Consider the following 57,671-nt stretch of genomic DNA (forward strand, 5'->3'; position numbering starts at 1 on the left):
GGGTACGCATGGCAAAACGACCACCACGGCGATGGTGTCGAGTATTTATGCGGAAGCCGGTCTTGATCCGACTTTCGTTAACGGCGGCCTGGTTAAAGCAGCAGGCACACATGCTCGTCTGGGTCACAGCCGCTATCTGATTGCCGAAGCGGATGAGAGCGATGCGTCGTTCCTGCATCTGCAGCCGATGGTGGCCATTGTGACCAACATCGAAGCTGACCATATGGACACCTATCAGGGCGATTTTGAGAACCTGAAGCAGACGTTTATTAACTTCCTGCACAACCTGCCGTTTTACGGTCGTGCGGTGATGTGTGTGGATGATGTGGTTATCCGTGACCTGATCCCGCGCGTGGGCCGTCATATCACCACCTACGGTTTCAGTGACGATGCGGATCTGCGCATTGAAAACTATGAGCAGAGTGGCGCGCAGGGGCATTTTACCCTGATCCGTCAGGATAAAGCGCCGCTGCAGATTACGCTGAATGCGCCGGGTCGCCACAACGCCCTGAACGCGGCAGCCGCGGTCGCCGTCGCCAGTGAAGAGGGCATTGAAGACAATGCCATCCTGGCTGCGCTGGAGAGTTTCCAGGGCACGGGCCGTCGCTTTGATCTGCTGGGTGAATTCCCGACAGAGCCGGTGAACGGTCAGCCGGGCACTGCGATGCTGGTGGATGATTACGGTCACCATCCCACTGAAGTTGACGCGACGATTAAAGCCGCGCGCGCAGGCTGGCCGGATAAAAAACTGGTGATGGTGTTTCAGCCGCACCGTTACAGCCGTACCCGCGATCTGTTTGATGATTTCGCCAACGTGCTGTCGCATGTCGATGTGTTGCTGATGCTGGATGTGTACTCCGCCGGTGAAACCGCGATTCCGGGTGCCGACAGCCGTTCGCTGTGCCGTGCCATTCGTAACCGGGGCAAGGTTGATCCGATTCTGGTGCCGGAACATGACGCGCTGCCGGAAATGCTGGCACCACTGCTGTCAGGCAATGACCTGATTCTGGTGCAGGGTGCCGGTAACGTCGGCAAGGTTGCCCGCAAGCTGGCGGAGACTAAGCTCCAGCCGGAACGCAAAGCGGAGGATCGTCATGGCGGATAAAGTTGCCGTATTAATGGGCGGCACCTCAGCAGAGCGTGAGGTTTCGCTGAACTCGGGTCAGGCCGTCGTCGCCGGACTGCGGGAAATGGGCATCAATGCGCATGGCGTCGACACCCGTGATGTATCGGTGCTGACGCTGAAAGAGCAGGGCTTTGCCAAAGCCTTTATCGCGCTGCATGGCCGGGGCGGAGAAGATGGCACGATGCAGGCGGTGCTGGAGTTCCTGCAACTGCCTTACACCGGCAGCGGCGTAATGGCATCGGCTGTGACCATGGATAAGCTGCGCACCAAACTGCTGTGGCAGGGTCGCGGATTACCCTCAGGCAAATTTGTCTGGCTGACGCGTCAGCAGTTTGATGCCGGGCTAGATGCAGAGAGCAACGCAGCAATTGCGGCGCTGGGTCTGCCACTGTTTGTAAAGCCAGCCTGTGAAGGCTCGAGTGTGGGTATCAGCCGGGTTAACGATCTGAGCGCGCTGCCTGCCGCACTGGACATGGCGTTTAAGCACGACGATGACGTACTGGTCGAGGCGTTTCTCAGCGGCGCGGAGTATACCGTCGCGATTGTGGGCGATCGTATTCTGCCCTCAATTGAAATAAAGAGCGCCAGTGAGTTCTATGACTATGAAGCTAAATACATTTCTGACGATACTCAGTACGTCTGTCCGGCCGATTTAAGCGCTGAACGTGAAGCTGAATTACAGCAGCTGGTGCTGGCGGCCTGGCGTGCACTGGGCTGTCGTGGCTGGGGACGGGTTGATGTGATGACGGATGAGGAAGGGCGCTTTCAGTTGCTGGAAGCCAATACCTCTCCGGGCATGACCAGCCACAGTCTGGTTCCTATGGCAGCAAAACAGGCGGGCATGAGTTTCCCGCAGCTGGTTGCCCATATTCTGGAGCTGGCCGACTGATATGTCACAGGCGGCGATGAGAGTTCGAAACCGTGAACCGCAGGAGCGTATTCGCACCGGGCGCAGTAACGGAGCCCGACTGTTCGGCATTGTTTTTCTGCTGATGGTTATCGGGATTATGGTTGCCGGCGGGCTGGTAGTGCTGAAGTGGATGAACGATGCGTCCCGGCTGCCGCTGTCAAAACTGGTGGTGACAGGACAGACGCACTACACCACCCACGACGATATCCGCCAGGCGATTCTGTCGCTGGGTCCGCCTGGCACGTTTATGTCTCAGGATGTGGATATCCTTCAGCAGCAGATTGAGCGGCTGCCGTGGATTAAGCAGGTCAGCGTACGTAAGCAGTGGCCGGACGAACTGAAAATCCATCTGGTGGAGTATACGCCGGTGGCGCGCTGGAACGATTTGCATATGGTGGATGCTGAAGGTGTCTCCTTCAGCGTACCCGCCAGTCATGCCGGCAAAGAAACAATGCCGATGTTGTATGGGCCAGAAGGGAGTGAGAAAGAGGTCCTGGCGGGCTATCACAGCATGGATGATGTGCTGAAAGCCCGGAAGTTTACCCTGAAGGTGGCGTCGATGACGGCCCGTCGTTCATGGCAGCTGGTCACCAGCGATGATGTACGTATCGAACTGGGCCGCAGCGACACCATGAAACGACTGAATCGCTTTATTGAGCTCTACCCGGTGCTGCAACAGCAAGGTCAGAACGAGAGCAAACGTATCAGCTACGTGGATTTGCGATACGACTCTGGCGCTTCTGTTGGCTGGACACCGGTCGTGATGGAGCCACAGGACAGTAATCAGCAACAGAACCAGGCACAGGCTAAACAACAATGATCAAGGCAACGGACAGAAAACTGGTAGTTGGACTCGAAATCGGCACTGCAAAGGTTGCCGCCCTGGTTGGGGAAGTTCTGCCCGATGGTATGGTCAACATTATTGGGGTGGGCAGCTGCCCTTCCCGCGGTATGGATAAAGGTGGCGTAAACGACCTTGAGTCGGTGGTGAAATGCGTTCAGCGCGCCATCGATCAGGCTGAGCTGATGGCAGATTGCCAGATCTCCTCCGTCTACCTTGCTTTATCGGGCAAACATATCAGTTGTCAGAACGAAATCGGGATGGTTCCGATTTCGGAAGAGGAAGTGACTCAGGATGATGTAGAGAACGTTGTACATACCGCCAAATCGGTGAGAGTACGTGACGAGCACCGCATCCTGCATGTAATTCCTCAGGAATACGCAATCGATTATCAGGAAGGGATTAAGAATCCGGTCGGGCTGTCCGGCGTGCGCATGCAGGCAAAAGTACACCTGATCACCTGCCACAACGATATGGCGAAGAACATCGTTAAAGCCGTTGAGCGTTGCGGACTGAAAGTGGATCAGCTGATTTTTGCCGGCCTCGCCTCCAGTTTTGCGGTTCTGACTGAAGACGAACGTGAGCTGGGCGTCTGTGTTGTCGATATTGGTGGCGGTACAATGGACATAGCCGTATATACCGGCGGCGCTTTACGGCACACTAAGGTGATTCCGTATGCAGGCAACGTCGTCACCAGCGATATCGCCTATGCGTTTGGTACACCACCAACGGATGCTGAAGCGATTAAAGTGCGCCATGGCTGTGCGCTGGGCTCGATTGTCGGCAAAGATGAGAACGTTGAAGTGCCGAGCGTAGGAGGACGTCCACCGCGCAGCCTGCAACGTCAGACGCTGGCGGAAGTGATTGAGCCGCGTTATACCGAACTTTTGAATCTGGTCAATGACGAGATTCTGCAGTTACAGGAACAACTGCGTCAGCAGGGCGTGAAGCATCATCTGGCCGCAGGCATTGTCCTGACCGGTGGTGCAGCGCAAATCGAAGGACTGGCGGCCTGTGCGCAACGCGTATTCCATACGCAGGTGCGTATCGGACAGCCGCTGAATATTACCGGCCTGACTGACTATGCGCAGGAATCGTACTACTCCACCGCCGTGGGACTGTTGCATTACGGCAAAGAGTCGCACATGAACGGTGATGCAGAGACCGAAAAACGGGTTTCAGTAGGTAACTGGTTCAAGCGTATTAACAGTTGGTTAAAAAAAGAGTTTTAATTTTTGTGAAAGGGGATCATGCTGTTTTCTTTAATGATCTCCAGGCGACAGGCACATAACGGAGAGAAATCATGTTTGAACCTATGGAATTAACCAACGACGCGGTGATTAAAGTCATCGGCGTCGGTGGCGGCGGCGGTAACGCCGTAGAGCACATGGTACGCGAACGTATCGAAGGTGTGGAATTCTTTGCTGTGAATACCGACGCGCAAGCGCTGCGTAAAACAGCGGTCGGCCAGACCATCCAGATCGGTAATAACATTACCAAAGGTCTGGGTGCGGGTGCGAACCCGGAAGTGGGCCGTAACTCTGCAGAAGAAGATCGCGAAGCACTGCGGGCTGCGCTGGAAGGGGCAGACATGGTCTTCATCGCAGCAGGCATGGGCGGCGGTACCGGTACCGGTGCAGCACCTGTGGTTGCTGAAGTGGCCAAGGATCTCGGTATCCTGACGGTGGCGGTTGTCACCAAGCCATTCAACTTCGAAGGCAAAAAACGCATGGCGTTTGCCGAGCAGGGGATCGCTGAACTCTCCAAGCATGTCGATTCACTGATTACCATTCCAAACGACAAGCTGCTGAAAGTGCTGGGTCGTGGCATTTCCCTGCTGGATGCGTTTGGTGCGGCCAATGACGTGCTGAAAGGCGCAGTCCAGGGTATCGCCGAACTGATCACTCGTCCGGGCCTGATGAACGTCGACTTTGCTGACGTGCGTACCGTGATGTCCGAAATGGGCTATGCAATGATGGGTTCAGGCGTGGCGTGCGGTGAAGATCGTGCGGAAGAAGCGGCTGAAATGGCGATCTCCAGCCCACTGCTGGAAGATATCGACCTGTCTGGCGCCCGTGGCGTGCTGGTCAACATTACTGCGGGCTTCGACCTGCGTCTGGATGAGTTCGAAACCGTGGGTAACACTATCCGTGCCTTCGCCTCTGACAACGCGACCGTGGTAATCGGTACGTCGCTGGATCCGGAAATGAACGACGAACTGCGCGTCACTGTCGTGGCAACCGGTATTGGCATGGACAAGCGTCCAGAAATCACGCTGGTCACCAACAAGCCAGCCAGCCAGCCAGTGATGGATCATCGCTATCAGCAGCACGGTATGTCACCACTGCCGCAGGAGCAGAAGCCTGCTGCCAAAGTCGTTAACGACCAGGCTGCGCAGTCGAATAAAGAGCCAGACTATCTTGATATTCCGGCCTTTTTACGTAAGCAGGCCGACTAGGATTAACCCTATAATTGGGATTCTCCGCTCTTTGTGCTAAAGTGTCTGTCCGCTGGTAAAGTATACTGGCGGTCGGAAAGGTGATACTGCGAGATAATGCGATGATCAAACAAAGGACATTAAAACGTATTGTTCAGGCGACTGGCGTCGGTTTACATACCGGCAAAAAAGTCACACTGACATTACGCCCTGCGTCGGCTAACACCGGGGTCATCTATCGTCGCACCGACTTGAATCCACCGGTAGATTTTCCGGCTGATGCAAAATACGTGCGCGACACCATGCTGAGTACCTGCCTGGTGAATGATGAAGGCGTGCGTATTTCAACGGTTGAACACCTTAATGCCGCCCTGGCGGGTCTGGGTATCGACAACATTATTGTTGAAGTCGATGCGCCAGAAATCCCGATCATGGACGGCAGCGCAGCACCGTTTATCTATCTGCTGATGGATGCGGGTATCGAGCAGCTCAACAGCACGAAGAAATTTGTGCGTGTTAAGCAGACCGTGCGTGTGGAAGAGGGTGACAAATGGGCAGAGATCAAACCGTACAACGGTTTCTCGCTCGATTTCACCATTGACTTCAAACACCCGGCTATCGATTCCAGCTCACAGCGCTATGCGATGAACTTCTCTGCTGACGCCTTTGTTCGTCAAATCAGCCGGGCGCGTACATTTGGCTTTATGCGTGAAATCGAATATCTGCAGTCTAAAGGCCTGTGCCTGGGCGGTAGCTTAGATTGTGCGATAGGTCTGGATGATTTCCGCGTACTGAATGAAGAAGGTCTGCGTTTTGAAGACGAGTTTGTCCGTCACAAAATGCTGGACGCGATTGGCGACTTGTTTATGTGTGGTCATAACATTATTGGCGCATTCACTGCGTTCAAATCGGGCCACGCGCTAAACAACAAGCTGTTGCAGGCGGTTCTGGCGAAGCAGGAAGCCTGGGAATGGGCAACCTTCGAAGACGAAGCTGAACTGCCAGTGGCATTCAAAGCACCGAATCTGGTTCTGGCTTAACTACCCCAGAACGTGAAACGGCTGGTTATGCTGACACCCTCTCCGGTCAGCGGCACCAGCCGTTTTTTTATTGCCTTCCGTAACACACCTGATGACTGCGACCTTGCTCGCAAAGCGTTGTCTGTTCTGCTGAATTGCTGAACAATCACACGCGTTTTCTCACGCCGCCTCTTTAATCCCAGGTGTGGATGCCCCACATTAATGTTACTATCTGTGGCGCTTTTACAGGCCGAAATCCGTTGCGGCTCGCGGCGGGTACACGAAATCAAGAGCGCAACAGAGCATGCGCGATGGAAAGGTTGTGATCGGGATTCTTCTGCGCTGGCGACAATTAGGTAGACGCTATTTCTGGCCCCATCTCCTGTTAGGGATGGTAGCGGCCAGCTTTGGCCTGCCAGCCTGTGCGCAAAGCTCCGAACTCAACGCCTCGTCTGAATCGCCGGCCAGCAGCCTCTTTCTCTGCAATGCTACCCGCTTTGATCATTTAATCCGGCTTCAGGAAGCATCCCGACGTCCAAGCTTCAGCGTGGATTACTGGCATCAGCACGCCATCCGCACCGTTATTCGTCACCTCTCTTTCACGCTGGCACCTCAGGTGCAGGCAGAGCAACAGCAGTTACCGCTGGCAGCACAAAAGCTGGCGCTGATCGACTCACTGCATAATTTACTGACATCGCATTCTGCGCTGCATACTGCACCGCAGCAGATATCTGTACCGCCTCTTTTCACAGCCGCTACCCGCTCATGGGTAGAATGGCATGCCAGCGTGCATGGCATTCGCGCCGGACCCGCCCGATTGTTCTGCTAATATTTTTGGTTTTATTCACGCTGTTTAGATTTTGCAGTCCGGAATGCGCCGGCTGAATTGAGAATATATTTACTATGTTAAGCAAAATATTGACCAAGGTTTTTGGTAGCAGTAACGATCGTACGCTGCGCCGTATGCGCAAAGTGGTGGACGTCATCAATAAGATGGAGCCCGATTTTGAGAAGCTCTCTGACGATGAACTGAAAGCGAAAACCGATGAGTTCCGCGAGCGCCTGAAGAAAGGCGAATCGCTGGAAAGCCTGATCCCGGAAGCGTTCGCGACCGTGCGTGAAGCGAGTAAACGTGTGTTCGGCATGCGTCACTTCGACGTGCAGTTGATCGGCGGCATGGTGCTGAATGACCGCTGCATCGCTGAAATGCGTACCGGTGAAGGTAAAACCCTGACCGCAACGCTGCCAGCCTACCTGAATGCGCTGTCCGGCAAAGGCGTTCACGTGGTGACCGTCAACGACTATCTGGCACAGCGTGATGCGGAAAACAACCGTCCACTGTTTGAGTTCCTGGGTTTAAGCATTGGTATCAACATGTCTGGCCTGCCAGCTGTGGCGAAGCGTGAAGCCTATGCTGCTGATATTACCTACGGCACCAACAATGAATATGGCTTTGACTATCTGCGCGACAACATGGCTTTCAGCCCGGAAGAGCGCGTACAGCGTAAACTGCACTATGCGCTGGTGGATGAGGTCGACTCCATCCTGATCGATGAAGCGCGTACGCCGCTGATTATCTCTGGTCCGGCAGAAGACAGCTCTGAGCTTTACACCAAAGTGAACAAGATCATCCCTCATCTGGTTCGCCAGGATAAAGAAGATACCGAAACCCATCAGGGTGAAGGTGACTTCTGGGTCGATGAGAAAGCGCGTCAGGCTCACATGTCTGAGCGTGGTCTGGTGAAAGTGGAAGAGCTGCTGGTCAGCCAGGGCATCATGGAAGCGGGCGAGTCTCTCTACTCACCGACCAATATCATGCTGATGCACCATGTCACTGCGGCGCTGCGTGCGCACGCACTCTTTACCCGCGATGTTGATTACATCGTGAAAGATGGCGAAGTGGTGATTGTTGATGAACACACCGGCCGTACCATGCAGGGCCGTCGCTGGTCCGATGGTCTGCATCAGGCGATTGAAGCGAAAGAAGGCGTTGAGATTCAGAACGAGAACCAGACGCTGGCCTCGATCACCTTCCAGAACTACTTCCGTATTTATGAGAAGCTGGCCGGTATGACCGGTACTGCTGATACCGAAGCGTTCGAATTCAGCTCTATTTACAAGCTCGACACCATTGTGGTGCCGACCAACCGTCCGATGGTGCGTAAAGATCTGGCCGACCTGGTCTACATGACCGAGAAAGAGAAGATCGATGCCATTATCGAAGATATCCGTGAGCGCACAGCCAACGGTCAGCCGGTGCTGGTGGGAACCATCTCGATTGAAAAATCAGAAGTGGTTTCTAACGAACTGACCCGTGCCGGTATCAAACATAACGTCCTGAACGCCAAATTCCACGCCCGCGAAGCGGACATCGTGGCGCAGGCTGGTCAGCCGGGTGCGGTCACTATCGCCACCAACATGGCCGGACGTGGTACGGATATTATGCTGGGCGGTAGCTGGCACGCTGAAGTGGAAGAACTGGAAGAGCCAACTGAAGCGCAAATCCAGGAGATTAAAGCGGCATGGCAGATTCGTCATGATGCGGTTCTGGCGTCAGGTGGTCTGCACATTGTCGGTACCGAACGTCACGAATCGCGTCGTATCGATAACCAGCTGCGTGGTCGTGCCGGCCGTCAGGGTGACGCCGGTTCGTCACGCTTCTACCTGTCGATGGAAGATGCGCTGATGCGTATTTTCGCCTCAGACCGCGTCTCCAACATGATGCGTAAACTGGGCATGAAGCCAGGCGAAGCGATTGAGCATCCGTGGGTTACCAAAGCGATTGCCAACGCACAGCGTAAAGTTGAAAGCCGCAACTTCGATATTCGTAAGCAGCTGCTGGAATATGATGATGTGGCAAATGACCAGCGTCGCGCGATTTACAGTCAGCGTAATGAGCTGCTGGATGTCTCGGACGTTAGCGAAACCATCAACAGCATTCGCCACGATGTCTATAAAGCCACTATCGACACCTATATTCCGCCGCAGTCGCTGGAAGAGATGTGGGACGTGCCGGGTCTGGAAGAGCGTCTGCGTGCTGACTTCGATCTGAATCTGCCGATTGCAGAATGGCTGGATAAAGAGCCTGATCTGCACGAAGAAGTGCTGCGTGAGCGCATCATGACCCACGCCACGGAAAGCTACGCAGAGAAAGAGCAGATCGTTGGTGCAGAGATGATGCGCAACTTCGAAAAAGGCGTGATGTTGCAGACGCTGGATTCATTGTGGAAAGAGCATCTGGCTGCGATGGACTATCTGCGTCAGGGTATCCATCTGCGCGGCTATGCGCAGAAAGATCCGAAGCAGGAGTACAAGCGTGAGTCCTTCGCTATGTTTGCCGCAATGCTTGAATCACTGAAGTATGAAGTGATCAGTACGCTGAGCAAAGTGCAGGTGCGCATGCCAGAAGAAGTTGAAGCGATGGAGCAGCAGCGTCGTGAAGAGGCTGAACGTCTGGCGCAGCAACAGCAGCTAAGCCATGTAGAAGAAGATTTGCTGGCAGCCGAGCCTGTGGCAGAGCAGAGCGGCGAACGCAAAGTCGGCCGCAACGATCCCTGCCCATGCGGTTCCGGTAAAAAGTACAAGCAGTGTCATGGCCGTATTGCCTGAGACTGAATGCTGATGAAAAAGGAGCCGATGGCTCCTTTATTTATGCACTCTGCTAACGTAATCTCTGCGCCAGCGCGGAGCTAAAGCGGTTAACTTCCGCTCCGGCATGCTCTAGAATCAGCCTTCATTCACTTATGACGACCGGATAGTTTCCATGAAGCACCTGCAGGTTGCAGTTGGCATCATTCGCAATGCCAATAAACAGATTTTCCTTGCCCAGCGTGCGGCAAGCTCTTACATGGCGAACAAGTGGGAGTTTCCTGGCGGTAAGATTGAAGCGGGCGAAAGCGCCGAACAGGGGCTGATCAGGGAGCTACACGAAGAGACCGGGATTGACGTCACTGAGGCGCGCCCTATTGGTCATGCAGACCACAGCTATGACGATTTGCGCGTAACGCTGCATTTCTTTCTGGTTGAAGGGTGGAAAGGCGAGCCGTGGGGCAAAGAGGGTCAGCCACAGCGTTGGGTTGATCAGCAAGCGCTGGTGGCGGAGGAGTTTCCACCCGCGAATCACCAGCTGATTGCGCGTCTGGTCGCGGGCGAACTCTGACTGGATGGGGCAGTGCGCCCCATCTCATCAGCGATCTTCTTCTTCGCTCCAGTTATCACTGTCGTTCATGTCGTTGCTGCTGGGAATGCGTTTTTCTTCTGCGGCCCATTCTCCTAAATCGATGAGCTGGCAGCGCTTACTGCAAAAAGGGCGCCACGGGCTGAGCTCATCCCAGATCACATCTTTGCCGCACTGCGGACAGGAAACGGTCATCACTTCTTGCTGCATATTTACCTCTAACAACAGGCCAGCTGGAAGTTAAGGCGGGCCGGAACTTCACCGCGCTCACTATCAAGTGGCATAAAACGAATGGCGTAGCGGCTTTTATGTCCGGACACCTGGGGATAGAGCGCATCGTCCAGCGACAACTGTAGTCGCAGCAGATCGGCACCCTCGGCATTATCCTGATAAAAACCATTAAGACTGGTCTGCATATGGAACGCGCCGGACTGGCGGATTAGATCCAATACCATCGCCAGCGCATGATGCAGCGGCTCCAGCGTCTGCATCCAGGCCTCGACCTGCGCATCGCGAGTTTCCTGCGGCAGATGGAGCCAGATGTGCAGGCCCGGCAAATCAAAGCTGCAGCATCCGCCTGGGATGCTCAGTCGCTGACGCACCAGGGCAATCAGACGATCCTCGCGCAGTTGCTGGCCCATACGCGGTGCATTCATCAACAGCGTTGACTGAATTTTGAGTTTATCGCGCAGAGCATCTACCAGCGTCATATCGACGCCAGGCACGTCAGCCCACGCCCGTAATTTTTGCTGCTGGCGCTCAAGCTCTTTCAGCAGTTCTGTCCGCATATCGCCGCGCTCAAAAATATCGAGCAACTCGCCAGTCAGGCGAAAAAAGGTCAGCGCATTAACGGTTTTATCCAGTGGGGTCGTTTCATCTAACTGATTAATCAAAAACTCAACCCGTAACCAGGTTCGCATTTTTTCATTCAGTGGGTGTTCAAACAGAACGGGTGTGCTCATGGTATTAATCCTGTTTCGTTGCCGCCAGCCTGAGATAGCGCTGATGGAGTTCGGCAACCTGTGGCAAGGCGTCGTCGGGCTCACCACTGTTATCAATAATGTCATCGGCACAGGCGAGGCGCTGCTGGCGCGTGGCCTGTGCGGCAATAATACGTTTCGCCTGTTCGACGGAAAGATGGTCACGCTGCTGGGTGCGCTTTAACTGCGTTGCCTCATCAATGTCTACCACCAGTACCCGATCAGCCTGGTGCTGTAACTGATTTTCCACCAGTAATGGCACCACCCAGAGCACATAAGGTGAGGTGGCCTGGGCGATCAGTTCTCGTGTCCGGGCGTTAATCTGCGGATGCAGCAGGGCGTTTAACCAGCTTTTCTCTTCAGGCTGCTGAAAAATAATGTCGCGAAGCTGTTTACGATCAAGCATTCCCTGTTCCGTCACGATTGACGCGCCATAGCGTGCCTGAATGGCCTGCAAAGCGGGCGTGCCAGGTTCAACAACTTCGCGGGCGATCAGGTCAGCATCAATAATGTCCACGCCAGACGCGGCGAATGCCTGGGCAATCGTACTCTTTCCACTGCCGATTCCCCCTGTAAGCGCGACGATATAGGGCATGTTTCTCACCTGACTTCATAATCCGACATAGGTACAGGGTAATGATCTGGCTAAAAAAGGCAAAAATGCGCGGCAGATCACACCGATAAAGCACAACTAAATTTAACGGATTGTAGCGTAAATAAAGTGAAATTCGCAGTCTTGTCGCGCAGCGAGAGGCGCGTATCATAACGTCACTGGAGCTGTGCTTACTTCGTGAACGACGATTCATTGCCACTTACCAGGACACTGTTTATGCGTATTGAAGAAGATTTGAAACTGGGCTTTAAAGATGTCTTGATCCGCCCCAAACGTTCAACGCTGCAAAGTCGCTCACAGGTTGAGCTTGAGCGCAGCTTTACCTTCAGACATTCAGGCCTGAGCTGGAGCGGCGTACCGATCATCGCCGCCAACATGGATACCGTCGGCACATTTTCGATGGCCGAGGCGCTGGCCAGCTTCAATATCCTCACTGCCGTCCACAAGCATTACAGCGCAGACGACTGGCGGGCGTTTATTCAGCGCGTGCCTGCGACAGTCCTGAACCATGTGATGGTTTCAACCGGCACCTCAGAAGCCGACCTGACTAAACTGGTCGCGATTATGGCGCTGTCTGACGATCTGCAGTTTATCTGCATTGACGTGGCTAACGGCTACTCGCAGCATTTTGTCGATTTCCTGCAGCGCGCGCGTGAAATGTTTCCGGCTAAAACCATCTGTGCCGGTAACGTGGTCACGGGCGAAATGGTGGAGGAGCTCATCCTCTCCGGCGCGGATATCGTCAAAGTCGGTATTGGTCCAGGATCGGTCTGCACAACCCGTGTGAAAACCGGCGTGGGCTATCCGCAGCTTTCTGCAGTCATTGAGTGTGCCGATGCGGCGCATGGCTTAAGCGGACAGATTGTCAGTGATGGCGGCTGTTCCGTGCCGGGTGATATCGCCAAAGCCTTTGGCGGCGGCGCTGATTTTGTGATGCTGGGCGGTATGCTGGCGGCACATGATGAGTGTGAAGGGCAGGTCGTCGAAGAGAATGGTGAAAGCTTCATGCTCTTTTACGGCATGAGTTCCGAATCGGCAATGAAGCGTCATGTCGGCGGTGTCGCGCAATACCGTGCCGCAGAAGGTAAAACCGTGAAGCTGCCATTGCGCGGTCCGGTGGCTGACACCGCGCGTGATATCCTGGGTGGACTGCGTTCCGCCTGTACGTACGTCGGGGCTGAGCGCCTTAAAGAGCTGACCAAGCGTACGACCTTTATCCGGGTTAACGAGCAGGAAAACCGCGTTTTCAATCGATAGTCTTTCGGGGCGCACTTTGCGCCCCCTTAATGCATCGCATCACCCAGCCCGAACACCGGCAGATACATCGCAATCACCAGCGTGCCGACAATCCCGCCAATCACCACCATCATAATTGGTTCCAGTGACGCCGCCAGTGTGTCAGCGCGCTCTCGCGTTTCTGCCTCGTGCCATTCCGCCAGGCGGGCCAGCATCAAATCCAGTGCGCCCGCCTCTTCACCCACCCGAATCAACTGACCACATAAGGGCGTGAATAGCGGATGCTGCATCAGCGCCTGATGCAGAGGACTCCCCTGCGCAATATGCTGCTGCAGTCCGGCCATCGCTTCCCGCCAGAGTAATGAAGAGAGCGTGACTTCCACGGCGGCCAGCCCCTGTAACAGGGTTAACCCGGCGCGCTGCGTGAGATTCAGGATGGTATAGATCTGCGTCAGCTGCGTGCCACGCCACAACCCGGAAAGCAGCGGGATGCGCAGGAAAAGCGTCTGTTCACGACGTTGCCAGCCTGGAGAGCGTCGTCGCAGCTGATGCCATCCAGCCAGCATCAGCGAAATACCAAAGGCCAGCACACCGCCCCATTCCTGAAGCGCGGCAGATAACTGCATAACCGCGGCTGTAAACGCGGGCAGGGGCGCGTCAAAGGAGTCATACACCGCAACAAACTCTGGCAGCACGAACAGCAGCATGCCGCAGGTGACCGCTATCGCCACCAGCAGAATGAACAGCGGATAGCGTAACGCCTTTGCCACCTGATGCCATAGCTGCTGCTGGCGGATCTGCTGCTGAGCAAGCTCACTGCAGCAGACATCCAACTGCCCCGTCAGTTCGCCCACTTCCATCAGAGCCGGGTAGAGCGGCGGAAAAATCTGCGGCCATTCACGCAAAGCCTGTGAAAAAGGGGCACCGCTGAGTACCCGATGATGCAGGGCGAGCATCAGAGCCCGCCAGCCTGCATGAGGATGCCCCTCAGCCAGTAAAGCCAGACTCTCAGCCAGCGGCAGGCCCGCTTTGAGCAGGGTAGCCAGCTGACGAATCAGATCGGTTTTGTGCTGCCACGTCCACTCCCTCTGACGCCAGATTTTTTCCCGCTTCCAGCTCACCGGCAGAAGATCGCGCTGTGCCAGCATCTGCAGCAGGTTGTCAGTGTCGATAGCCAGTAGCTGACCACTGAGTAACTGCCCCTGGCTATCGACTGCCTGCCAGCTGAATAAAGCCGCATTAGCCATCGTCCAGCCCAATCACCCGTTGCATCTCTTCCAGCGAGGTATCGCCCCGGCTTACCGCTTCCAGGCCGGAAACCAGTAAAGTGCGCAATCCCTGCTGTTTCGCCAGACTGAGCAGATTCTCCAGCGGCATCTCGGCTGCAATCGCATTCTGCAGCCTGGCATTGATCGGCAGCAGCTCAAACAGCGCCAGCCGGCCAAAATAGCCGGAAAAGCAGTGGTCGCAGCCGGGGGCTCGCCAGGTCTGCAGAGTGCCGGGCCAGAGTTCCGCAGGATAGTGCGCCACCGCCTCAGCGGGCTGACGGCAATGGGGGCAGAGGCGTCGGACCAGACGCTGCGCAACGATTAGTTTCAGCGCCGACCCCAGCAGATAACCGGGAATCCCCATCTGCCGCAGCCGGGTTAGCGTTTCGGCGGTGGAGTTGGTGTGCAGCGTCGATAGCACCAGATGCCCGGTCTGCGCCGCTTTCACCGCAATCTCCGCTGTTTCGGCATCGCGGATCTCGCCCACCATGATCACATCCGGATCCTGCCTCAGCAGCGCCCGCAGCACACGGTTAAAATCGAGACCGTTTTTGGTGTGAATCTGCGTCTGGTTAATGCCGGGCAGTGGGATCTCAATAGGATCTTCAACGCTGCACAGATTTTTTTCCGGTTTATTCAGGGCACTGAGTCCGCTATAAAGCGTAAACGTCTTGCCGCTGCCGGTGGGGCCGGTGACCAGGATCAGTCCCTGTGGCTGGGCCAGTGCGGCACAGAACAGACGCAACTGGGCAGCGGGTAAGCCGAGCTTATCCAGAGACAGCGCCGCGCTTTCACTCTGCAACAGCCGGACCACTGCTTTCTCGCCGCCATAGATGGGCAAGGTCGCCAGGCGGAAAGAGGCGGGTTTACCGGCAATCTCCATGCTGAACTGACCATCCTGCGGTAAGCGGCGTTCGGCGATATCCAGCCCGCCAAGGATCTTCAGTCGTGCCAGCAACGCCGCAGGCTGAGTGGAAGGCAGTGAAGAGAGCGGATGCAGTACGCCATCAATGCGCAGTCGCACACGCAGACCCTCGCGGCAGGGTTCGATATGCACATCGGAGGCTCGTCGCTCCAGTGCCTGACGCAGGATAAGCTGTGTCGCTTCAATTGCTGACTCGGTAGGTGTCTCTTCGCGCGCTACCAGCGGTTTATCAGCGTGCTGGAGCTGGTCAAGCCGGGCCTGTGGCCAGCATTCGATCTCAATCTGACACTGGCTGGCAAAGTTGAGCGCTTCAGCCAGTCCGGGCGGCACGCTCTCCGCGACGGCAACGCGCAGCAGACTGGCATCATGATGCAAAACCAGAGCACGATAGCGCTGGCATAATGCCGCAATCGTCTCATCAGGCTTGCTCATCGCTGGCTCCTTTATCCGCAAAGCGGAATTGTTCCCGGCAGTTGTCCTGCAGGCTGGTGTTACTGCTGGTGCAGCTGCGTTGCCAGCTGATGCCGCCCTCTGTGCTGTCCCAGATTGGCAGCATTTCAACGCTCAGACCATTCAGACTCTCCTGGCCAGTCAGCGTAATCACCCCGTTGGTCACGCTCAGTGTTGAGACATAGCGCGATCCTCTGGCTGCCGGAATGCCTGCTTCTCCGGCCTGACATTGTGTGGGGCCACCGCGCTCCATGGCGCAAAGCTCTACCGCGGTTTTATAGGGCACCATCGTTTGCAGCATGTCGGTGAGGGCCGCACGCTGCAGATAGTTTTGATAAGCGGGCAGGCCAATGGCACTTAAGATCGCCACAATACCCACCACAATCATCAGTTCAACCAGCGTAAATCCACGTTGATAATTCATCACATCGTCTCCTGAGTTAAGAAGGCGACAGGGTAAAAATCGGGGACGGTGAAAGACAGTCAGAAATCGGCGAACTGGAAAGCGTGATGTGAAGAGATTTCAGAATTGCAGCGCAGTCGAAACTGCGCCGGAAGCGGGGTCGCAAAATCGCCGTGTCAGGTTACGGCGGGACAGGCTATTTTTGTTTAAAACGCATTGAGAGATCCAGCGCCCGCACATGCTTGGTCAGCGCACCAACCGAGACGTAGTCCACGCCGGTCAGGGCAATCTGCGGCAGGGTGGTTTCGGTGACGTTGCCGGAGACCTCCAGCAGCGTCCGCCCCTGGTTGAGTTCGACGGCTTCACGCATCGCTTCCAGACTGAAGTTGTCCAGCATCACAATGTCGGCTTCCGCTTCCAGCGCCTGACGTAACTCTTCTAATGATTCCACCTCTACCTCAACCGGCACATCGGGCTGCAGCCACTGTGCGCGTTCGACTGCCTGAGCAATCGATCCGCTGGCAATAATATGGTTTTCTTTGATCAGATAGGCGTCAGAGAGGCCCAGGCGATGATTACTGCCTCCGCCGCACAGTACGGCATATTTCAGCGCAGTCCGCAGTCCTGGCAGAGTTTTGCGCGTATCCAGCAGCTGCGTCTGGCTTCCCGCCAGTAGCGCAACATAGCGGCTGACTTCAGTGGCAACGCCCGAGAGCGTCTGTACAAAATTAAGCGCCGTGCGCTCGGCGGTCAGCAGCAGGCGGGCAGGCCCCTCAATTTCAAACAGCAACTGATCTGCTTCGATTCGATCACCATCTTCAACATGCCAGTTCAGAGTCACATGCGACCCAAGCTGAATGAACACCTCTTCAACCCAGCGTTTACCACAGAAAACACCGGCTTCACGGGTGATGACCTGCGCATGGGCCTGCGTTTCAGCAGGTAACAGCTGCGCGGTAATGTCGCGATCGGCGTCGATTTCACCACCGAGATCCTCTTTTAACGCCAGCGCAACGGCATCCGGGATGTCACTTTCAATGCGTTTAATCAGGGCTTGACGGCGGCTGTCGGGATCATAACCACGGGATGACATAGGCATTTTACTCCAGAAACAGGAAGGACAGAGGCGGTCACAATAGCCTGAACCGGCATCTGGTTCCAGCAGTGGATAGCATTTTGTTTAGTATCCTTAACAAAGGGCAATTTAATGTCACCGGACCGACACACTAAGAGGCAAGAATCCTTTATTATTCATGCTATTCTCAGCTGGCGATATAAGGAAAAGTGGTATGAAAATCAAACAGGGCTGGCTGACCGGTGTGCGTCACGTGCCGTCAACGCATTGTAATGAGCGCCCTGACAATGAGGCGCCTTCACTGCTGGTGATCCACAATATCAGCCTGCCACCCGGTGAATTTGGCGGACCCTGGATCGACAGACTGTTTACCGGCACATTACCGCCGGATGCTCATCCCTATTTTGCGGATATTGCCGCCCTGAAAGTGGCAGCACACTGCCTGATTCGTCGTGACGGGGAGATTGTGCAGTATGTCCCCTTTGACAAACGCGCCTGGCATGCAGGCATTTCGCAGTTTGAAGGACGTGAAAACTGCAACGACTTCTCCATCGGTATTGAGCTGGAAGGAACTGACAGCGAGCCGTATAGCGAGGCGCAGTATCGGGCCTTGCAGCAGGTCACGCAGTTACTGCTGCAACACTATCCGGTAACGCCTTCACGTATCACGGGGCACAGCGACATCGCGCCGGTACGCAAAACCGATCCCGGACCTGCTTTTGACTGGGACTACTACAAACAGCTGTTAACGCAGCAAAAATCGTGATTTTTGCGGAGTCAGTATGACGTTGTTTACCTTGTTGTTGGTTTTAGGCTGGGAGCGCCTGTTCAAACTGGGCGAGCACTGGCAGCTCGAACACCGGCTGGAGCCGATTTTTCGCCATCGCCGCCATTACTCCATGATGCGAACCCTGCTGATGACCGTACTGGCGATGGCGCTGACCGCGCTGGTGGTCTGGAGTCTGAAAGGATTACTGTTTGGCGTACTGCAACTGCTGTTCTGGATCGTTGCCGGACTGCTCTGCATCGGTGCCGGCTCAGTACGTCAGCACTACCATAGCTACCTGAAAGCGGCCAGCCATGACGACGACGCGGCACATCAGGCGATGGCGGCTGAGCTGACGCTAATCCATGGTGTGCCGGTGGAGTGCAGCGAACGTGAGTTCCTGCGCGAGCTGCAGAATGCGCTGATCTGGATAAACTTCCGTTTCTATCTCGCCCCGATGTTCTGGCTGGTGGTGGGTGGGCCGTGGGGACCTGTGCTGCTGGTGGGTTACGCGTTTCTGCGTGCCTGGCAGGGCTGGCTGGCAAAGCACGGTACACCGATGGCGCGTGCACAATCGGGCGTGGATGCGATTCTGCATCTGCTCGACTGGATCCCAGTGCGGCTGGCGGGTGTCGCTTACGCGCTGCTGGGCCACGGCGAAAAAGCGCTGCCCGCCTGGTTTGCCTCGCTGACCGATCGTCACCGTTCTCAGTATCACGTGCTGACGACGCTGGCGCAGTTCTCACTGTCGCGCGATCCGCACACCGATAAAGTTGAAACGCCACGGGTGGCCGTGGCGTTAGCAAAACGGACTTCGCTGGTGCTGGTTGTTGCCGTCGCGTTGCTGACGATTTACGGCACGCTGGTGTAATCAGCAGGTGGCACGCCGAAATCGGGCGTGCCATCTTCCCGCCAGCTGAAATATTTCAGTCGGGTATGGCGGTTCGGATCCCAGAGCGGATCGCCCTCAATTTCAGTGTAATTACGCGCGTGGTAAACCAGCACGTCGCGTCCTGCCTCATCCTGAGTAAAGCTATTGTGACCCGGCCCATACTGGTGGTTGTCCCAGCTGGACACAAACACTGGTCGCGCTGATTTCTGCCAGGCTGCGGCATCAAGCGGGTTGGCATCTGCGGCAATCGACAGGAGCCCCAGACAGTAATTCTCATCGGTGGCGCTGGCGGAGTAGGTCACAAACAGCCGATCGCCGTGACGGATGACCGCCGGACCTTCATTAACGCTGAACCCTGCACACTCCCACTCATATTCCGGCCGGCTCAGCATTACGGGCGTGCCTTTTAACGTCCAGGGATTCAGCAGCTCAGCCAGGTAGAGGTTAGAGTTGCCGGGAATCAGGGGATCTTTCTGCGCCCAGAGATACCAGTTTTTGCCCTGATGCACGAAGTGGGTAGCATCCAGTGAGAAGCTGTCAAACTGACTGAAGACGCGGCGGCAGGGCTGCCATTCGCCCTGCAACGGATCTGCCGCCTCACACACCAGCGCATACATCCGGTGCTGAAACAGTCCTTCTTTGATCTCCCGCGTCGGGGCTGCCGCGAAATAGATGACCCATTGACCGTCAATGTAGTGCAGCTCAGGTGCCCAGATTAATTCGCTGCAGGAACCACTCGCGGGCTTGCGCCAGACCACAACCGGTTCGGCGCTGCGCAGGCCAGCCAGCGTGGTAGCGCGCCGGATCTCCAGCCGGTCATACTCCGGCACCGAGGCCACAAAATAGTAGTGCTGTTCATGGCGCAGGATAAAGGGATCGGCGCGCTGCTCAATAAAAGGATTCGGCAGGATTGCGGTCATTTAACATCTCCGGTTGGCGTGACAACACCGTTACGCAGGCGAACAGTGTGTAACTCATGGAAGTTTTCGCGGCGCAGCGCAAGATCCTGCTGGATGGTAATCATCATTTTGCGGTCAACTTTCATCAGCCGCACCACACCTGCAGTAATCAGATAGCCAACACCCGGAATAACGGTGAACAGCAGCATGATGCCGTTAATCGCTTCCGGTGACTGCTGTTTAGCGCCTGCATTGTAGCCGTAGATCGACAGCAGAAAGCCGACCATCGCACCGGCGACCGCCAGCCCCACCTTAAGGAAGAACAGGTTGCCGGAAAAGCTGATACCGGTAATGCGTTTGCCGGTTTTCCATTCGCCATAGTCATCCACATCGGCCATTAGTGACCAGTGCAGCGGAGAGGGGATCTGATGCAGAATATTCAGCACAAAATAGGCGACCACAACCATCACGGTAGCGTGGGGATCGATCCAGTAGAAGGCGCTGGAGAAGAGAGCCAGTACGATATTGGTCCAGAAGAAGACTTTGAGTTTGCACCAGCGATCGGTGAGCAGTTTTGCCAGCGTGCTGCCGAACATCATGCCAATCACCCCCAGGCTGATAAACAGCGTGGCAAAGTGCGTTGACTGGCCCATGACCCAGGTCACGTAATACATGGTGGCCGCCATGCGGATAAAGCCAGGACAGACGTTGCAGAAGGTCAGCAGCAGAATGCGCACCCACTGGTCATTCTTCCAGACGTCACGCAGATCTTTCTTCAGGTCATCATTGCTCGGCACGGCCGGGCGAATACGTTCCCGTACCGTGGCAAAGCAGAACAGAAACATCGCCAGACCAATGGTGGCCAGTACCGCCATCGCCATCTGATAGCCACGTGCTTTGTCTTCACCGCCAAACCACTCCGCCATCGGCAGCAGCGACAGCGACAGTATCAGCGTGGCGATGCCGACCATGACAAAACGGTATGACTGACAGGAGACACGCTCACCGGGATCGTTGGTAATCACGCCGCCCAGCGAACAGTAAGGAATGTTAATCGCGGTGTAGGTCAGCGACATCAGGAAGTAGGTGACGAAGGCCCAGATCACCTTATTGTGATAAGTCCAGTCTGGCGTGGTGAACATGAGAACGCTGAAGACCACATAGGGCACGGAAACCCACAGCAGCCAGGGACGAAAACGGCCCCAGCGACTCTGGGTGCGATCGGCGATGGCACCCATAATCGGGTCGGTGACCGCATCCAGCACCCGGACCGAAAGCAGCAGGGTCCCGACCAGCGCCGGAGCCAGCCCGAAAACATCGGTATAGAAGTAGTTCAGGAACAGCATGATGGCACCGCCAATCATGTTGCATCCGGCATCGCCCATGCCATAACCCAGTTTTTCCCGAAACGAGAGGGCTGCACCTTTCATGGTTTTCTCCTGCGCATCCAGTGTGAACAGGAATTATTGTCATCAAATCAGCGAGATGAACGGGAGTAATTCGTCATGAAGATGGACAAAACAGGTGCGGGAAGAGAAGTGTGAACTGGATCGGGGCTGAAGAGGGGCAGGGGAACGCGGGTGACGTACTGCAACCTCCCACAGGAGGTTGCAGTACGCGGTAAGGCATCAGGCCTTTTGCGTCTGGTTCTTGATAAAGTAACCAATACCCAGAATGACCAGCCAGACGGGGATCAGCCAGACAGAGATCGCCATGCCCGGCGTGGTCGCCATCAGCACCAGAATCGCCGCCAGGAAGACCAGGCAAATCCAGTTACCCGCCGGATAGAGCAGCGCTTTGAAGCGGGTGGTGACGCCCTGCTGATCTTTCTTACGACGGAACTTGAGGTGCGCCAGGCTGATCATCGCCCAGTTAATCACCAGCGCGGAAACGACCAGCGACATCAGCAGGCCAAATGCTTCACCCGGCATCAGGTAGTTGATCAGCACGCACAGCGCAGTGGCGACAGCCGAGACCAGAATCGTTAAGACCGGTACACCGCGACGATCGACTTTCAGCAGCGCTTTCGGCGCATTGCCCTGCTGTGCCAGACCAAACAGCATGCGGCTGTTGCAGTAAACGCAGCTGTTATAGACCGACAGGGCCGCCGTCAGGATCACCACGTTCAGCGCATTCGCTACCATGGCATCGCCCAGCTCGTGGAAAATAAAGACGAACGGGCTGACTTCTGACGTGACACGGCTCCACGGCATCAGAGACAGCAGCACCGCCAGTGAACCAATGTAGAAAATCAGGATACGCCACAGCACCTGGTTAGTTGCTTTTGGAATGCTCACTTCCGGGTTGTCAGCCTCTGCAGCGGTGATACCCACCAGCTCCAGTCCGCCGAACGAGAACATGATAATTGCCATGACCGCGACCAGACCGCCGATGCCGTGCGGGAAAAAGCCGCCCTGTTCCCACAGGTTGCGCACAGTCGCCTGCGGACCCGCGTGACCGCTGAACAGCAGCCAGCCACCAAACAGGATCATGCCGATGACCGCGACCACTTTAATAATGGCGAACCAGAACTCCATCTCACCAAACACTTTCACGTTGGTCAGGTTGATGGCGTTGATCATCACGAAGAAGATGGCGGCTGAGGCCCAGGTCGGAAAGTCTGGCCACCAGAACTGGATATATTTACCGACGGCGGTAAGTTCCGCCATGGCAACCAGTACGTAAAGGACCCAGTAGTTCCAGCCCGAGGCGAAGCCGGCAAAGTTGCCCCAGTATTTATACGCGAAGTGGCTGAAGCTGCCGGCGACCGGCTCTTCCACCACCATTTCACCTAGCTGACGCATGATTAAAAAGGCAATAAAACCGGCAATCGCATAGCCCAGAATAACGGCCGGTCCGGCGGATTCAATGACCGATGCACTGCCCAGAAACAGCCCGGTTCCAACTGCACCACCCAGCGCGATGAGCTGAATATGGCGGTTCTTAAGACCACGTTTCAGCGCTTCGCCTTGCTGTTGTTCCATACAAACCTCGTGTTGTTTTTATTCTTCGTTCGCAGCGCAGTCCGCTGTAATGAAGTAGTTACAATAACGTATTGATTATTTTACGGTATCTGGCCTGCTGAATGCTGCCATCTGCTACCCTGGCGACAAGAATAGTGATAAGCGAATCGCTTTGCACCTGCTTTCGCCTTTCGTGCTGAGAGTTGACTGAAAAAACGCCGTCCCGGTCACGTCTGTACCCCGCAAACTTCTGCCATGAAATGCCGTTAATGACGAATAGCTTTCACTTATGGTTACCGCTGCGCTCAGGCCCTGAGCGGGTGTAAGGTTTGGTAAAAGTGCATTTATTTAACATTTACAGGAACGGGGATTTTTCATTTTTTTAACCGCGAGTTAGCGTCAGCACAGGCTTGCGGGGGAGGTGAATGTCGCAGACACCATATAGACACAAGGTGAATACTTTGTTACTTTACCGGCACCTCTTTGCAATTGGTATTACCAATTTACTCCGGACGATTGGCTTAATAAGAAGGGATGATGGCTTACAGTAAGATTCGCCAACCCAAGCTCTCCGACGCTATCGAGCAACAGCTCGAATCCCTGATTATGGAAGGGACCCTGCGTCCGGGAGAGAAGCTGCTCCCTGAGCGCGAACTCGCTAAACAATTCGATGTCTCACGTCCATCTCTCCGCGAAGCGATCCAGCGCTTAGAAGCCAAAGGATTATTGCTGCGCCGACAGGGTGGCGGAACATTCGTACAGGAGCATCTCTGGCAAAGCATGAGCGATCCACTCGTTGAGCTTCTCGCCGACCATCCGGAATCACAGTTTGATCTGCTGGAAACACGTCATGCCTTAGAAGGCATCGCGGCCTATTACGCAGCTCTGCGCGGCACGGAAGAAGACCTGCTGCGCATTCGCGACTGCCATGTGCATATCCAGCAGGCGCAGGACAGCGGCGACTTAGACGCCGAAGCGGACGCAGTGATGCAGTATCAGATCGCTGTCACAGAAGCGGCCCATAATGTTGTGCTTTTACATTTGCTACGCTCAATGGGCCCTATGCTGGAACAAAACGTTCGTCAGAATTTCGAATTGCTCTACTCGCGCCGGGAAATGCTGGCAAAAGTGAGCGGTCACCGCGCCAGAATCTTTGAGGCGATTGTGGCTCGTGAGCCAGAAAAAGCGCGCGAGGCTTCACACCGTCACCTGGCGTTCATAGAGGAAATCTTGCTGGACAGAAGTCGGGAGCAGAGCCGTCGAGAACGCTCCCTGCGTCGTTTACAGCAACGTAAGGAATAACGTGCGACAAAGATCGTACGGACATCAGACGAGGCTGCCTGCATCTGCTTTAACAGGCTCCCGATTATTCAACGTATTAGACACAGATAAGGAACACACCCATGTCAGAACGTTTACACAATGACGTGGATCCGATTGAAACTCGTGACTGGCTACAGGCGATCGAATCGGTCATCCGTGAAGAAGGTGTTGAACGTGCACAGTATCTGATTGATCAGGTACTGGGTGCAGCCCGCAAAGGCGGCGTAAAAGTGGCTGCAGGTTCGTCTGCAATCAGCAACTACATCAACTCTATTGCCGTTGAAGATGAACCCGATTATCCGGGCAACACCTCTCTTGAACGTCGTATCCGTTCCGCAATCCGCTGGAACGCCATCATGTCGGTGCTGCGCGCGTCGAAGAAAGATCTGGAGCTCGGTGGTCACATGTCCTCCTTCCAGTCTTCTGCGACGATTTATGAAGTGTGCTTCAACCACTTCTTCCGCGCCCGCAGTGACAAGGATGGCGGCGATCTGGTCTATTTTCAGGGCCACATCTCTCCAGGCATCTATGCCCGTGCGTTCCTTGAAGGTCGCCTGACTGAAGATCAGATGAACAACTTCCGTCAGGAAGTTGACGGTAAAGGCCTCTCTTCTTATCCGCACCCGAAATTAATGCCGGAATTCTGGCAGTTCCCGACCGTATCAATGGGTCTGGGTCCATTGTCAGCGATCTATCAGGCGAAGTTCCTGAAGTATCTGGAACACCGTGGCCTGAAAGACACCTCTGCTCAGACCGTTTATGCCTTCCTGGGTGACGGCGAGATGGATGAGCCGGAATCTAAAGGTGCGATCACCATCGCCACCCGTGAAAAACTGGATAACCTGGTCTTCATCATCAACTGCAACCTGCAGCGTCTGGATGGTCCGGTAACCGGTAATGGCAAGATCATCAACGAGCTGGAAGGCATCTTTGCCGGTGCTGGCTGGGAAGTGATTAAGGTCATCTGGGGCGGACGCTGGGATGAGCTGCTGCGCAAAGATACCAGCGGCAAGCTGATTCAGCTGATGAACGAAACCGTTGACGGTGACTACCAGACCTTCAAATCCCGTGATGGTGCCTATGTGCGTGAGCACTTCTTCGGCAAGTATCCGGAAACCGCGGCGCTGGTTAAAGATATGTCCGATGATGAAATCTGGGCATTGAACCGTGGCGGCCACGATCCGAAGAAAATCTATGCGGCACTGAAAAAAGCGCAGGACACTAAAGGCAAGCCAGTACTGATCCTGGCGCATACCATCAAAGGTTATGGTATGGGCGACACCGCGGAAGGCAAAAACATTGCTCACCAGGTAAAGAAGATGAACATGGATGGCGTACGCTATATCCGTGATCGCTTCAACGTGCCGGTTGCTGACGATAAAATCGAAGAACTGCCGTACGTCACCTTCGAGAAAGGCTCAGAAGAGCATGCTTATCTGCACGGTCAGCGCGAGAAATTAGGCGGCTACCTGCCAACGCGTCAGCCGAAGTTCACTGAGAAGCTGGAAATGCCAGCACTCGAAGAGTTCAGTGCGCTGCTGGATGAGCAGAACAAAGAGATCTCGACCACCATCGCCTTTGTGCGTGCCCTGAACGTGATGCTGAAGAATAAGTCGATCAAAGATCGTCTGGTTCCGATCCTCGCCGATGAAGCGCGTACCTTTGGTATGGAAGGTCTGTTCCGTCAGATTGGTATCTACAGCCCGAACGGTCAGCAGTACACCCCGCAGGACCGCGAGCAGGTTGCTTACTATAAAGAAGACGAGAAAGGCCAGATTCTGCAGGAAGGGATCAATGAGCTGGGCGCAGGTTCATCCTGGCTGGCTGCGGCGACCTCTTACAGCACCAACAATCTGCCGATGATTCCGTTCTACATCTATTACTCGATGTTCGGCTTCCAGCGTATCGGCGATCTGATGTGGCTGGCGGGCGACCAGCAGGCACGCGGCTTCCTGGTCGGCGGCACCTCCGGTCGTACGACGCTGAACGGCGAAGGTCTGCAGCATGAAGATGGTCACAGCCACATTCAGTCGCTGACTATCCCGAACTGTATCTCTTACGATCCTTCATACGCTTATGAAGTGGCTGTCATCATGCATGACGGTCTGGTGCGTATGTATGGCGAAGCGCAGGAGAATGTTTACTACTACATCACCACGCTGAACGAAAACTACCATATGCCAGCCATGCCGCAGGGCGTGGAAGAAGGTATCCGTAAGGGTATCTACAAGCTGGAAACGGTAGAAGGCAGCAAAGGTAAAGTGCAGCTGCTGGGCTCAGGTTCTATCCTGCGTCACGTGCGTGAAGCCGCGCAGATCCTGGCGAAAGATTACGGTATCGGCTCTGATGTCTACAGCGTGACCTCGTTCACCGAACTGGCGCGTGATGGCCAGGATTGTGAGCGCTGGAACATGCTGCATCCGACTGAAGAAGCGCGTGTACCTTACATCGCTCAGGTGATGAACGACGCACCAGCTGTTGCTTCAACCGACTACATGAAACTGTTCGCTGAGCAGGTTCGTAGCTATGTCCCGGCCAGCGATTATCGCGTACTGGGTACCGATGGCTTTGGTCGCTCTGACAGCCGTGAGAACCTGCGTCATCACTTCGAAGTTGATGCATCTTATGTGGTGGTTGCCGCGCTGGGTGAGCTGGCTAAACGCGGCGAGATCGAGAAGAAAGTGGTGGCCGATGCGATCACCAAATTCAATATCGATGCCGATAAAGTTAACCCGCGTCTGGCTTAAGAGGTAATAGAGTAATGGCTATCGAAATTAAGGTACCGGATATCGGGTCTGACGAAGTTGAAGTCACCGAGATTCTGGTGAAAGTTGGCGACAAGGTGGAAGCCGAGCAGTCGCTGATCACCGTGGAAGGCGACAAAGCCTCAATGGAAGTGCCGTCGCCACAGGCTGGCGTAGTGAAAGAGATTAAGATCTCTACCGGTGACAAAGTTGAGACCGGCTCACTGATTATGGTGTTTGATGCTGAAGGTGCTGCTGAAGCAGCACCAGCACCGGCCGCAGAGAAAAAAGCGGACGCGGCGCCAGCGCCAGCCGCTGCTGCGGCCACTGCCAGCAAAGAAGTGGCGGTTCCGGATATCGGCGGTGACGAAGTTGAAGTCACTGAGATTCTGGTTAAGGTTGGCGACAAAGTCGAAGCCGAGCAGTCTCTGATTGTGGTGGAAGGTGATAAAGCCTCAATGGAAGTTCCGGCTCCGTTCGCGGGTGTGGTCAAAGAGATCACCATTGCGACCGGCGACAAAGTCAGCACCGGATCAGCCATCATGGTCTTTGAAGCAGAAGGCGCAGCACCGGCCTCTGATGCGAAGCCAGAAGTGAAAGAAGAAGCAGCATCGGCACCCGCTGCTGTTGCAGGCGCAAAAGAAGTTAACGTGCCGGATATCGGCGGTGATGAAGTCGAAGTCACCGAGATCCTGGTCAAAGTTGGCGACAAAGTTGACGCTGAGCAGTCACTGATCGTGGTTGAAGGCGACAAGGCCTCAATGGAAGTCCCTGCGCCGTTTGCAGGTACGGTCAAAGAGCTGAAAGTCGCAACGGGCGATAAAGTCAGCACCGGCTCACTGATCATGGTGTTCGAAGTCGAAGGTGCAGCTTCGGCCGCCCCTGCGGCTGCGAAACAGGAAGCTGCTCCGGCGCCTGCTGCGAAATCTGATGCTAAGCCAGCCGCCGCGGCGCCAGCAGCCAAAGCCGACAGCAAAGGTGAGTTCGCAGAGAACGACGCTTACGTTCACGCAACTCCGGTGATCCGTCGCCTGGCGCGCGAGTTCGGTGTTAACCTGGCGAAAGTCAAAGGCACCGGCCGTAAAGGTCGCATTCTGAAAGAAGACGTGCAGACTTACGTGAAAGACGCCGTGAAACGCGCTGAAGCAGCACCTGCTGCGGCAAGCGGCGGTGGTCTGCCGGGCATGCTGCCATGGCCGAAAGTTGATTTCAGTAAGTTTGGCGAAATCGAAGAAGTCGAACTGGGTCGTATCCAGAAAATTTCTGGCGCGAACCTGAGCCGTAACTGGGTGATGATCCCACACGTTACGCATTTCGACAAAACCGATATCACCGATCTGGAAGCGTTCCGTAAGCAGCAGAATGCTGAAGCAGAGAAGCGTAAGCTGGATGTGAAGTACACGCCTGTCGTGTTCATTATGAAAGCGGTCGCAGCGGCGCTTGAGCAGATGCCACGCTTCAACAGCTCACTGTCTGAAGATGCGCAGAAACTGACGCTGAAGAAATATATCAACATTGGTGTGGCGGTTGATACGCCAAATGGCCTGGTCGTTCCGGTCTTCAAAGACGTGAACAAGAAGGGCATCACCGAGCTGTCGCGTGAACTGATGGCGATTTCGAAGAAAGCGCGTGACGGTAAGCTGACAGCGGGCGACATGCAGGGCGGATGTTTCACCATCTCCAGCCTGGGCGGCTTGGGCACCACACACTTCGCGCCGATCGTTAACGCGCCGGAAGTGGCTATCCTGGGTGTCTCTAAATCGGCGATGGAGCCGGTGTGGAATGGTAAAGAGTTTACGCCGCGTCTGATGATGCCGATTTCTCTCTCCTTCGACCACCGCGTGATCGACGGTGCTGATGGTGCGCGATTCATCACCATTATCGGCAATATGTTGTCTGACATTCGTCGTTTAGTTATGTAAATGTGAAGAAGGCCGGCGGATGCCGGCCTTCCTTTAACGATTCGTCGCGCCGCTGTTGGCAGTTTGTTAACAATTCTGTAAACTCTTGCGGTGAAAGTCCCGGTGGAACAAGGGCATTATAAGAACGTCTGACCCGCCGGATATCAATTAAGAGGTCATGATGAGTACAGAGATTAAAACCCAGGTCGTGGTACTTGGGGCAGGTCCTGCAGGTTACTCTGCAGCCTTCCGTTGTGCGGATTTAGGTCTGGAAACCGTACTGGTAGAGCGTTACAGCACCCTCGGTGGTGTTTGTCTGAACGTCGGTTGTATCCCATCTAAAGCGCTGCTGCACGTTGCTAAAGTGATTGAAGAGGCGAAAGCCCTTGAAGAGCACGGCATTGTGTTTGGCCAGCCATCTACTGATATCAACAAGATTCGCAGCTGGAAAGAAAAGGTTATCAACCAGTTGACTGGCGGCCTGTCAGGTATGGCAAAAGGTCGTAAAGTCACCGTGGTGAATGGTCTGGGCAAATTCACCGGTGCTAACACCCTGGTGGTTGAAGGAGAAGGCGGCGCGACCACCATCAACTTCGATAACGCCATCATCGCTGCGGGTTCACGCCCAATCGAACTGCCATTCATTCCACATGAAGATCCACGCGTCTGGGACTCTACCGATGCGCTGGAACTGAAAGAAGTTCCGAAGCGTCTGCTGGTCATGGGCGGCGGCATCATCGGTCTGGAAATGGCGACGGTATATCACGCGCTGGGTTCAGAGATCGATGTGGTTGAGATGTTCGACCAGGTTATCCCGGCTGCGGATAAAGACGTGGTGAAAGTCTTTACCAAAAAAATCAGCAAGAAATTTAACCTGATGCTGGAAACCAAAGTGACCGCCGTTGAAGCAAAAGACGATGGCATTTACGTTTCAATGGAAGGTAAAAAAGCACCAGGCGAAGCGCAGCGTTATGACGCGGTGCTGGTTGCTATCGGTCGTGTGCCGAACGGTAAAGGTCTGGATGCCGGTAAAGCGGGCGTGGAAGTGGACGATCGCGGCTTCATCCGCGTCGACAAACAGATGCGTACCAACGTGCCACACATCTATGCTATCGGCGACATCGTCGGTCAGCCAATGCTGGCGCACAAAGGCGTGCATGAAGGCCACGTAGCGGCTGAAGTGATCTCTGGTCTGAAGCACTACTTCGATCCGAAAGTGATCCCTTCAATTGCCTATACTGAGCCAGAAGTTGCCTGGGTCGGTCTGACCGAGAAAGAAGCGAAAGAGAAGGGCATCAGCTACGAGACCTCCACCTTCCCGTGGGCTGCCTCAGGCCGTGCTATCGCTTCTGATTGTGCAGACGGCATGACCAAGCTGATTTTCGACAAAGAGACGCACCGTATTATCGGTGGCGCGATTGTCGGTACTAACGGCGGCGAGCTGTTAGGCGAAATCGGTCTGGCCATTGAGATGGGTTGTGATGCGGAAGATATTGCGCTGACCATACACGCTCACCCGACCCTGCATGAGTCAGTGGGTCTGGCTGCAGAAATCTTCGAAGGCAGCATCACCGATCTGCCTAACGCGAAAGCGAAGAAGAAGTAAGTTTCTGCTGCTGCAAAGAGAAAGCTCCCGCTATGGGGGCTTTTTTTTGGTCTGTCATTTTGATCATAAGCGTCAGTAGATTCTGCCATTCATTCCTCTGACAGACACGTTAGGCCGAGGGAAAATCGCCCGGAATCGCACTTCAATATTACTGATATTCAGCCTTTGTGCTGCCGGACTAGCAATGACAGTAAGCCGTTAACCCCTAACGTGCGAGGCGGTGTGTCAAAAAGCCCGGCAGGGGATGTGGGGCATCAGAACTGCTATATAGATTTAAGAGAAGGCATGTTACCTGCCAGAAATGTGCGGATGGCATTATCGATGACTTCACGCGTCAGCTCTGACTCTGCGACGATAATTTGCAGACCAATACCACTACGATAGCCATGTTGGATGCGATAACCAGGGGTGATTACGGGTGGGGTGTCGCGGAGAATATCTGCCACGCGCTTGTTAATGTAATCATGATATGTCATCCCGCCGAACTGGGGATAAGCAACGCGGGTGCGTTTTAACTGCTTATAGCTGACAATCTTTCCTTTCGCGTCATAGTTGGACACTGTCTCTAAACGGAATTCATCCTCCAGTTGGGTCTGGTCAAGCATTGCAGTGGCTTCATTGAGTACCCGGTTTTCGATGATATCCATGCGAGCGACATCAGCAGTAACGATCTCGGCGTTCCAGTAGATGGTGGGATCTTGATCATCCAGGAAAAGAACATCACTCCAGGTCCAGACCCAGCCCGCCGCAATAGCCTCTGCGTTTTCAGAATCACAATCATCGTAATGTAAACCACCGCAGCGCTCACGCTCGCGATAGATAAGATTTTTGATGTGCTGAACACGCGTGCGACGGTGGCGGCGGGAAAGGGAGGTGAAAGGCTTGAATTTGCGGGTCATGGGTTACTCTGCGCAATTTATGCTGGGAGGAATCCAGCCCCGCAGTTTAGCGAAAGGAAATGATGAGAGCTAGCGAAATAGCGGGGTTATAAGGAGCGAGTGGCCAGAAAGAGCTGCTGTGTGCGTGCCCTTCAATTTACGTTCAGCGGCGCACCTCCCACGCCGCCACCCGTTCCATAAACATCTGCGCCAGTTCAGCAATGGCGCTATTGCCGGGCAGTCTCTCTTCATTGATGTACATCACCAGCGTACTACTGCGTCGGCGGCCCTGAAGCAGCGGCAGGGGACGGAGTTCACCGCTCTTTAAGAGGCTGGCGATATTTTGTTCCGGCAGCCAGCCATAGCCTAGCTGGTGCTGGACCGCTTCAATCGCTGCCGACAGGGTAGTGAATGACCAGTTCTCTGCCTGATCGCCACTCACCTCTGACTGCTGCTGTTGCTGGCGATCCAGAATGGTAATACAGGGCCAGCGCGCCAGTGTGGCAGCATTAAGCGGGGCAGGTTCACTGTGCAGCGGGTGATCGCGATGGGCAACGGCGACGAAATCGACACTCATCAGGCTTTCGCCCGCTAAAGGGGTATCACCGTATTGCGCCACCAGCCAGAGATCGGCCTGTTGTTCAGCCAGCCTGTCTGGTGTTTCGCTGCGGACAATTTCGCTGAACCAGATGCGCACATGTGGATAGCGTTGCTGAAATATATTGAGCACATCAAACAGCAGAGGTTTTGGAAAGGTAGCATCTACCATTAAATCAATACGCGAACGTTCACCTCGTCGCAGGGCACTGGCCTTAGCTTCAAGCGCGCTAAATCCTTCCAGCAGTGGACGCACCTGCGCAAGTAACTGATGTCCTTCAGCACTCAGGACGGCACGGCGTCCCACCTGCTCCAGCAGTTCCATGTCGAGCCGTTGTTGAAGCAGACTCAACTGATAGCTCAATGAGGACTGGCTGCGATTATTCTTCTCCGCTGCCAGCGCAAAACTCCCTTCCTTTACGACGGCGTCGAGCAGATACCACTGTTCCAGCGTTGCTTTGTACATGGTAACCCATCTAAAAATTGAATAATTTAGTGCTAAAAATAGCGTTATTCATCGCTTTTGTAACGCGCAATAATCACATCAGGGAAAACAAATGAGGAATTAATCATGAGCACTTTTGATAAACATGACCTGTCTGGCATCGTTGGCAAACATCTGGTTTATACCTATGACAACGGCTGGAACTACGAGCTCTACATTAAAAATGCCAGCACCATCGACTATCGCATTCACAGTGGTATGGTCGGCAATCGCTGGGTTAAAAATCAGCATGTTTATGTGGTTCGCCTGGCGCAGGATGTCTATAAAGTCTCCTGGACTGAACCAACCGGCACTGATGTCAGCCTGGCCGTTAATCTGGCGGATAAAATTTTCCACGGCACCATCTTCTTCCCACGCTGGGTTATGAACAATCCGGAAAAAACCGTCTGCTTCCAGAATGATCACCTGGAAGAGATGGCGAAATTCCGCGAAGCGGGTCCGGCTTATCCAACTGAAGTGATTGATGAGTTCGCGACGCTGACCGTGATTCGTGATGTGGGTGAAAACAACGAAAGCGTGATTGACTGCCCGCCTGATCAGCTGCCCGCCAATTTTCCGGAAAACCTGAAAAATTAAGAGTGAACAGAAGAGGTCATCATGACCTCTTCTGCTTAGTTGTTTCTGACGTGTAGCTTCTGATGTGTAACGTATGAGGACGAAAAATGGATTTATCGACGAAGGTTTTTATCAGCAGTGACCAGCACGACGGCTTCGGTGTCAGTTCCACCATTATCATGGGTGAGAAAGAGGCGATGTTAGTCGATGCCCAGTTCACGCTGGCGAATGCGCATCGGTTAGTCGCTGAGATTATCGAAACCGGTCTCGACCTGAAACGCATCTTTATTACCCATCTGCATCCCGATCATTTTCTGGGACTTGAAGTGATTAAATCGGTCTTTCCGGCTGCTGACATTCTCTCTTATAAGCAGGTCGCCGAAGATGTTAATGACGCCTTTGACTTCAAAATTGATTACTGGGGTAAGCAGGTTTTAAAAGAGAACGGTGCCCGCACTAAGTTTGTGATCACCGAACTGGAAGAGGGTACGATCTGGCTGGAAGGGCAGGAGATTAAAATCCTGAGCGATCTCAGTGGCGATTGCATCCGGGTGACACCGCTCTGGATCCCCTCGACGAAAACATTGATCGCCTCCGATGTGGTCTTCGCGGATGCACATGTATGGATTGCCGATATGCGCACGCCGGAACGCATGGCGAAATGGATGGAAAGTCTGGATAAACTCGAAGCGCTGGCGCCGAAAGTCCTGATCGCTGGCCATTCGCGAACGACGCCATCGCTCAGCCCCTCAGCAATAGGCTTTACCCGCACCTATATCAACGATTTCATTAAGACGCTGCACAAGGTCAAAAACAGCGAAGAGCTGGTACAGGAGATGGAGCGAATCTATCCCAACCTGCCGGTGAAAATCTGTCTCGACTACAGTGCGCGGATTCTGAAAGATCACTACGTCTGGCCGGGTGACTGGCCGGTATCACTGCGGGAAATGAAAACCACGCTGTAATCGTCTCAGGTGCCAATGACACCAGGCTTATCTCTGGCCTGGTGTTGCTATCCGCCTGCATTCGCCTCTGCGGTAACCCGGAGGACCGTTCACTTCTATTCCTGCCAGTTATCTATTCCCCTGAATCACCTCACTAAAACTGCGCCAACGCTGACATAACCCTGCCGTTTTTACTCTGAGATGCGGTACGCTGCGGAGTGACCCGATTAGCCAGCTTAGCTGGCTGATGCGGGAGTATAAGCGGGCAGAACGGGCGCAGTGGATTATGTTGTATTTTTGTAAACAGATTAACAAACAGACGAAATCCTGCTATTCTGCCCTCCGCGAAACCGGGCACCTCAACCTGGACGAGAAAGGGAAGTGTGTTCTCCATAAGTGAGCAAGGTGGTCGGAAAGCCCTACATAATGAGAGCGAGGATAACGTCGTGCTAGAAGAATACCGTAAGCACGTTGCCGAGCGTGCTGCCCAGGGAATTGTACCTAAGCCTTTAGAGGCTTCCCAGATGGCCGCGCTGGTTGAACTGCTGAAAAATCCACCTGCGGGTGAAGAAGAATTTCTGACCGATTTATTGGTCAACCGAGTCCCACCTGGCGTCGATGAAGCGGCGTATGTTAAAGCCGGTTTCCTGGCGGCTGTCGCCAAAGGCGAAGCAACCTCTCCTCTGATATCTCCTGAAAAAGCGGTTGAACTGCTCGGCACCATGCAGGGCGGTTACAATATTCATCCGCTGATTGACGCGCTGGACGATAGCAAACTGGCGCCCATCGCGGCGAAAGCCCTTTCACACACGCTGCTGATGTTCGACAACTTCTATGATGTCGAAGAGAAAGCGAAAGCGGGTAATGAATACGCGAAACAGGTGATGCAGTCCTGGGCAGATGCGGAATGGTATCTGGCACGTCCTGAGCTGGCTGAGAAAATCACCGTTACGGTGTTCAAAGTCACTGGCGAAACCAACACCGACGACCTCTCTCCGGCCCCGGATGCCTGGTCACGTCCTGACATCCCGCTGCACGCCCTGGCGATGCTGAAAAATGCCCGTGAAGGTATTGAGCCGGATGAAGCGGGCAATATCGGCCCGATCAAACAGATCGAAGCACTGAAGACCAAAGGCTTCCCGCTGGCGTATGTCGGTGACGTTGTCGGAACCGGTTCTTCACGTAAATCCGCCACCAACTCGGTGCTGTGGTTTATGGGCGACGACATCCCGAACGTGCCGAATAAAAAAGGCGGCGGCGTGGTGCTGGGCAGCAAAATTGCACCCATCTTCTTCAACACCATGGAAGATGCGGGCGCACTGCCGATTGAAGTGGACGTCAATGACCTGAACATGGGCGATGTCATCGACATCTATCCGTTCAAAGGCGAAGTCCGCAACCACGAAACCAACGACCTGCTGGCCAGCTTCGAACTTAAAACCGAAGTGCTGATTGACGAAGTCCGCGCCGGTGGCCGTATTCCGTTGATCATCGGTCGCGGCCTGACCACTAAAGCGCGCGAATCGCTGGGTCTGCCGCACAGCACCGTATTCCGTCAGGCGAAAGATGTCGCGGAGAGCACCCGTGGTTTCTCACTGGCGCAGAAAATGGTTGGCCGTGCCTGTGGCGTCGCCGGTATTCGTCCGGGTGCCTATTGTGAACCGAAGATGACCTCGGTTGGCTCGCAGGATACGACCGGTCCGATGACCCGTGATGAGCTGAAAGATCTGGCTTGTCTGGGCTTCTCGACCGATCTGGTGATGCAGTCCTTCTGTCACACCGCTGCGTACCCTAAGCCAGTGGATGTGAACACGCACCATACGCTGCCTGACTTCATCATGAACCGTGGCGGTGTCTCACTGCGTCCGGGCGACGGCATTATCCACAGCTGGCTGAACCGTATGCTGCTGCCGGATACCGTGGGCACCGGTGGTGACTCGCATACCCGTTTCCCTATCGGCATCTCTTTCCCGGCGGGTTCAGGCCTGGTGGCGTTTGCGGCAGCGACGGGCGTCATGCCGCTCGACATGCCGGAATCAGTGCTGGTGCGCTTCAAAGGTAAGATGGAGCCAGGCATTACCCTGCGCGATCTGGTTCACGCCATTCCGCTGTATGCCATCAAACAGGGTCTGCTGACCGTTGAGAAGAAAGGTAAGAAAAACATCTTCTCTGGCCGCATCCTTGAGATTGAAGGTCTGCCGGATCTGAAAGTCGAGCAGGCGTTTGAACTGTCCGATGCGTCAGCCGAGCGTTCCGCTGCGGGCTGTACCATCAAGCTGGATAAAGCGCCGATTATCGAATACCTGAACTCCAACATCGTGCTGCTAAAGTGGATGATCGCAGAAGGCTACGGCGATCGTCGTACGCTGGAGCGTCGCGTTGAAAGCATGGAGAAATGGCTGGCCGATCCTCAGCTGCTTGAGCCGGATGCGGATGCTGAATATGCCGCCGTGATCGAAATCGATCTGGCTGACATTAAAGAGCCGATCCTGTGTGCGCCAAACGATCCGGACGATGCCCGTCTGCTCTCTGACGTTCAGGGCGAGAAGATCGACGAAGTGTTTATCGGCTCGTGCATGACCAACATTGGTCACTTCCGTGCCGCCGGTAAACTGCTGGATAGCCACAAAGGCCAGCTGCCAACCCGTCTGTGGGTGGCTCCGCCAACCAAGATGGATGCGGCACAGCTGACCGAAGAGGGCTACTACAGCGTATTCGGTAAAAGCGGTGCGCGTATCGAGATCCCGGGCTGTTCACTCTGTATGGGTAACCAGGCACGTGTGGCAGATGGTTCGACGGTGGTTTCTACCTCGACCCGTAACTTCCCGAATCGTCTGGGTACCGGCGCTAACGTCTACCTGGCATCTGCAGAGCTGGCGGCAGTGGCTTCACTGTTAGGCCGTCTGCCAACGCCGGATGAGTATCAGCAATTTATGGCGCAGGTCGATAAAACGGCCAGCGACACCTATCGCTATCTCAACTTCGACCAGCTGGCGCAGTACACCGATAAAGCTGACGGCGTGATTTTCCAGACCGCGGTCTGATTCTTCACCTGGCAGTCATGACTAAGGGGCGATGATTCGCCCCTTTTTTACGTCTGTGCATTGAGGGCGGTTCGATCAAAAGCTGGATTTCGCCAGACAGCCTGTAATAATGCGCGACGTGTCACACTATGCCGCGCAGGCAGCGCTGACACTCATTTAGTGACGCGATGACGTTAAGAGGAACGGGCGATGGAATATGAATTTTTACGCGATGTGACCGGACAGATTAAGGTTCGTATGTCGATGGATCATGAAGCGGTCGGCCACTGGTTCAACGAAGAGGTGAAAAACGATCCAGGATTGCTGGATGAAGTGGAAGCCGCAATCGAAGACGTCAAAGGCAGCGTGCGTCAGTGGCAGCGCATCGGCAGCGAGTACACCATCCTGCTGGATGAGGAAGAGGTGATGATTCGCGCCAATCTGCTGGCACTGGAAGATGACGGGATGGAAGAGGGGATGAACTACTATGACGAAGAGAGCCTCTCCTTCTGCGGCATTGAAGATTTTCAGCTGGTGATCGCTGCTTACCGCCAGTTTGTGAACCAGTACGGTAAACCCGTACGGTAATTTTTACGCTGATACAGGCCGGGCCACCCGAGTCGCCCGGCCTGTTCATTAACTCAGCGACGCACCGCCGCATATCACCAGCTGCTGACCGGTGATTGCCGCGGCTGCAGGCGAAAGCAGGAACCCGACCAGTCCGGCGACTTCCTGCGGCTGAATATAGCGGCCTATCGGTGGCAAGCGCGGCGGGGAACTGGCCCGGCCCGGCTGTTGCAGCATCGGCGTTTCGGTGGCACCTGGCGCCACGATATTGGCTGTAATGCCGCGCGGTGCCAGCTCTGCCGCCCAGCTGCGCACCATGCCGATCATCGCCGATTTGGTGGCCACATACTGACTACGGCACGCCGCACCGCCTGACGTGCGACTACCCAGCAGCACGATTCTGCCGCCCGCGCTCATCCGGGGCGCAAAATGGTTGGCCAGCTGTTCTGCGGCGGCAACATGCAGTTGCCACAGGCGTGTGCTGGCGTTCAGATCCAGCTCCCCGAGCGGCGCGGCCTGCATCATTCCCGCAGCATGGATCACCGCCTGCGGCACCGGCAGTTTGTCCAGTAAAGCCTGCAATGTCGCACTGTCGCTGATATCGATCTGATGGCTCTGCCAGCCCGTGTCTGCCCGGTTTATCGCCGATCGGCTCAGGCCAATTACCTGCCAGCCCTCATCCAGCAGGCGATTCACAATCGCCTGACCGATGCCGGAGCTGGCGCCGGTCACCAGCGCCATCTTTTCAATCACGCGTCACCTCCCTGCACCCAGGACTCCCCGACCCGCACATACTTGATCGCCTGGCGATACCAGGTGTAGGCGATATGCAGTTCGCCATTCACGCCCTGTTGGATGCTGGGATAAGAGAACTCCCGGTTTAACTTCTGCTGAGAGTTATTGGTCATGCAGTAGCCGTCGCCCTCGTCCAGATTGCGCTGCAGCGGCCAGCTTTTGCCGCCATCTGTTGAGATCGCCAGCGTCATTGGCGCTCGTGGCGCGCCCCAGAAGGCGGTGCGCCCGCTGTGCACCACCGGCTCGGCGGCAACCGCAACGTCACCGTCTTCTTCATCATCTTCAATTTCGTCATACAGCGACAACCGGCGCTCGCTGGCCCCTTCGGCGCTCATCGCATTGAACACCAGCGCCAGATGACCGTTGCGCAGCGTCGTGACCTGAATGGAGGAGTTATTGTTGGGCAGCGACAGCGGCTCGGGCGCACTCCAGCTTTCACCCTGATCAAACGAGCGGCTCTGGTAGATATGATCGGCCCAGCGACTGCGGTAGAGTGCCAGCAGCGAGCCATCATCCAGCAGGGTCACGTTCATATGAACGCAGCCGGTGCTGTCAGGCACGCTGACGTCGCGCCAGCTCTGGCCTTTATCTTCTGAGATTTTTACCGCGCTGACGTCATAGCTGCCGACCCACTTTTCGCCGGGCTGCGTCAGGCAGTAAAACACCGGCAGCAGCCAGTTGCCGTTGGGCAGCACGACAATCGGCTGACGAATAAAGGTGCCGGGCTTATCCAGCAGGGTTTTGATCTCGCCCCAGCTTTTGCCCATATCGTGAGACTGGCGATAGCGCACGATCGCGGTGTCCTGATTACCTGATTTCTGCGCCGTCCACAGCAGCCACAGTACCTGGTCGGGATCGAGAAACAGCACCGGATTCTGTTCTGAGCGACCCGGATCGTCAGAAAGCTTCTGCGCGTCACTCCAGCGATCGCTGCCTTTTGTCAGCCGGGAACACCAGACTGAGATATCGGCAATCCCTTCCTGCGTGCCACCAAACCAGACGCAAAGCAGATCGCCATCGGGCAGCGGCAGCAGGTTAGCCGCATGGTTTTGCGGGCAGGAGGAGGGCAGCATCGCAATCTGCTGGGCGCTATCCTGCGGGTGCGGCGCAACCAGGCCGGTGCGTTCTGCGGTGACGGTTTCCTGAGTCATATTAGGCTCCACTATTTTGTGCATTGTGTTGCGGTTGAGGCTGAGACTGGCGTGACGGGATACAGCGGTCAATCACCATAATGATGGCCGGCGTAATCAGCGCCACATACATATTGTCGATACCGAACGGATTACCCATCAGGAACCAGACGGACGTGACCACGCAGGCACCAATCAGACCGGCGTTGGCACCGCGCGTGCTCTTAAACCACGGCAGATAGAACGCCATGATCGCCACCACGGTGATCGACAGGCGAATCGCGCGGGTAAAGAACGAGAGCTTCAGCACTTCCGGGAAGAACAGGACAAACAGCAGCGGGAAGAAGCCGATGCCAATCGAGATCCAGCGCGTCACTTTAAATTCGCGCTCCGGCGTCGGATTACGATAAGGCACGTAAAAATCTTTCACCACCAGCGAGGCGATGGCCAGCGCAACGGTGCCGACGCTGACGAAAATCGAGGCCACCAGCGAGGTGGTGACGATACCCGCCAGCCACGGTGACATATCCTGCAGAAACACTGGCAGCGCATAGAGGCTCTTGATATCGGGATGCGCAAACTTCGCCGCCACGCCAATCAGCGCCATCGCCAGACCGATCGGCAGGCAGAAGATGAAGGCGACCCAGGTAGCGCGCTTCGCGGACTTCACATCTTTGGTGGAGGAGATCGCCTGGATCACAAACTGCGTACAGAAGATCGATCCCACGGTCCCGATCAGCCAGGCCACAATGGTACTGGCACCGACGTGACCATCCCACGTCCAGTAGAACGCCGGCATTTTCTCGATCATCGGGGCCACGCCGCCGGTCATTTTCAGCGCCACATAGAGAATAATCAGAATCCCGATGTACTTGATGGCGCTGTGCAGCAGCGTAACCCAGGCGACGCCTTTCATGCCGCCAAACGCAAAGTAGAAGGTGCTGACCACCGCGGTGATAAAGGCCGCCTGCGTCAGGTCGATCTTCAGCACGGTGGAGATCGCCGCCGCACCGCTGATGTAGTTCCCGACGTTCACCAGCAGCAGCGCATAGATCATAATCAGCGAGATAATGTTCTTGGTTGAGCTGCCATATTTCTCGGCGATGGCACCGGAGATCGTGATTTTTCCGGTGTTGTAGATGCGTTTGACCAGAATCAGGCCAAACAGCGGGAACCCAATCGCCGCGCCAATCACTGACCAGGAGGCGGCGAAGCCATCCTCAAAGGCTGCCTGCGCCGTGCCAATGGTCGATTTTGCCCCGATATACTCTGACATCAGCATAATGCCAACGATAAAGGCGGGCATGGCGCGGGAGCCTTCCATGAAGTCGCCGCTGGTTTTACTGCGCAGCCGCCAGGTCAACCAGGTTGTGAACAGGATATAGGCGACCACCATGCCGACGATCAGTAAGGTGCTCTCAGTTGAAAATGCTTTCATCATGACCTCGATTGTTCTGGCAGATGGCGACCATCAGGTTCGTTCTCATCTGACCGATAGGGTACAAAGGCGATGGACGTTATTGCAGGTAGTGGTTCACGATTTGACGGATCTGCTGCTGCTCGTCGGCGCTGAACTGCACCGCATAGCGGCTTTCACCCACCTCAAAGCCCTGCAGGCTGACCGCTTTTTTCACGGCGGCCGGTGAGAAACCGATGCTGTACAGCGCAGTGCGCAGGCCGGTGACGTTCTCCTGTGCCTGATGCGAACCGGCAATGTCACCGGCACTGAAGCGCGCCCAGATGGCGTTAATCGCCTCCGGTGCCACGTTTGCCAGCCCGGAAATGGAGGCGGAGCAGCCATCGACAAATCCCTGATGAATCAGCGAGTCAGGGCCGTTCAGCACATCAAAGCCCTCACAGTCGGCGGTGGCCTGCAGAAATCCGCTCAGACTTTCATAGCTGCCTGCGGAGTCTTTAATACCGATGATGTTCGGGTGCGCGGCCAGCGTGCGAACGGTCTCTGGCTGCAGGGTATTGCCGGTTCGCGCCGGGATGTTGTAGAGGAACAGCGGCACCGTCAGCGCGTCCGCTACGCGCTGATAGTGGTCGATCAGCTCCTGCTGTTTCAGCGGCACAAACCATGGAGTGATCGCCGAGACGGCATCCACGCCCAGGCGGGCAATCTGTTTGCCGAGCCGGATCGTTTCACGGGTCGAAATCTCGCCGATGTGCGCCACGACAGGCGCGCGGCCGTTGACCTCATCGACGCAGGTGGTGGTGACGGCCATCTTCTCCTGCTCGTTCAGCACAAAGAATTCGCCGTTGGTGCCGCCAGAGAAGATACCGTTACCGGCGTTGATCTGGCGTCTGACCTGCTCACGCTGTTTCATCGGATCAAAGGCACCTTCACGGTCAAAGGTGGTGACGATGGCGGTCAGTACGCCGTTGATTTTCTTATTCATGACAGTCCTCATTACGCCTGGCAGGAAGGGAACAGCGTCAGGTAGACGGCGCGCACATCGTCGGCGGTGACCGCCATCGGCACGTTTTTCATCAGGCGCTGCACGTCGAGTGCCGCTTCCACTAAATAAGGCAGGTGATCCGGGCCGATGCCCAGTGCTTCCAGGCTGGCAGGCAACTGCAGCCGCGCAACCAGCGCGGTGAAGTAGTCGACCAGCGCGTGTGATTTCTCTTCATCGCTTAAACGGACGTCAGCGTCCGGCAGCAGGTCATAGGCCTGAGCGAATTTGCTCACTGCGGCCGGACGGACAAAGCGCATGCAGGGGGCCAGCAGAATGGCGTTGGCAACGCCGTGTGGCAGGTGATATTTGCCGCCAAGCGGATAGGACATCGCATGCACCAGATGCGTCCCGGCATGGGCAATCGATGCGCCGCCATAATAAGAGGCCCAGAGCATCTCCAGCCGTGCCTGCAGATTCTCCGGCTCGCGCAGCGTGGTTTCGAGATTCGCGAACAGCTTCTTCATCCCAATCAGCACATAGTTGTCACTGACCGGGTTAGCCACGTTGGCGGTGAAGCACTCGATCAGATGACACAGGGCATCAATGCCGGTAGACGAGGCGATGTGCGGCGGCATGCTGGTGGTGAATTCCGGCACCAGCGCCACCACATCGGGCAGCATCACCGGTGAAATAATGCCGACTTTGGTCTCTTTCTCCGGGATCGCCAGAATTGCATTCGGCGTCGCTTCTGAACCGGTGCCGGCAGTGGTCGGGATGAGCATTGAACGGGTGCGGCGCTGCGGTTTTTCACCTGCCAGCAGGGCATCTAGTGACGGTGCTCCGTCGATGCACAGCACCGAGAGCAGCTTCGCCACATCCAGCACGCTGCCACCGCCGATGCCAATCACCATGTCGGCCTGGCGCTGCGCGAGCGTTTCTATAATCGCGGCCACATCATGCTGGCTCGGCTCGGGCGGCACGCTGTTGACCACGCTGATACGCGGAATCTGCTCCCGGAGTTGCCCCATCAGCGCCTGAACCGCCGGAATCGCTTCAATGTTCCGGTCAGTCACCACTACCGCTGTCGTTACGCCCCTCAGCAGATAGCGCATGTCGTTTAACGCCTGATAACCGCTAATCACCGTGCTGTTAATGTTCATTTCATACCCTTTTTCTGTCATGACTGAGCAGATGATTAATTTTGCTCAGCGCAATGCGATGTCAGTCACTCTCTGTGGCTAATTTTATAAGGCATATCGATTTCGATTAATTTGAACTTGCTCACATATAATCAATAATGATTGAATATAATCAAATGCAGCGGCAATAGCCTGACAGGAGTGAGGATGGGCTCATCAATATGGAAAACCCCGGTGCTGGTCATCGCCGATGACTTTACCGGTGCTAACGATGCAGGTAGTGGACTGGCACAGGCCGGTGCCCGTGTACATGTGCTGTTCGGCACCGCCGCGCCTCAGCCCGACGAGGCGGCGGATGTGCTGGTAATCAGTACTGACAGCCGGGCGGTCATCATCAGTCAGGCGGCAGAGCGCGTCACGCAGGTGGTACAGCATTACGCGGCACAGTTTCAGCAGGGCTGGCTGTTCAAAAAGATCGACTCCACGCTGCGTGGCAACGTCGGTGCTGAAACGGTGGCGGCACTGCGCGCCAGTGGCAAAAGGCTGGCGCTGGTGGCACCGGCCGTGCCGCGCCTGGGCCGCACCACACGTGAGGGCAGCGTGTGGGTGAATCAGCGGTTACTGACGGATACCGAATTTGCCAGCGATCCCAAAACCCCGATCCTCAGCGCCCGCATTCTCGATCAGATGCAGATCGACGGTATGGAGATCGATCTCGCCACGCTGCGCAGCGATCGGCTGGATGCCGTGCTGGCGGCTGCGCAGGGCGTGGTGGTGGTAGATGCCGAAACGGAGGCCGACCTGGCGCGACTCATTACCGCTGCGGCGCGGCTGGCAGAGAAGCCTCTGCTGGTCGGGGCCGCCGGATTAAGCGATGCGCTGGGTGCTGCGCTCTCAGTTCGTCCTTCTTGTCCTTCGCGGCCTGTGCTGGCGGTGGTGGGATCGATGAGTCGTCAGGCAGAGCAGCAGATCGCCACGCTGCTTAACCAGCAGGCAGTGGAAATCGTGGATGTTGATATTCGTCAGCTGTTTCAGCAGCCCGCCTGGTGTGGCCGGGATAGCTGGATTGAACAGGCGGCTGCCGCACTGCGTGCCGGTCGCCACACGGTGATCCGTACCTGCCAGCATGAATCCCAGCGACACGCGATCGAGGATCTCTGCCAGCAGCACAGCGTGACGCGCCAGCAGCTGGGTGAGGCGATCTGTCAGCTGCTGGGCGAAATGACCCTGAGTCTGTGCCGGGCACAGCTGCCGCATGCGCTCTATCTGTCGGGTGGCGACGTGGCGATAGCCGTTGCTCAGGCGCTGGGGGCCAGCGGCTTTAAAATTCAGGGTCTGGTGGCGGGCTGTGTGCCGCACGGGGTTCTGCTTAACAGTGAATTTACTCTGCCGGTGATGACCAAAGCGGGTGGCTTTGGTGATGAAAATACCCTGGTAGCAGCCATTGGTTTTATTGAGGAGAAGTCGAGTGAGTAAAATTATTGCGATCACCATGGGCGATCCGGCGGGCATCAGCCCGGAAATCATCATCAAAGCGCTCTCTGAAGGTGAGCTGAATGGCATTCCTGCCGTGGTGATTGGCTGTGCCAGTACGCTGCGCCGCATTATGGCGATGAACATCACCCCGCAGGCTGAGCTGCGGGTGCTGGACCGGGTCGCCGATGCGCGGTTTGCGCCCGGCATTATCAATGTGATTGATGAGCCGCTGGCTGATCCCGATGCGCTGAAACCTGGCGTGGTACAGAAAGAGGCGGGGGATCTGGCATGGCGCTGCGTAAAGCGTGCCACCGAACTGGCACTGGCCGGTGAGGTGCATGCCATAGCCACCGCGCCGCTGAATAAAGAGGCGATGCATGCGGCGGGCCATCTCTATCCGGGGCACACCGAACTGCTGGCGCACCTGACTGACACCAAAGATTACGCTATGGTGCTCTATACCGATAAGCTGAAAGTCATTCATGTCACAACCCATATTGCGCTGCGTAAGTTCCTCGACACGCTCAACCAGACACGCATTAAAACCGTGATTGGTATGGCGGATACCTTCCTGCGTCGTGTCGGCTACAGCGCCCCGCGTATCGCCGTCGCGGGTGTTAATCCGCACGCTGGTGAGAACGGGCTGTTTGGCGACGAGGAGATCACCACCGTTGCCCCCGCGATTGAGGCGATGAAAGCGCAGGGGATTGATGTCTCCGGGCCTTGCCCGCCGGACACGGTGTTTCTGCAGTGCCAGGATGGACGCTATGACATGGTGGTGGCGATGTACCATGATCAGGGGCACATCCCGCTTAAACTGCTGGGCTTCTATGATGGCGTGAACATTACCGCAGGCCTGCCGTTTATCCGCACCTCTGCTGACCACGGCACGGCATTTGATATCGCCTGGACAGGTAAAGCGAAGTCTGACAGCATGGCGATCTCGATTAAACTCGCGATGCAGCTCGCATAGGGAAATATGAAGGGACAGAGCCGTCTTGACCAGATTATGGATTACCTGAAAAGCCATAATCTGGTGACTGTTGAGCAACTGGTCAGTGCGATTTCCGCCTCACCCGCCACGATTCGACGTGATTTAATTAAGCTGGATAAAGAGGGCGTGATCAGCCGCAGTCATGGCGGCGTCACCCTGAATCGTTTTATTCCTGCCCAGCCGACTACGCTGGAGAAAATGCAGCGGAACCTGGCCGAGAAGCAGGCGATCGCCGAGTGCGCCGCGAGCTTTGTCCGGGCGGGCGATGCGGTGGTGCTGGATGCAGGAACCACCATGCTGGAGCTGGCGCGACAGCTCACGCATCTGCCGCTGCGGGTCATTACGGCCGACCTGCACATTGCGCTGTTTCTGTCAGAATTTAAGCAGATTGAAGTGACCATTATTGGCGGGCGGATCGACGACTCCAGTCAGTCCTGTGTGGGCGAGCATGGACGGCGGTTGCTGCGCAGCATCAATCCCGATATCGCGTTTGTCAGCTGTAACTCCTGGAGCCTTGAGCGCGGCATTACCACGCCGACTGAAGAGAAAGCGGGGCTGAAACATGACCTGCTGGCCAATGCGGCGCGCCGGGTTCTGCTGGCGGACAGCAGTAAATATGGCTCCTGGTCGCTGTTCTGCGCCTCACCGGTGGATGACCTGACCGATGTAGTGACCGACAGCCGGTTAGATGAGGATGTCTGCCGCACGCTGCGCGAGCGCGGTATTACGCTGGCGCTGACCTCTGCCTGAACTGAACGCGCCGTGCTTCTCTGACCTCATCGTAAAGCAGGGCGAGAGCAGCACTGCGCGTTTATCTTCTGCAGTCGCCGTTAACGTGCGTAGGCGTCATGCTCTTCGCGCGTCATTGCCGGCGCGTCTACTGTAACCCGCTCAAACCTCAGATTCGTTACGCCCGCTATTTTGCCAAACTCCTGCGCCTGCAGCGTGATGTCGCTGAAACTCAGCTGTTCGATTGGATTTTCCGGCGTGCCTTCAATAAAAAAGGCGCGGGAAAACACCGCAGCCTCAGTCAGGCTGCTGCTGATATGACTGATACTGATATTCTCAACCCGCGTCAGGCCAGCATCACCTGTGACGCCTGACGCCAGCTTACGCCAGTGCGAAGGCTGTTCGGTATCGGCAGGCTGTTCGCTGTAGCTGTACTGCGGGAACCAGTTCAGCTGCAGCATAAACGGATAACAGACATCCTCCATCTTCAGATGGCGAACCACGATGTTTTTGATCCAGCCGCCGCGATTCCGGGCTGACTTGATGCGAAAGCCGACACCGGTTCCAGAGAAGCGGTTATGTTCGATGATGACGTTTTCAATACCGCCAGAGGTTTCGCTGCCCAGGGTAATGCCCGAACCTTTCAGCAGAGTGCAGTCGCGAATAATGATATCGCGTGCGGTTCTCCCGAGCTGCTGTGCTTCCGCGCCGCGACCCGATTTCACGCAGATATTGTCGTCATTGCAGGAGACCGTGCAGCCCTCCACACGCACTAACTGGCTGGAATCAATATCAATACCGTCGGTGCTGGGGCCGGTGGCGTTCATGACACGTAGCCTCTGCAGATTCACCTGTTTCGAATAGCAGACGTGCAGGTTCCAGAAGCCGGAATCCTGTGAAGTAAAGTCCTTCAGCGTCACGCATTCGCTCTCGTAAACCACCACGTTACGTGGACGTTTGCAGTCGTAATCCACCACCCAGCGCAGGCCGCGACGGGTATAGTCCGCCAGCATCCCGCTGTTTTCGTCGTCGCCCCAGAATTTATGCCACCAGACGGCACCCTGTCCGTCGAGCGTGCCACTGCCGCAGACGGTGACGTTGCGGCAATGATTGATGTTAAGCATCGCCGCGGGCCAGACCATATCAATGCCCGCCACGCGCGTAGCGATGTCCGGATAATCCTCCAGCCGCTGGCTGCCGAGCAGCACGGCATCTTTCGCCAGCTCCAGCGTCATCTCACTTTTCAGAAACAGCGCACCGGTCAGAAAGCGGCCAGCCGGGATCAGCACCGTGTCGCCTGCTGATGCGCTATCAATCGCGCGCTGTATCGCCTGAGTGGAAAGTGAGGTGGCGTCCGGGACGGCAGCGAAATCAATAATGTTAATTCTTGCCATTTTTTTGCCTGTAGTGGTTGAGAAATGAGCGTTCAGCGCTGAAAGTAGCACGCTCTGACAGGCAAATTATTGCTGGCGATCAGGGAATTACGGCAGTTGCCGTGATGAAAAGTCGGAGGGATAAGCGGGAAGAGACGCGCAGGTTTTGGGGTGTCACGCTGCGCGCCGGATCATCAGAGGGTCTTCAGGCCCACTGAGGGGATATTTCTGCCGTAGTAGATCTCACGCATCTCTTTCCACAGCAGGTCAGTAATACGCTTGTGCTCCTGCGGGCTGAGATCTTCCGGGCGGGTGTTAAACAGGTAGTGTTTCAGGTCAAACTCTTTCAGCAACATCTTGGTATGGAAGATGTTCTCCTGATAGACATTCACATCCACCATGTCATACATCGCTTTCATATCGTCAGACATGAAGTTCTGAATCGAATTGATCTCGTGATCGATAAAGTGCTTCATCCCTTTCACGTCACGGGTAAAGCCGCGCACCCGGTAATCGACGGTAACGATGTCTGACTCCAGCTGGTGGATCAGGTAGTTCAGCGCCTTGAGCGGTGAGATCACGCCGCAGGTTGAGACTTCAATGTCCGCGCGGAAGGTGCAGAGCCCGCCTTCAGGATGGCTTTCCGGATAGGTATGCACGCAGATATGGCTTTTATCCAGATGCGCCACCACCGAATTGGGCAGCGGGCCAGGATGTTCGGAATTATCGATATCTTTGGGATCGATCGGCTCTTCGCTGACCAGAATCGTGACGCTGGCCCCCTGCGGTTCATAATCCTGGCGCGCAATATTAAGCACGTTAGCCCCGATAATAGAGCAGGTTTCGGTCAGGATTTCCGTCAGACGATTAGCGTTATATTGTTCATCAATGTAGGCGATATAACCATCGCGTTCAGCTTCAGTATTTGCATAGCAGATATCGTAAATACAAAAACTCAGGCTTTTCGTGAGGTTGTTGAAGCCATGTAGTTTTAGCTTTTGCAATTTTGTTCACCCCCTTAAAAATGCACTGTCAGCACGCGGCCGATAGCGCATTTAACAGATATTGTGGCAGGGCAAAGCTGCCGGTATGGATCGCTGGTGTGTAGTAACGGCAGGTCAGGCCAGCTACCTCGAAACGCGCCTGCAGGGTGGCGGTATCGAGCTGGCGCAGCGCCGGATTATCACTCGCCCAGGCAAAGGTCATGATGCCGCCGTAATAGGTCGGAATCGCCGCCTGATAGAAACTGACATCCGCAAAGTAATGGCCCAGTTTGCGATGGCTGTTTACGGCCTCATCCTGCTGCAGGAAGCAGACGCCATTCTGCGCCACGAAGATGCCATTTTCATTAAGGGCCGCTTTGCAGCCGGCATAAAATTCGGAGGTAAACAGACTTTCGCCCGGACCAATCGGATCGGTGCAGTCGGAGATGATGACATCGAATTTTTCCTGCGTCTGATTAACGAAGTTAACCCCGTCATCGATCACCAGCGTAAAGCGCGGATCGTCATAGGCGCCTGCGCTGTGGTTCGGCAGATACTGGCGACAAAAGGTCACCACGCCTGCATCGATTTCCACCATGGTAATCTTTTCGATTTCCGGATGACGTGACACTTCACGCAGCATGGCGCCGTCACCACCGCCGATGATCAGGACGCTCTTCGCCGCGCCGTGCGCCAGCAGCGGAACGTGGGTCATCATTTCATGATAGATAAATTCGTCGCGTTCGGTGGTCTGCACCACGCCGTCCAGCGCCATTACGCGGCCCATCGCGGCATTTTCGAAAATGATTAAATCCTGATGCGCAGTCTTTTCACGGTACAGTTCTTTATCGACTGTGAAATACTGGCCAAAACCGGCATGAAGGGTTTCATACCACGTTTCATTATGGGCCATGGTGCTCTCCTCTGATGACATCGCCATGAAGATGGGCGGCACATGATAGCTAACACTGACCGTGGTTGCACGGTCAATGTCCGGCAGCAGAGGGCAGAGTAATTACCTGACGTAGGCCAGCAGGCTCAGTGAATCGCGGGCCAGTGACTTGCACTTTTTGTCGTTGGTGATGGCGATGCCGCTGAGATCGCGATAGCTGTCTTCACCCAGCGCTTTCATGTTGTAGTTGCTGTAGTTGCTTAAATCCCAGCGGTTCTGCTGAGCAAAAAAGACCAGCGCTTTGCGAATCTGTGCGTCCGGTAAATCCTGATAGCCACAATCATTTTTCAGATAGACGAAAACCGCCGTGAGATCGGCCAGATCTTCCGCTTCGGATTCGCTCAGGGCAAAACTGGTGGAGGAGAAGCCAAGGAGTCCCGTCAGCAGCAGGATCCTGATACTTTGCTTCATAGTCGTTCTCTTCAATGGATATTACTCATGACGTTAGCACAGTTATTCTCAGGTTTTCGATTAATTTGGCGCTGTGAGCCGCTGCACCGCCTTTTTTCATCAGATTCTCACGGCTAACACTTGACCTTCCCATAAGGTCAGGGTTTAGGCTGTGCGCTCTGATGCCACAAGGATGATCACCATGCAACGTCGCCACTTCCTGAAACTCACCGCCGCACTGAGTGCAGCCGGAGCCTTACCGCTCTGGAGCCGTTCGCTGATGGCAGCCACCCGTCCGCTGCTGCCAATTCCGTCACTGCTGGAAGCGGATGCCAGGGGCAGCTACAGCCTTACCGCGATGCAGGGCACCACGCAGTGGAACGGCAAAGCCGTGCCGACCTGGGGCTATAACGGCAGCCTGCTGGGACCGGTGCTGAAGTTGCAGAGTGGCAAACCGGTGACGGTGAATATCCATAACCGGCTCAGCGAAGCGACTACCCTGCACTGGCACGGGCTGGAAATCCCCGGCGCGGTAGATGGTGGTCCGCAGGCCGTGATTGCGCCTGGTGCTTCGCGTCAGGTCTCTTTTACCCCTGACCAGCCCGCTGCAACCTGCTGGTATCATCCGCATCTGCATGGCAAAACCGGGCATCAGGTCGCACAGGGACTCGCAGGACTGATTCTGCTGGAAGACAAGGAGAGCGGCACGCTGCGCCTGCCCACGCAGTGGGGCGTGGATGATGTGCCACTGATTTTCCAGGATAAACAGCTGACCAAAGATGGGCGCCTTATCGATTATCAGCTCGACGTGATGCGCGCGGCCGTGGGCTGGTTTGGCGACATGATGCTGACCAACGGCGTGCAGTATCCGCAGCATGCGGTGCCGCGCGGCTGGCTGCGTCTGCGTCTGCTGAACGGCTGTAATGCCCGTTCGCTGCACGTTGCCGCCAGTGATAAACGTCCTCTTTATGTGATCGCCAGCGACGGTGGCCTGCTGGCTGAGCCGGTGAAGCTCGACACACTGCCGATCCTGCCGGGCGAGCGTTTTGAGGTGATGATCGATACTTCTGACGGTAAAGCGTTTGATCTGGTGACCCTGCCGACGGATCAGATGGGCATGACGCTGCCGCCGTTTGACCAGCCGCTGCCGCTGGTACAGATCCTGCCGCTGCGGGTGATGGCCAGCGCCACGCTGCCGGATAAGCTGGCGACGCTGCCTGCGCTACCCGCCACCGACGGACTGACGACACGCTGGCTGCAGCTGATGATGGACCCGCAGCTGGACCAGCAGGGAATGCAGGCATTAATGCAGCGCTACGGCAAGAAAGCGATGGGCAAGGGCGGTCATCATTCGATGCCGGAGAAAACGGCTGACGAGCCGATGCCGCCAATGGAAAACATGGAAGGGATGGATCACAGCATGCACGGCATGGCGAAGCCCGCCGTTTACGATTTCCGCAACGGCAATAAGATCAACGCCCAGGCCTTTGATATGACGAAGCCGTCATTTGCGGTGAAGCTGGGTGATTATGAGAAGTGGACGATTTCAGGGGAAGGTGACGCCATGCTGCATCCGTTCCATATTCACGGCACCCAGTTCCGCATTCTCTCCGAGAACGGCAAACCGCCCGCCCCGCATCGGCAGGGCTGGAAAGATATGGTGAATGTCGACGGCTGGCGCAGTGAAGTGCTGGTGCGCTTCAACTATGTCGCCGCCGCCGAACACGCTTACATGGCCCACTGTCATCTGCTGGAGCATGAAGACACCGGCATGATGCTGGGCTTTACTGTGAGCTGATTACGCCTGATCGAGCGCCAGCCTGATATCTTCAATCAGGTCACCGGCGTTCTCGATGCCAATCGACAGCCGCACCGTGGCGTCCGTGATACCAATACGCTGACGCACCGCCTGCGGCACGCCGGAGTGGGTGGTGCTGCCAGGATGGCTGGCCAGCGACTCGGTTCCACCCAGGCTCACCGCCTGTTTAAACAGCGACAGCGCATTGAGAAAACGGAACGCAGCGGGCTGATCGCCGACGATATCAAACGAGAAGGTCGAACCTGCGCCGCTGCACTGTTCACGATACGTTTTCCCTTCGGCGCTCTCCGCATCCAGATAGGGCAGCCAGTGCAGCTTCGCCACTTTCGGGTGATCGCGCAGAAACGCCGCGACCGCTTCTGCATTGTGAAAGGCTTTCTCCATCCGCAACGATAATGTTTCCAGTGAGCGGCTGAGCATCCAGCTTGAGTGCGGATCCAACTGCGTACCGATGGCGCTGCGCAGGGCGCGTACTTTCGCCATCAGCGCCTTACTGCCCATCGCCGCGCCCGCAATCAGGTCAGAGTGACCGCCCACATATTTGGTCAGCGAGTAGAGCGAGAGATCCGCGCCCAGCGTCAGCGGCTGCTGGAACAGCGGGCCGAGCAGGGTGTTATCACAGGCGATAATTGGTCGTGAACCCTGCTGCTGGTCAATCTCATCGGCGATGCGCGCCATCAGGCGGATATTGACCAGGCTGTTGGTGGGATTTGCGGGTGTTTCAATCAGGATCACCGCCACCCGACCCTGGGCCATCGCCTGCTGAGCGGCTTCACGCACTTTGACTTCATCATTCCCGTCGCTGAAACCCACCGCTTTAATATCCAGATTGTGCAGCGTTTTGCTGAGCAGCGTTTCGGTGCCGCCATACAGGGGCTGCGAGTGCAGGATCACCTCGCCCGGGCGGGCAAACGTCAGCAGGGCCGTGGAGATGGCGGCCATACCGGAAGAGAAGAGCGAACAGCTCTCCGCCTGCTCATAAACCGCCAGCCGGTCTTCAACAATTTCGCTGTTAGGATGGTTAAAGCGGGAGTAGACCAGCCCACCCGATTTACCTTCCGGCGGCTCACGACGACCTGAGACATAATCAAAGAAGTCCCGTCCCTCTTCGGCGCTGTTAAAAACAAAGGTTGAAGTCAGAAACACCGGCGGCTTCACCGCACCTTCAGAGAGGCGGGGATCATAGCCATAGTTCAGCATCTGGGTTTCGGGGTGCAGCGGCCTGTCGCCGATATGCGTCTTTTTGCTTGATGATGAAGTCATTGTGATCTCCGGCCAGCGGCGCGAGTAGGGTAACGATCTGTTGGATAAAGGCTACCACGCAGCGAATCATGCTGGTAAATGCCAGAATGTTCTAAGGTAATGCGCATTTCAGTCAGCCGCCGGCAGCAGGGAATAATTTTCACGACGTAATCGTTTGCTCAGGAGCCGGCACAGCTCTCATGGCTGCGTCTGTGGTAGACTTCGGGGCTTTTCTGACGTAACCGGGCTGAACGCAATGAAACACACTGTTGAAGTGATGATCCCTGAAGAGGCAATCGCCACGCGCATCGCTGAACTGGGCAAAGAGATTAACGAGCACTACCGCGACAGCGGCAGCGATATGGTGCTGGTGGGGCTGCTGCGCGGCTCATTCATGTTCATGGCTGATCTCTGTCGCGCCATTGATGTGCCGCATGAAGTCGACTTTATGACGGCGTCCAGTTACGGCAGCGGCATGTCCAGCACGCGTGATGTGAAAATCCTGAAAGATCTGGATGAAGACATTCGTGGCAAGGATGTGCTGATCGTCGAAGATATCATCGACTCCGGCAACACCCTGAGCAAAGTGCGTGAGATTCTGCAGCTGCGTCAGCCAAAATCACTGGCGATCTGTACCCTGCTGGATAAGCCAGAGCGCCGTGAAGTTGAAGTCAATGTCGAGTATGTCGGCTTTGCCATTCCGGATGAGTTCGTGGTGGGCTTTGGTATCGACTACGCTCAGCACTATCGCCATCTGCCTTACATCGGCAAAGTAGTGCCGCTGGAATCCTGATACTGCTCTGACCGCACATTCTTCCAAGGCCTGCACCCGATGCCTGGTGTAGGCTATGTCGCGCTTTACGCCGCGATCGGCTCAGGCCTCGCCGTTCATCTGCAGATTAGCAATGCCGTGACGATAGCGCTGTTCAAGGATCTCCCGGCTGTTTGCCGTGACATCCAGGTTACGCAGACAGCCATCCTGAATGCCGTAAACCCAGCCGTGCAGGGAGACATCCTTGCCACGTTTCCAGGCAGATTGCAGAACGGTCGAGTGCCCCAGGTTATAGACCTGTTCAATAACGTTGATTTCGCACAGTTTGTCCAGGCGCTTATCCGGCGGGAGTTCCCCCAGCAACACGCTATGCTTGTACCAGAGGTCGCGGATGTGCAGCAGCCAGTTGTCGATTAACCCCAGCTCCGGGTTATCCATCGCCGCCTGCACGCCGCCGCAGCCGTAGTGGCCGCATACGATAACGTGTTCCACTTCCAGCACTTCGATAGCGTACTGCACCACGGACAGACAGTTCAGATCGGTGTGGATAACCAGATTGGCAACGTTGCGGTGAACGAAGAGCTCGCCCGGTTCCAGTCCGGTCAGGCGCTCGGCAGGGACTCGGCTGTCAGAGCAGCCAATCCACAGGAAGCGCGGTTTTTGTGCCTGGGCGAGCCGCTCAAAAAAGCTGGGATCTTCTTCAACCAGCAGTTTTGACCATTCGCGGTTGTTTCTGATCAGGGTATTGATGTCTGTCATGGCGTTGAGCGACCGGTTACTGCGCAAAGTGCGCGCGCGTACTATATGCCAGGGCCTGATAAATTTAAACGGCATTGCAATGCCATCAAAACAGGGTATGGATGCAGAATGACTTATGCACTGGAACTTTCCCGGCTGACCAAGACCTATCCCGGCGGCGTGCAGGCGCTAAAGGGCATCGATCTTAACGTTGAAGCGGGTGATTTTTATGCACTGCTGGGGCCAAACGGTGCCGGTAAATCGACCACCATCGGGATTATCAGTTCGCTGGTCAATAAATCCGAAGGTAGCGTGCGGGTGTTTGGCTACGATTTAGAAAAAGATGTGGTGAATGCCAAGCGCCAGCTCGGCCTGGTGCCGCAGGAGTTTAACTTCAACCCGTTTGAAACGGTGATGCAGATCGTCGTGAATCAGGCGGGTTACTACGGCGTTGAGCGTCGCGAAGCCAATGAGCGTGCGGAAAAATATCTGAAGCAGCTCGACCTGTGGGGAAAACGCACTGAGCGTGCGCGCATGCTCTCCGGCGGGATGAAGCGCCGTCTGATGATCGCCCGAGCACTGATGCACGAGCCAAAACTGCTGATTCTGGATGAGCCGACGGCTGGCGTGGATATCGAACTGCGTCGCTCAATGTGGGTGTTCCTGAAAGATCTCAATGCCAAAGGCACTACCATCATTCTTACCACCCACTATCTGGAAGAAGCTGAGATGCTGTGCCGTAACATCGGCATCATCCAGAGCGGTGAGTTGGTGGAAAACACCTCGATGAAAGAACTGCTGTCCAAGCTCAAATCAGAAACCTTTATCCTGGATCTGGCACCGCGCAGTCCGCTGCCGAAACTGGAGGGCTTCCAGTACCGGCTGACCGATACCTCAACGCTGGAAGTGGAAGTGCTGCGTGAGCAGGGCCTTAACAGCGTCTTCAGCCAGCTGAGTGCGCAGGGTGTGCAGGTGCTGAGTATGCGCAATAAAGCCAACCGTCTGGAAGAGCTGTTCGTTGGCCTGACGACTCAGGGAAAAACAGGAGCAAAAGCATGACACATTTGTACTGGGTGGCGCTGAAAAGCATCTGGGCCAAAGAGGTTAACCGTTTCGCCCGTATCTGGATCCAGACGCTGGTGCCGCCGGTCATCACCATGACGCTCTATTTCATCATCTTTGGCAACCTGATCGGGTCGCGCATTGGTGAGATGCACGGCTTCAGCTATATGCAGTTTATTGTGCCGGGATTGATCATGATGGCGGTGATCACCAACGCCTACGCCAACGTGGCATCATCGTTCTTCAGTGCCAAGTTCCAGCGCAACATTGAAGAGCTGCTCGTTGCACCCGTGCCGACCCACATTATCATTGCTGGCTATGTAGGCGGTGGTGTTGCGCGTGGCGTCTGCGTCGGCATTCTGGTGACGGCCATCTCGCTGTTCTTTGTGCCGTTTCATGTGCACTCCTGGTCGATGGTGGCGATCACGCTGCTGCTGACCGCGATTCTGTTTTCACTGGCCGGTCTGCTCAACGCCGTCTTTGCGCGCACCTTTGACGATATCAGCCTGATCCCGACCTTTGTGCTGACGCCACTGACCTATCTGGGCGGCGTATTCTATTCGCTGAGTCTGCTGCCGCCGATCTGGCAGGCTGTCTCTAAACTGAATCCAATCGTTTATATGATTAGCGGATTCCGTTATGGCTTCCTGGGCATTAATGATGTGCCGCTGGTCTTTACGCTCTCGGTACTGGTGGCCTTTATTCTGGTGTTCTACTGGCTGGTCTATGCGCTGATTCAGCGCGGACGCGGACTGCGCACCTGACAATACGTTAAATGGTAAGGGCCACGCTGCAATAAGGGCGTGGCTTTTTTTTTGGTGAGTGAAAAACAACCCGAACTAGGGTTCTCCCTGGCCTTAAAAACGATGTTAAAATCTGCCTGGTCATTTCTTTTCTGTCTCTGAAGCCGCTCACGGCCTCGCTTTCATCCTTTTTCACAAAAAGTAACCCTAAGTATTATCTGATAATAATCTGTCACCTTTCGCTATCTTAATGATTCTTAACTGTTAAATATTTTTTAAGAATAGGCTTAAAGGCTGGCTGTTGTTTATTTGATTATGAATTATCAAAATACCGCCGGAATAAAGTTATTCCTCTGCTCAGGGATGAACGAGTGGGTTAAGAGTCTTCTCAATAAGCAAAATGGCATCTTAAACAGGGCCAGTTTTTAATCAAAGGCAGGAAAAGATGAATCGTATAACGTGGATCGATAATCTGCGGGGATTGAGTATTCTCGCAATTATTTTTTTGCATAGCACTATTGCCGTACATAATAATGCCGGACATTTTACCGCCTTCAGCAGCCTGTTAAATGAGATGCTGGCACCGGTAAGACTGGGGCTGATGTTCTTTGTTTCGGGTCTGTTTGTCGATGCCGGATTAAGAAAAGGCCTGGGTCCTTTTTTTAATAACAAAGTACGCAGTATTCTCTATCCGTTTGTGGTCTGGGTGGCGGTCTATGGCGGGTTAAAGATCCTGTTCAGCTCAATGGCAAATACGCCGCAGTCACCGATGAATATTATTCTCTCCCACCTGACCGGCGGCGGGGATATGACCTGGTTCCTGCACTCGCTATTTATCTTCTTTATAGTGATTATCTTTGCCCGTCACCTGCCATTCCTGCTGGTGTTTGCTATCTGTATGGCGCTGAGCTGGGCGCTGCCGGCCATCGATCCGGATGGCGTATTTGCCAGCTTCGACAATACGCACATCAACAAATCGCTTTATCTGTTTGTCTTTTTCTACCTGGGCGATTACGTGGTACGTAAGCAGGTGGATATCGCAGAGAAAGTACAGCATGGCCCGACGCTGTTAATCTCAGCGATCAGTTTTGTGCTGCTCTCCTGCCTGAATATCTTTATTCTGGAGCGTCATTCCCAGGCGTTATTATCACCACTTGCACTCTTATCGGTGCCATTCTTTGTCTGGATTGCGCTGAAGCTGAAATCTGAGCTGGTCTACTACATTGGCGTCAATTCTATCGTCTTCTATCTGTCGCATTATCTGGCGATTCAGTTCTTCAGTAAGATTGTGAAGTTTGAAAGTCCGTCA

General features: G+C 55.4%; 51 protein-coding genes (2 of these 51 running past the window's edge). 28 read left to right on the top strand and 23 right to left on the bottom strand.

Annotated features, from left to right (window positions below; translation table 11 throughout):
- The 9 genes from murC to mutT form a co-directional block, all read left to right on the top strand.
- A protein-coding gene (gene murC / locus FA92_RS01700) for a UDP-N-acetylmuramate--L-alanine ligase (RefSeq protein WP_013356766.1) crosses the window boundary here: on the top strand, positions 1-1,105 show its 3' portion. It extends 374 nt beyond the left edge of the window; the window shows 1,105 of its 1,479 coding nt (coding positions 375-1,479); the start codon falls outside the window, past its left edge; its stop codon occupies positions 1,103-1,105.
- Complete coding sequence (locus FA92_RS01705; protein ID WP_033781862.1) at positions 1,095-2,015, top strand: D-alanine--D-alanine ligase; 921 nt, start codon at positions 1,095-1,097, stop codon at positions 2,013-2,015. Before murC ends, FA92_RS01705 begins: the two co-directional genes overlap by 11 nt.
- 1 nt (position 2,016) lies before the next feature.
- Entirely contained in the window at positions 2,017-2,856 is an 840-nt protein-coding gene (gene ftsQ / locus FA92_RS01710) for a cell division protein FtsQ (protein WP_013356768.1), read from the top strand.
- The gene (gene ftsA / locus FA92_RS01715) at positions 2,853-4,109 is read left to right on the top strand and encodes a cell division protein FtsA (protein ID WP_010253890.1); all 1,257 of its coding nucleotides are present in this window, start codon (positions 2,853-2,855) and stop codon (positions 4,107-4,109) included. The genes ftsQ and ftsA overlap by 4 nt, the downstream gene beginning before the upstream one ends.
- Positions 4,110-4,180: 71 nt before the next feature.
- Positions 4,181-5,335, top strand: a complete 1,155-nt coding sequence (gene ftsZ / locus FA92_RS01720) for a cell division protein FtsZ (RefSeq protein WP_003854738.1) — start codon at positions 4,181-4,183, stop codon at positions 5,333-5,335.
- A 101-nt stretch (positions 5,336-5,436) separates the two neighbouring features.
- Positions 5,437-6,354, top strand: a complete 918-nt coding sequence (lpxC, locus tag FA92_RS01725; RefSeq protein ID WP_033781864.1) for a UDP-3-O-acyl-N-acetylglucosamine deacetylase — start codon at positions 5,437-5,439, stop codon at positions 6,352-6,354.
- Positions 6,355-6,655: 301 nt separating this feature from the next.
- On the top strand, positions 6,656-7,162 hold the full coding sequence (gene secM, locus FA92_RS01730; RefSeq protein WP_325050639.1) for a secA translation cis-regulator SecM: 507 nt from the start codon (positions 6,656-6,658) through the stop codon (positions 7,160-7,162).
- Between the two features lie 74 nt (positions 7,163-7,236).
- Entirely contained in the window at positions 7,237-9,942 is a 2,706-nt protein-coding gene (secA, locus tag FA92_RS01735) for a preprotein translocase subunit SecA (protein WP_033731564.1), read from the top strand.
- A 154-nt stretch (positions 9,943-10,096) separates the two neighbouring features.
- Positions 10,097-10,492, top strand: a complete 396-nt coding sequence (gene mutT, locus FA92_RS01740) for an 8-oxo-dGTP diphosphatase MutT (protein WP_013356774.1) — start codon at positions 10,097-10,099, stop codon at positions 10,490-10,492.
- A gap of 27 nt (positions 10,493-10,519) precedes the next feature.
- On the opposite strand, the gene yacG is transcribed toward mutT, so the two are convergent.
- Genes yacG through coaE form a run of 3 tightly spaced genes read right to left on the bottom strand, consistent with a single transcriptional unit; the run spans position 10,520 to position 12,085 of the window.
- A complete protein-coding gene (gene yacG, locus FA92_RS01745) occupies positions 10,520-10,720 on the bottom strand; it encodes a DNA gyrase inhibitor YacG (protein WP_013356775.1) in 201 nt (66 codons plus the stop codon).
- Positions 10,721-10,728: 8 nt separating this feature from the next.
- Positions 10,729-11,472: a cell division protein ZapD gene (gene zapD, locus FA92_RS01750; RefSeq protein ID WP_033781868.1), complete on the bottom strand. Its 744-nt coding sequence runs from the start codon at positions 11,470-11,472 to the stop codon at positions 10,729-10,731.
- Positions 11,473-11,476: 4 nt separating this feature from the next.
- The gene (gene coaE / locus FA92_RS01755) at positions 11,477-12,085 is read right to left on the bottom strand and encodes a dephospho-CoA kinase (protein ID WP_013356777.1); all 609 of its coding nucleotides are present in this window, start codon (positions 12,083-12,085) and stop codon (positions 11,477-11,479) included.
- A 234-nt stretch (positions 12,086-12,319) separates the two neighbouring features.
- On the opposite strand from coaE, the gene FA92_RS01760 reads away from it, so the two are divergent.
- Entirely contained in the window at positions 12,320-13,360 is a 1,041-nt protein-coding gene (locus FA92_RS01760) for a GMP reductase (RefSeq protein ID WP_033781869.1), read from the top strand.
- A gap of 26 nt (positions 13,361-13,386) precedes the next feature.
- Here the strand turns inward: FA92_RS01760 and hofC are convergent, their stop codons facing one another.
- From hofC to nadC, 4 genes are all read right to left on the bottom strand, one after another.
- A complete protein-coding gene (hofC, locus tag FA92_RS01765; RefSeq protein ID WP_033781871.1) occupies positions 13,387-14,586 on the bottom strand; it encodes a protein transport protein HofC in 1,200 nt (399 codons plus the stop codon).
- A complete protein-coding gene (gene gspE / locus FA92_RS01770; protein WP_013356780.1) occupies positions 14,579-15,964 on the bottom strand; it encodes a type II secretion system protein GspE in 1,386 nt (461 codons plus the stop codon). The genes hofC and gspE overlap by 8 nt, the downstream gene beginning before the upstream one ends.
- A complete protein-coding gene (gene ppdD / locus FA92_RS01775; protein WP_013356781.1) occupies positions 15,951-16,406 on the bottom strand; it encodes a prepilin peptidase-dependent pilin in 456 nt (151 codons plus the stop codon). Before ppdD ends, gspE begins: the two co-directional genes overlap by 14 nt.
- Before the next feature lie 175 nt (positions 16,407-16,581).
- The gene (nadC, locus tag FA92_RS01780; RefSeq protein WP_033781873.1) at positions 16,582-17,478 is read right to left on the bottom strand and encodes a carboxylating nicotinate-nucleotide diphosphorylase; all 897 of its coding nucleotides are present in this window, start codon (positions 17,476-17,478) and stop codon (positions 16,582-16,584) included.
- 196 nt (positions 17,479-17,674) lie between these two features.
- Here nadC and ampD point away from each other — a divergent pair, with 196 nt between their 5' ends.
- Positions 17,675-18,226 carry a 1,6-anhydro-N-acetylmuramyl-L-alanine amidase AmpD gene (ampD, locus tag FA92_RS01785; RefSeq protein ID WP_013356783.1) on the top strand — a complete coding sequence of 184 codons (552 nt, stop codon included), beginning with the start codon at positions 17,675-17,677 and terminating at the stop codon, positions 18,224-18,226.
- Between the two features lie 16 nt (positions 18,227-18,242).
- Positions 18,243-19,097 carry a beta-lactamase regulator AmpE gene (ampE, locus tag FA92_RS01790; protein WP_013356784.1) on the top strand — a complete coding sequence of 285 codons (855 nt, stop codon included), beginning with the start codon at positions 18,243-18,245 and terminating at the stop codon, positions 19,095-19,097.
- Here the strand turns inward: ampE and FA92_RS01795 are convergent.
- The 3 genes from FA92_RS01795 to aroP all read right to left on the bottom strand — a co-directional run bounded on the left by FA92_RS01795 (position 19,079) and on the right by aroP (position 23,001).
- Positions 19,079-20,038: a family 43 glycosylhydrolase gene (locus tag FA92_RS01795; RefSeq protein ID WP_033781875.1), complete on the bottom strand. Its 960-nt coding sequence runs from the start codon at positions 20,036-20,038 to the stop codon at positions 19,079-19,081. The genes ampE and FA92_RS01795 overlap by 19 nt on opposite strands.
- Positions 20,035-21,447, bottom strand: a complete 1,413-nt coding sequence (locus FA92_RS01800; RefSeq protein ID WP_033781877.1) for an MFS transporter — start codon at positions 21,445-21,447, stop codon at positions 20,035-20,037. The genes FA92_RS01795 and FA92_RS01800 overlap by 4 nt, the downstream gene beginning before the upstream one ends.
- Positions 21,448-21,645: 198 nt before the next feature.
- Positions 21,646-23,001, bottom strand: a complete 1,356-nt coding sequence (gene aroP / locus FA92_RS01805) for an aromatic amino acid transporter AroP (protein ID WP_013356787.1) — start codon at positions 22,999-23,001, stop codon at positions 21,646-21,648.
- A gap of 516 nt (positions 23,002-23,517) precedes the next feature.
- Here aroP and pdhR point away from each other — a divergent pair.
- From pdhR to lpdA, 4 genes are all read left to right on the top strand, one after another.
- Positions 23,518-24,282 (top strand): pyruvate dehydrogenase complex transcriptional repressor PdhR, encoded by a 765-nt coding sequence (gene pdhR / locus FA92_RS01810; protein WP_033781878.1) that lies wholly within the window; start codon positions 23,518-23,520, stop codon positions 24,280-24,282.
- A gap of 101 nt (positions 24,283-24,383) precedes the next feature.
- Entirely contained in the window at positions 24,384-27,050 is a 2,667-nt protein-coding gene (aceE, locus tag FA92_RS01815) for a pyruvate dehydrogenase (acetyl-transferring), homodimeric type (RefSeq protein ID WP_013356789.1), read from the top strand.
- 14 nt (positions 27,051-27,064) lie between these two features.
- Positions 27,065-28,969 carry a pyruvate dehydrogenase complex dihydrolipoyllysine-residue acetyltransferase gene (gene aceF, locus FA92_RS01820; RefSeq protein WP_033781879.1) on the top strand — a complete coding sequence of 635 codons (1,905 nt, stop codon included), beginning with the start codon at positions 27,065-27,067 and terminating at the stop codon, positions 28,967-28,969.
- A gap of 160 nt (positions 28,970-29,129) precedes the next feature.
- Positions 29,130-30,554 carry a dihydrolipoyl dehydrogenase gene (lpdA, locus tag FA92_RS01825; RefSeq protein WP_010253950.1) on the top strand — a complete coding sequence of 475 codons (1,425 nt, stop codon included), beginning with the start codon at positions 29,130-29,132 and terminating at the stop codon, positions 30,552-30,554.
- 263 nt (positions 30,555-30,817) lie between these two features.
- Here lpdA and FA92_RS01830 read toward each other — a convergent pair whose 3' ends face one another.
- Complete coding sequence (locus FA92_RS01830; RefSeq protein WP_033781880.1) at positions 30,818-31,453, bottom strand: hypothetical protein; 636 nt, start codon at positions 31,451-31,453, stop codon at positions 30,818-30,820.
- 142 nt (positions 31,454-31,595) lie between these two features.
- Positions 31,596-32,495, bottom strand: coding sequence for a LysR family transcriptional regulator (locus FA92_RS01835; protein ID WP_033781881.1), 900 nt, complete (start codon positions 32,493-32,495; stop codon positions 31,596-31,598).
- 105 nt (positions 32,496-32,600) lie between these two features.
- On the opposite strand from FA92_RS01835, the gene FA92_RS01840 reads away from it, so the two are divergent.
- The 4 genes from FA92_RS01840 to yacL all read left to right on the top strand — a co-directional run bounded on the left by FA92_RS01840 (position 32,601) and on the right by yacL (position 37,644).
- Complete coding sequence (locus FA92_RS01840; RefSeq protein WP_010253965.1) at positions 32,601-33,110, top strand: phenolic acid decarboxylase; 510 nt, start codon at positions 32,601-32,603, stop codon at positions 33,108-33,110.
- 86 nt (positions 33,111-33,196) lie between these two features.
- On the top strand, positions 33,197-34,054 hold the full coding sequence (locus FA92_RS01845) for an MBL fold metallo-hydrolase (protein ID WP_033781882.1): 858 nt from the start codon (positions 33,197-33,199) through the stop codon (positions 34,052-34,054).
- Between the two features lie 425 nt (positions 34,055-34,479).
- Entirely contained in the window at positions 34,480-37,077 is a 2,598-nt protein-coding gene (acnB, locus tag FA92_RS01850) for a bifunctional aconitate hydratase 2/2-methylisocitrate dehydratase (RefSeq protein ID WP_095706188.1), read from the top strand.
- Between the two features lie 189 nt (positions 37,078-37,266).
- The gene (yacL, locus tag FA92_RS01855) at positions 37,267-37,644 is read left to right on the top strand and encodes a protein YacL (RefSeq protein WP_013356797.1); all 378 of its coding nucleotides are present in this window, start codon (positions 37,267-37,269) and stop codon (positions 37,642-37,644) included.
- A gap of 48 nt (positions 37,645-37,692) precedes the next feature.
- Here the strand turns inward: yacL and FA92_RS01860 are convergent, their stop codons facing one another.
- The 5 genes from FA92_RS01860 to FA92_RS01880 form a co-directional block, all read right to left on the bottom strand.
- Positions 37,693-38,364, bottom strand: coding sequence for an SDR family oxidoreductase (locus FA92_RS01860; RefSeq protein ID WP_197061507.1), 672 nt, complete (start codon positions 38,362-38,364; stop codon positions 37,693-37,695).
- Positions 38,365-38,372: 8 nt separating this feature from the next.
- Entirely contained in the window at positions 38,373-39,569 is a 1,197-nt protein-coding gene (locus tag FA92_RS01865; protein ID WP_033781885.1) for an exo-alpha-sialidase, read from the bottom strand.
- Between the two features lies 1 nt (position 39,570).
- Positions 39,571-40,986, bottom strand: a complete 1,416-nt coding sequence (locus tag FA92_RS01870; protein WP_013356800.1) for a sodium:solute symporter family protein — start codon at positions 40,984-40,986, stop codon at positions 39,571-39,573.
- 79 nt (positions 40,987-41,065) lie between these two features.
- A complete protein-coding gene (locus FA92_RS01875; protein WP_033781887.1) occupies positions 41,066-41,950 on the bottom strand; it encodes a dihydrodipicolinate synthase family protein in 885 nt (294 codons plus the stop codon).
- Positions 41,951-41,961: 11 nt separating this feature from the next.
- Positions 41,962-43,110: an iron-containing alcohol dehydrogenase gene (locus tag FA92_RS01880; RefSeq protein ID WP_033781889.1), complete on the bottom strand. Its 1,149-nt coding sequence runs from the start codon at positions 43,108-43,110 to the stop codon at positions 41,962-41,964.
- 186 nt (positions 43,111-43,296) lie between these two features.
- Between FA92_RS01880 and FA92_RS01885 the strand changes: the two genes are divergently transcribed.
- Genes FA92_RS01885 through FA92_RS01895 form a run of 3 tightly spaced genes read left to right on the top strand, consistent with a single transcriptional unit; the run spans position 43,297 to position 46,309 of the window.
- Complete coding sequence (locus FA92_RS01885; RefSeq protein ID WP_033781891.1) at positions 43,297-44,565, top strand: four-carbon acid sugar kinase family protein; 1,269 nt, start codon at positions 43,297-43,299, stop codon at positions 44,563-44,565.
- Positions 44,558-45,538 (top strand): D-threonate 4-phosphate dehydrogenase, encoded by a 981-nt coding sequence (locus FA92_RS01890; RefSeq protein WP_033781893.1) that lies wholly within the window; start codon positions 44,558-44,560, stop codon positions 45,536-45,538. Before FA92_RS01885 ends, FA92_RS01890 begins: the two co-directional genes overlap by 8 nt.
- A gap of 6 nt (positions 45,539-45,544) precedes the next feature.
- Entirely contained in the window at positions 45,545-46,309 is a 765-nt protein-coding gene (locus FA92_RS01895; RefSeq protein ID WP_013356803.1) for a DeoR/GlpR family DNA-binding transcription regulator, read from the top strand.
- A gap of 80 nt (positions 46,310-46,389) precedes the next feature.
- On the opposite strand, the gene FA92_RS01900 is transcribed toward FA92_RS01895, so the two are convergent.
- The 4 genes from FA92_RS01900 to FA92_RS01915 all read right to left on the bottom strand — a co-directional run bounded on the left by FA92_RS01900 (position 46,390) and on the right by FA92_RS01915 (position 50,007).
- Positions 46,390-47,682 (bottom strand): glycosyl hydrolase family 28 protein, encoded by a 1,293-nt coding sequence (locus FA92_RS01900; RefSeq protein ID WP_033781895.1) that lies wholly within the window; start codon positions 47,680-47,682, stop codon positions 46,390-46,392.
- Between the two features lie 173 nt (positions 47,683-47,855).
- Entirely contained in the window at positions 47,856-48,665 is an 810-nt protein-coding gene (speD, locus tag FA92_RS01905; RefSeq protein WP_003854677.1) for an adenosylmethionine decarboxylase, read from the bottom strand.
- A 28-nt stretch (positions 48,666-48,693) separates the two neighbouring features.
- Positions 48,694-49,557: a polyamine aminopropyltransferase gene (gene speE / locus FA92_RS01910; protein ID WP_033781897.1), complete on the bottom strand. Its 864-nt coding sequence runs from the start codon at positions 49,555-49,557 to the stop codon at positions 48,694-48,696.
- Positions 49,558-49,659: 102 nt separating this feature from the next.
- The gene (locus FA92_RS01915) at positions 49,660-50,007 is read right to left on the bottom strand and encodes a YacC family pilotin-like protein (RefSeq protein ID WP_003854673.1); all 348 of its coding nucleotides are present in this window, start codon (positions 50,005-50,007) and stop codon (positions 49,660-49,662) included.
- Positions 50,008-50,188: 181 nt separating this feature from the next.
- Here FA92_RS01915 and cueO point away from each other — a divergent pair, with 181 nt between their 5' ends.
- Entirely contained in the window at positions 50,189-51,784 is a 1,596-nt protein-coding gene (gene cueO, locus FA92_RS01920) for a multicopper oxidase CueO (protein ID WP_033781899.1), read from the top strand.
- Here the strand turns inward: cueO and FA92_RS01925 are convergent, their stop codons facing one another.
- Entirely contained in the window at positions 51,785-53,068 is a 1,284-nt protein-coding gene (locus FA92_RS01925) for a cystathionine gamma-synthase family protein (protein ID WP_013356809.1), read from the bottom strand.
- A 235-nt stretch (positions 53,069-53,303) separates the two neighbouring features.
- On the opposite strand from FA92_RS01925, the gene hpt reads away from it, so the two are divergent.
- Positions 53,304-53,840 (top strand): hypoxanthine phosphoribosyltransferase, encoded by a 537-nt coding sequence (hpt, locus tag FA92_RS01930; RefSeq protein ID WP_013356810.1) that lies wholly within the window; start codon positions 53,304-53,306, stop codon positions 53,838-53,840.
- Between the two features lie 81 nt (positions 53,841-53,921).
- On the opposite strand, the gene can is transcribed toward hpt, so the two are convergent.
- Positions 53,922-54,578 (bottom strand): carbonate dehydratase, encoded by a 657-nt coding sequence (can, locus tag FA92_RS01935; RefSeq protein WP_033784496.1) that lies wholly within the window; start codon positions 54,576-54,578, stop codon positions 53,922-53,924.
- A gap of 108 nt (positions 54,579-54,686) precedes the next feature.
- On the opposite strand from can, the gene FA92_RS01940 reads away from it, so the two are divergent.
- From FA92_RS01940 to FA92_RS01950, 3 genes are all read left to right on the top strand, one after another.
- Positions 54,687-55,616: an ABC transporter ATP-binding protein gene (locus tag FA92_RS01940; protein WP_033781901.1), complete on the top strand. Its 930-nt coding sequence runs from the start codon at positions 54,687-54,689 to the stop codon at positions 55,614-55,616.
- The gene (locus tag FA92_RS01945; protein WP_013356813.1) at positions 55,613-56,383 is read left to right on the top strand and encodes an ABC transporter permease; all 771 of its coding nucleotides are present in this window, start codon (positions 55,613-55,615) and stop codon (positions 56,381-56,383) included. Before FA92_RS01940 ends, FA92_RS01945 begins: the two co-directional genes overlap by 4 nt.
- Positions 56,384-56,807: 424 nt before the next feature.
- Positions 56,808-57,671, top strand: the 5' portion of a protein-coding gene (locus FA92_RS01950) for an acyltransferase family protein (RefSeq protein ID WP_013356814.1). Its footprint extends 150 nt past the window's final position; the window shows 864 of its 1,014 coding nt (coding positions 1-864); the start codon lies at positions 56,808-56,810; its stop codon lies beyond the right edge, outside the window.

This window comes from Pantoea sp. 9140, from assembly GCF_000745295.1.
GTDB classification, from domain to species: Bacteria; Pseudomonadota; Gammaproteobacteria; order Enterobacterales; family Enterobacteriaceae; genus Pantoea; species Pantoea vagans.

Excerpts from the sequence above, each read along its gene's own strand:
- FA92_RS01705 (WP_033781862.1), top strand. The coding sequence starts at position 1,095 with ATGGCGGATAAAGTTGCCGTATTAATGGGCGGCACCTCAGCAGAGCGT.
- ftsQ (WP_013356768.1), top strand. The coding sequence starts at position 2,017 with ATGTCACAGGCGGCGATGAGAGTTCGAAACCGTGAACCGCAGGAGCGT.
- ftsA (WP_010253890.1), top strand. The coding sequence starts at position 2,853 with ATGATCAAGGCAACGGACAGAAAACTGGTAGTTGGACTCGAAATCGGC.
- ftsZ (WP_003854738.1), top strand. The coding sequence starts at position 4,181 with ATGTTTGAACCTATGGAATTAACCAACGACGCGGTGATTAAAGTCATC.
- lpxC (WP_033781864.1), top strand. The coding sequence starts at position 5,437 with ATGATCAAACAAAGGACATTAAAACGTATTGTTCAGGCGACTGGCGTC.
- secA (WP_033731564.1), top strand. The coding sequence starts at position 7,237 with ATGTTAAGCAAAATATTGACCAAGGTTTTTGGTAGCAGTAACGATCGT.
- mutT (WP_013356774.1), top strand. The coding sequence starts at position 10,097 with ATGAAGCACCTGCAGGTTGCAGTTGGCATCATTCGCAATGCCAATAAA.
- yacG (WP_013356775.1), bottom strand. The coding sequence starts at position 10,720 with ATGCAGCAAGAAGTGATGACCGTTTCCTGTCCGCAGTGCGGCAAAGAT.
- zapD (WP_033781868.1), bottom strand. The coding sequence starts at position 11,472 with ATGAGCACACCCGTTCTGTTTGAACACCCACTGAATGAAAAAATGCGA.
- coaE (WP_013356777.1), bottom strand. The coding sequence starts at position 12,085 with ATGCCCTATATCGTCGCGCTTACAGGGGGAATCGGCAGTGGAAAGAGT.
- FA92_RS01760 (WP_033781869.1), top strand. The coding sequence starts at position 12,320 with ATGCGTATTGAAGAAGATTTGAAACTGGGCTTTAAAGATGTCTTGATC.
- hofC (WP_033781871.1), bottom strand. The coding sequence starts at position 14,586 with ATGGCTAATGCGGCTTTATTCAGCTGGCAGGCAGTCGATAGCCAGGGG.
- gspE (WP_013356780.1), bottom strand. The coding sequence starts at position 15,964 with ATGAGCAAGCCTGATGAGACGATTGCGGCATTATGCCAGCGCTATCGT.
- ppdD (WP_013356781.1), bottom strand. The coding sequence starts at position 16,406 with ATGAATTATCAACGTGGATTTACGCTGGTTGAACTGATGATTGTGGTG.
- nadC (WP_033781873.1), bottom strand. The coding sequence starts at position 17,478 with ATGTCATCCCGTGGTTATGATCCCGACAGCCGCCGTCAAGCCCTGATT.
- ampD (WP_013356783.1), top strand. The coding sequence starts at position 17,675 with ATGAAAATCAAACAGGGCTGGCTGACCGGTGTGCGTCACGTGCCGTCA.
- ampE (WP_013356784.1), top strand. The coding sequence starts at position 18,243 with ATGACGTTGTTTACCTTGTTGTTGGTTTTAGGCTGGGAGCGCCTGTTC.
- FA92_RS01795 (WP_033781875.1), bottom strand. The coding sequence starts at position 20,038 with ATGACCGCAATCCTGCCGAATCCTTTTATTGAGCAGCGCGCCGATCCC.
- FA92_RS01800 (WP_033781877.1), bottom strand. The coding sequence starts at position 21,447 with ATGAAAGGTGCAGCCCTCTCGTTTCGGGAAAAACTGGGTTATGGCATG.
- aroP (WP_013356787.1), bottom strand. The coding sequence starts at position 23,001 with ATGGAACAACAGCAAGGCGAAGCGCTGAAACGTGGTCTTAAGAACCGC.
- pdhR (WP_033781878.1), top strand. The coding sequence starts at position 23,518 with ATGGCTTACAGTAAGATTCGCCAACCCAAGCTCTCCGACGCTATCGAG.
- aceE (WP_013356789.1), top strand. The coding sequence starts at position 24,384 with ATGTCAGAACGTTTACACAATGACGTGGATCCGATTGAAACTCGTGAC.
- aceF (WP_033781879.1), top strand. The coding sequence starts at position 27,065 with ATGGCTATCGAAATTAAGGTACCGGATATCGGGTCTGACGAAGTTGAA.
- lpdA (WP_010253950.1), top strand. The coding sequence starts at position 29,130 with ATGAGTACAGAGATTAAAACCCAGGTCGTGGTACTTGGGGCAGGTCCT.
- FA92_RS01830 (WP_033781880.1), bottom strand. The coding sequence starts at position 31,453 with ATGACCCGCAAATTCAAGCCTTTCACCTCCCTTTCCCGCCGCCACCGT.
- FA92_RS01835 (WP_033781881.1), bottom strand. The coding sequence starts at position 32,495 with ATGTACAAAGCAACGCTGGAACAGTGGTATCTGCTCGACGCCGTCGTA.
- FA92_RS01840 (WP_010253965.1), top strand. The coding sequence starts at position 32,601 with ATGAGCACTTTTGATAAACATGACCTGTCTGGCATCGTTGGCAAACAT.
- FA92_RS01845 (WP_033781882.1), top strand. The coding sequence starts at position 33,197 with ATGGATTTATCGACGAAGGTTTTTATCAGCAGTGACCAGCACGACGGC.
- yacL (WP_013356797.1), top strand. The coding sequence starts at position 37,267 with ATGGAATATGAATTTTTACGCGATGTGACCGGACAGATTAAGGTTCGT.
- FA92_RS01860 (WP_197061507.1), bottom strand. The coding sequence starts at position 38,364 with ATGGCGCTGGTGACCGGCGCCAGCTCCGGCATCGGTCAGGCGATTGTG.
- FA92_RS01865 (WP_033781885.1), bottom strand. The coding sequence starts at position 39,569 with ATGACTCAGGAAACCGTCACCGCAGAACGCACCGGCCTGGTTGCGCCG.
- FA92_RS01870 (WP_013356800.1), bottom strand. The coding sequence starts at position 40,986 with ATGAAAGCATTTTCAACTGAGAGCACCTTACTGATCGTCGGCATGGTG.
- FA92_RS01875 (WP_033781887.1), bottom strand. The coding sequence starts at position 41,950 with ATGAATAAGAAAATCAACGGCGTACTGACCGCCATCGTCACCACCTTT.
- FA92_RS01880 (WP_033781889.1), bottom strand. The coding sequence starts at position 43,110 with ATGAACATTAACAGCACGGTGATTAGCGGTTATCAGGCGTTAAACGAC.
- FA92_RS01885 (WP_033781891.1), top strand. The coding sequence starts at position 43,297 with ATGGGCTCATCAATATGGAAAACCCCGGTGCTGGTCATCGCCGATGAC.
- FA92_RS01895 (WP_013356803.1), top strand. The coding sequence starts at position 45,545 with ATGAAGGGACAGAGCCGTCTTGACCAGATTATGGATTACCTGAAAAGC.
- FA92_RS01900 (WP_033781895.1), bottom strand. The coding sequence starts at position 47,682 with ATGGCAAGAATTAACATTATTGATTTCGCTGCCGTCCCGGACGCCACC.
- speE (WP_033781897.1), bottom strand. The coding sequence starts at position 49,557 with ATGGCCCATAATGAAACGTGGTATGAAACCCTTCATGCCGGTTTTGGC.
- FA92_RS01915 (WP_003854673.1), bottom strand. The coding sequence starts at position 50,007 with ATGAAGCAAAGTATCAGGATCCTGCTGCTGACGGGACTCCTTGGCTTC.
- cueO (WP_033781899.1), top strand. The coding sequence starts at position 50,189 with ATGCAACGTCGCCACTTCCTGAAACTCACCGCCGCACTGAGTGCAGCC.
- FA92_RS01925 (WP_013356809.1), bottom strand. The coding sequence starts at position 53,068 with ATGACTTCATCATCAAGCAAAAAGACGCATATCGGCGACAGGCCGCTG.
- hpt (WP_013356810.1), top strand. The coding sequence starts at position 53,304 with ATGAAACACACTGTTGAAGTGATGATCCCTGAAGAGGCAATCGCCACG.
- can (WP_033784496.1), bottom strand. The coding sequence starts at position 54,578 with ATGACAGACATCAATACCCTGATCAGAAACAACCGCGAATGGTCAAAA.
- FA92_RS01940 (WP_033781901.1), top strand. The coding sequence starts at position 54,687 with ATGACTTATGCACTGGAACTTTCCCGGCTGACCAAGACCTATCCCGGC.
- FA92_RS01945 (WP_013356813.1), top strand. The coding sequence starts at position 55,613 with ATGACACATTTGTACTGGGTGGCGCTGAAAAGCATCTGGGCCAAAGAG.